This is a genomic window from Kitasatospora sp. NPDC058162 (assembly GCF_042884005.1).
In the GTDB taxonomy this organism is placed as follows: Bacteria; Actinomycetota; Actinomycetes; order Streptomycetales; family Streptomycetaceae; genus Kitasatospora.
In genome coordinates this window covers 18,409-73,141 of the sequence record NZ_JBHVUS010000027.1, presented here as the reverse complement: position 1 = coordinate 73,141, position 54,733 = coordinate 18,409, and the positions used below count along the sequence as shown (strand labels likewise).

Here is a 54,733-nt window from a genome sequence, read left to right as displayed (position 1 = left end):
GCCCCGTCCACGATCGGCGGGATCGCCGCCGAGATCGCCGAACGGGTCGGGCCCGGCGGCCTGCTGGTGCTCGGCCCCGGCAGCACCACCCACGCCGTCGCCACCGCCCTCGGCGCCCCCGGCACCAGCCTCACCGGCGTCGACCTGCTCCGCCTGTGCCCCGACGGACAGGCGGCGGTGCTGCTCCGGGACGCCCGCGCCGACCAGCTGAGCGGCCTGAGCACCGCCTCCCCCTTCATCGCCCTCTCCCCCATCGGCGGCCAGGGCTTCCTGCTCGGCCGCGGCAACCAGCAGCTCACCCCCGAACTGCTGCGCGCGGCAGGCCGGGACCGCCTGCTGGTCCTCGCCACCGAGGCCAAACTGGCCGCCCTCGCCGGCCGCCCACTGCTCCTCGACACCGGCGAAGCAGAACTGGACCACGCCCTCGCCGGGCACCTCCGGGTGATCACCGGCCGCCGCTCCGCCGCCGTCTACCGCGTCTCCGCCTGACCCCCGCCAGCCTGCCCCTTGCGAAGGAGTTCCCCATGATCGACCTCCACGGCAAGCGCGCCCTCGTCACCGGCGCCGCCTCCGGCATCGGCCGGGCCACCGCCGCCCTGCTCGCCGAACTCGGCGCCGCCGTCGTCCTCGCCGACCTCGACGCCGACCGCGGCGAGCAGGCCGCGAAGGAGATCGGCGGCACCTTCGTCCGCTGCGATGTCTCCCGGCGCACCGACTGCGAGCAGGCCGTCCGCACCGCCGTCGACCACCACGGCGGCGTGGACGTGCTGTTCAACAACGCGGGCATCATCCGCCGGTCCACCGTCACCGAAATCAGCGACGAGGACTGGGACTTGGTGATGGCCGTCAACGTCCGCTCGATCATGCTGCTCAGCGGAATCGTCGTCCCGCTGATGGCCGCGAACGGCGGCGGCAGCATCATCAACACCGGCTCCGGCTGGGGCATCAAGGGCGGCGGCCGGGCCGTCTCCTACTGCGCCTCCAAGGGCGCCGTGGTCAACATGACCCGGGCGATGGCCATCGACCACGGCCCGGACAACATCCGGGTCAACTGCGTCTGCCCCGGCGACACCGACACCGGCATGCTCGCCGAGGAGGCCCGCCAGCTCGGCGAGAGCGCCGACGCCTTCTACGCCGACGCCGCCGACCGCCCCCTCGGCCGGATCGGCCAACCCGGGGACATCGCCCGCACCGTCGCCTTCCTGGCCAGCGACGCCGCCGCCTTCGTCAGCGGCGCCGTCATCGCCGTGGACGGCGCCGGAACCGCCTGACCGGCCCCGCCGTCCGGCCCGGCGAGGGGCCGGACGGCGGCCGGTACTCTACGGGACGAACGAGGAAGGGAAGCCCGATGGCGATCGAGCGGCGTCCGCTGCGCGAGCAGGTGAAGGACGAACTGCTGGAGCAGCTCGGCCGCGGCCGGTTCACCCCCGGCGAGTCGATCAACGAGGTCCAGCTCGCCGAGGAACTGGGCGTCAGCCGCACCCCCCTGCGCGAGGCGCTGATCAGCCTGGAGCGCGAGGGCATCATCACCAGCGAACGCGGCAAGGGCTTCCGCTTCGCGCCCACCGGCAAACAGGAGTTCCTCGACCTCACGGCCATCGTGATCGCCCTGGAGTCGCTCGCCCTACGCACCTCCGACCCGGCCCACCTCTCCGCGATCGCCCCGAAGCTCCTCGCCGAGGCCCGGGCCTTCTCCGCCCCCCAGGCCCCGCACGGCACCATAGAGCGCTACGACGACGCCTGGCACGCCCTGCTGCTCTCCGGCTGCGCCAACACCCGGCTGCGCGACATGATCGACTCGCTGAAGCTGACCCTGCACCGATACGAGCGGGTGGTGGTCGGCGACGACGAGATCCTCCGGCGCGCCGCCGAGGAGCACGAGCGGATCGCCCAGTGCCTGCTCGACGGCGACATCGAGCAGGCCGTCGTCGCCCTGGAGGCCAACTGGACCAGCGGCATGGAACGCATCCTCGAACGCCTCCCCCCGGTCGGCGCCCGGTAGCCGGTCCCGCCGGGCACGCCCGGCACGTCGCCTACCTGAGGTGCTCCTCGATCAGATCCGCACCGCGGCCCGCTCCCCCACCCCGACGGATCGCCCGACGCTTGGGGCCTACGCCCGTGGTCCGACCCCTCCCCCCGACCTCCGACCGATTGCCACTCGTCCCGCCCGGCGCGGCATGATGGCCCCCATGTGGGGCAAGTGGATCGACTGCCGGGTCCGGCCCGGCGCCCGCGCGGCCTTCGCCGCCGGACAGCGCCGCTGGTCGGCGATCGCGGACCAGCCGGGGCTGCTCGGGCAACTGGGCGGCTGGGACCGCACCGGGGACCGGGCGCTGCTGTACGCCCTCTGGGCGGACCGGGCCGCGTACGACCGCTTCATGCGCGACCGCCACGACGAGGTCGCCACCGAGGCTGCTCAGCAAGGCAGTTGGGACTCGATCCGGGTCACCGCCGGCCCCGTCGTCCAATCCTTCCCCGGCACGGCCCCCTCCCTCCCGGACGCCCTCCGGCACGCCACCCTGCTGCGCGCCGCCGACTGCCACCTCCACCCGGGCCGCGCCGACCACTTCCTCACCGTCCAACGCGAGATCTGGGCCCCCGGCATGGCCGCGGCCGGCGGCCTCCTCGCAGGCACCGTCACCCGCCTCGCCCCCGACCGCTACCTGGTCACCACCCTCTGGACCTCCCCCGAGGCCCACGCCGCCTACACCACCGACACCCTCCCCACCCTCCGCGCCCACGCGAACGTCCCCGCCGACGTCGCCACCCTCACCGGCCACGCCCTCCCCCTGAACCCCACCTGGCAGGTCCTGCCGTAACGGGGCACAGCGCTCAGCGATCAGCGCCTCCGGCCCGGTGAGCGCCCCGTGACCCGCCGGAGTGGACGGGCCTACAGCAACTCCAGGACGGACGCGCTCCATCCGAGAGCCTCAGGGGTGTGCCAGCGGGGCCGTTCTCCTGTCCCGGCCATGGCCTGGCCCGCGACGAACGCTTGCTGATGGGCCGAGTTCTGCTTCCGGACCCGCTCCCACAGCATTCGCGCCTGCGCATGGTGGCCGGTGCTGACGAGAAACTCGAGCAGGTCCTGAGCGAATCCCCACGCGGTGAGCAGAGCATCAGGGGCCGTCAGCACCGCCTGTTCGGGTTCCGCAGCGGCGGCGAACCACGGGAGTGCGATCTCACGAAGGTGCGCTGCGAACTGTTCCAGTCTCGCCGGACGATCCTCGGGTCGAGTCAGCACCACGAAGTACTGCCCCGACAGGTCCAGGAAGCTGGCGGCGCAGACGATCGACTCCACCGATTCGGGCCGACCGACGGTAAGTTCGGGATTGGCTCGACGCCACGCCCCCAGGCCGGCATCGAAGACGGTCAGGCTGGCGACCATGAACTTGATCAGGCTTCCCGATCGGTTCCGATTGCTCTTTGCCAGCTGGATCACCTCACAGCGCCCCGCCGCCCGTCGCTCCAGCGACTGCCGAGACCTGACCCAGCCGAACCCGTCGAGCATCCCTGCGAGGCAAGCAGCCCCGGCATGGACGACATCGGCCGACTTCTCGGCCTGGATGAGGCGCACGGTCAGGTCATCAGGCTGCGTCACGTTCACCCCGCACATGATGCCGCACCAAGATCCGCCGGACAGGGCCCAAACGCCGGGCCCCGGCCCATGCCGTCAGGACACCACCGGGATGCCCTCCGGGCGGCCCGCGAGCAGGGCCGCGATGTGGTCCGCGCAGCGCAAGGCCGCCTCCGCCATGGCGCTGCCGGTCATCCCGGCGATGTGCGGGGTGAGCAGGGCGTTGGGCAGGCCGGAGAGCGGCGAGGCGAAGGCGGCGTGCTCGTGGGCGAAGGTGTCCACGGCGGCCGCCGCCGGCGGGCGGGCCGGGTCGCGCAGGGCCTCGGCGAGGGCCTGCTCGTCGACGATGCCGCCGCGGGCGGTGTTCAGCAGGATCGAGCCGGGCCGCATCCGCGCCAGTTCCGCCCGGCCGATCAGGCCCCGGGTGTCCGGGGAGAGCGGCACGTGCAGGGACACCACGTCGCTGGTGGCGAGCAGGGTGTCAAGGTCGGCGACCGGGCGTACCGAGGGGTGGGCGGAGCGCCGCGCGTAGCCCTGGACGGTCATGCCGAGCGCCGCGGCCCGTTGCGCCAGCGCCAGACCGGTCCGGCCCAGTCCGACGATGCCCAGGGTCAGCTCCGACAGCCCGACCGCGGGCGCGCCGGGCGTGCTCCAACGGCCCTGGTGCGCGGCCTCGTTGTAGGGAAGAAGGTTCCTGGTCAGGGCGAGCAGTTGGGCCAGCGCGAACTCGGCGACGGCGTCCGCGTTGGAGCCGGGCGTATGGGTGACGGCGACGCCGTGCCGGGCGGCGGCCGCCAGGTCGACGTGGTCGGTGCCGGCGCCCGCCCGTCCGATCACCCGCAGCCGGTGGGCCAGCGCGGGGTCGGTCGCCGCGGCGAGGAGCGCGGCGCGCAACGGCACGCCCGCCCGGGACTTGAGCGCGTGGTACCCGAGCCCGCCGCGCACCACCTCCGCGGTCAGCGCCGCCTCGTCGAACAGGTCGACGTCCGTGAACTCCACCCGCCCCGCCCACCGGGCCGTCACCCCCGCCGGATCCGCCACCCGCCGCAGGTTCAGCGTGACGCCCAACCCGTGCCCGACCAGACGCCCCACCTCCCGATCGAGCAACCCCCCGGGCGCCGCATCCAACACCAGCACCCGCCCCGGCCCGGTGCTCGCCTCCCCCTCACGCCAGTGAGGCATGGAACTCGGCGAAGAGGGCGAGGAGCTCGCGGGTGTCGACCGGACCGATGTCCATCTGCAGCCGACCGACCTCGTCGTCGCCGTCGGGGGTCAGTCGCGCATAGAAGGCGTACCCGTCCCCGGCGGGTTCGGCGACCAGTTGCAGCGGGTTGTTGCGGCCGGGCATCACCGCCGCACGGAAGCGGGCGCCCGAGGCCAATCCGGCGAGCATCCGCTCGGCGAAGTCCGCCGCCTCCTCCGTGGTGAGGAGGGCGGAGTAATCAGCCGTGAAGGTCGAGCACCATTCGGCGGTGACCCGCCAGTCGTCCTCGCCCTGCTGGGCCAGTTCGAGCCAGGAACTGGCCTCGTCGTCGCCGAGCCGGATCCGCGGCTGGTCCATCGTCGCTCCTCGGTCCTCAGTACCAGTAGGTGTGGCCGGCCGCGCCCCGGCCGGGCGGCGGCAGTGCGCAGGTGCCCCCGATCGTGCCCGGTGCCACTGACAGACCGCCGGTGGCGTCCCTCTGTGCTGCCCCTCCCCCAGCTCCACCGGTCCCGCCACCGACCTCCACAAGCCGCCCGTCCCGGTAAAGGGCTCTCCCCCCGCCGCCGTGCACCCCCGGGCTGACCTGGCAGGATCTCCCGCCATGACGGACTATGCGACCCCCGGGCCGGGTGACGGGCACTCGCACCGCCGGGGCGGCCCGGCCCGGCCCCGGAGCCCCCGGAGCGCCCGGCGGGGGAAGAACGACGTGCCGTGGCCCCGGCGGCCACTGCTGACGGCCCTGTGGATCCCGGCCGGCGCCGTGCTGCTCCCGCTCGGCGGGGCGCTCGGCGCGTTCGGGCCGTGGTTCATCGTGCCCTCGCTGGCCTTGGCCCTGGCCGGCGGGGCGGGCCTGATCTACTCCGTGCTGTGCCTCTGCCAGGCCGCGGTGCTGCGGGGCCTGACGATGACGCTGCTGCTCGCCCCGCTGATCGCCGTCCCGCTGATGAGCCTGAACACCGCCCAGGCCACCGTGCTGTCCCTGCGCGGCACGGCTCACCCGGGCACCGTCACCGGTGTCCGGGTGAGCCACGGCAAGACCACCACGTACTCCTGCGCCGTGCGCTACGACGACGCCCCGGGGCGCAGCCGCTCCGTCACCTGCGGGGCCGGTGACACGGCGGGCGAGCGGGTCAGCGTCACCGAGGACCCGGGCGGACTGGTGGACCCGGAGTTCACCGCAGCCGCCGAGAACCCCCGCTTCGACCTCGCCATGGTCGGCATCACCGACCTCTCCCTGCTGCTGATCGCCGGGGTCGCCGCCACCGTGGGCGCCCTGCTCCACCTGCTGCGGAGGCACCGTAATCCCGTTGCACCGGCGGCGGGGTAAGGACCATGATCCCTGGATGGAGCTTGCAGAGCAGGAGATCGCCCTGGGTGAGGTGACGCTGCGCCGCTTCCGCGGCGAGGCGGACTTCCCCGAGTTCTTCCGGGTCATCGAGGAGTCCCTGGAGCACCTGCGGCCCTGGATGCCGTGGGTCGCCGAGCACAGCGAGGCCAAGACCTCCGAGTTCCTGGCCGAGCGGCCGGGGAAGTGGGAGAGCGGCGAGGACTTCACCTACGCGATCCTGCTGGACGGCGCCATCGTCGGCGCCTGCGGGCTGTTCCGGCGTTCGGACACCGCCGAGAACGGCCGGGAGATCGGCTACTGGCTGCACCCGGCCGCGACCGGCCGCGGCATCGCCACCCGTACCGCCCGGGCCCTGTCCGAGCAGGCCTTCCGGCTGCCGGGGGTGGACTTCGTCGAGATCCTGCACGACCCGGCCAACCTGGCCAGCGCCGCCGTCCCGGCCCGTCTCGGCTTCACCGAGCACGCGCGCCGCCCCGCCGAGGCGCTCGCCCCGGCCGAGACCGGCGAGGAGCAGATCTGGCGGCTCCAGCGCGGCTGATCAACTCGGTGCGGGGCCCGACGGTCCGCCGCCGTGGGGGAATGCGTGCGGACCGCCGGGCGGCGCCGGTCGGACGGGACGATCCGGCCGGGCGCCGTGGGAACGAACGCGCCGAAGACTTCCGCCTCCGTGCGGAGCGCCCCATCTCGAACCCCGCATTGCCGACCGCGTACCCTCAGTAGCGGCCTTGCGCGTTCGTTCCCACGCCCAGGAGAGCCTCGGGCGGCGGGGCGGATAACACTTTTCCCGTTCCTCTCCGATCCTCTCCGTCCTGTCCGTTCCCCGCCTGCCGCCCGTGATCGTCTACCCTCGGCTGCAACCGACAGTGAGACAGCAGTGAGAGAGCCGAGCCCCGCCGTGTCGAACGCCCCCGTGATCCGCAGCGACGCCCCCGGGTCCTTCCCCTGGGGCGTCTTCCACGAGCGCCACCCCGAGCTGGTCCGGCGGGTCCTCGACACCCTGCCGTACGGCCCGGCCCAACGGGCGGCCGTCGAGCGGCTGCTCGCGGAGAGCACCACCGGCGTCCTGACCCCGCCGACCGCGGACGGCCCGGGCGCCGCGCAGTGGCGGGAGTGGGGCGAGGGCCTGTGGGGCAGGCCGTGGAGCGAGGCGCCGTTCCTGTGGGCGGAGAGCTACTTCTACCACCGGCTGCTCAAGGCCACCGGGTACTTCGGGCCGGGCGCCTGGCAGGGCGTCGACCCGTTCGCCCCGTTCAAGGACGCCGAGCTGGCCGGAGCGGCCGTCGACGACGAGCTGGCCGCACTCGACGAGCTCGACGGCCTGCCGCAGCCCCGCCGGGCGGACGCGCTGCTGCGGTCCGCCCTGTGGGGCAACCGCGCGGACCTGAGCTTCCAGCTCACTGCGGAGTCCGGCGGCGGCCCGGCTGAGGCCGAACTGCTCGCCGACGACAGCGTCCTGCTCTGGGCCGAGCTGGAGCGGGCCGCGGGCGGGCGGGTCTGCCTGATCGCCGACAACGCGGGGCGGGAGCTGCTGCCGGACCTCGTCCTGATCGACCACCTGCTGAGCAGCGGCCTGGCCGCCGAGGTCGACCTGTACGTGAAGCCGCAGCCGTACTTCGTGTCGGACGCGACGACGGCCGACGCCCTCGCCACCCTCGACCGGCTGCGCACCGCCCCGTCACCGGTGGCCGGGGCCGTCGGCGACCGCCTGTGGCGGGCGATGGGCAGCGGCGCGCTCACGGTCCGCACCCACCCGTTCTTCTGTGCGCCGCTCCCGTACCACGACCTGCCCGCCAACCTGCGCTCCCAACTCGCGGGCGCCGCACTGACGGTCCTCAAGGGCGACCTCAACTACCGCCGTCTGGTGGGCGACCGCCACTGGCCGCCGACCACCCCGTTCCAGGCCGCGGTCGGGCACTTCCCCTCCCCCGTCGCCGCCCTACGGACGTTGAAGTCCGACGTGGTCGTCGGCCTCGACCCCACGACCGTCGCCCGGCTCGACGCCACCGGCACCCCGTGGCGCACCAGCGGCCGGCACGCCGTCATCCAGGTCGACACCCAGCGGTAGCCGCGCCGCTGCCGGAGGGGGCGGCCAGGCGACCAGCCCCGGGCACCTCACAGTGAGTTGCCGGCCACGACGCTGTGGGTGCCCTGGTCAACGGACCGGGTCGGTACCGAGCGATTCGATCCAGGACGCGAAGTCCCCAGCCACCACGTCGAAGTCCGCGGGATCCAGATCGCCCAGATCGGAGGAGAAGACGGCAGAGCCCGGATCATCGACACGGAGGAGGAATCCGCGGCCACCGCTGTCATCGCCGATGAGGAGGAACCCCGGTGCATACTGCGCGACTTCGTACGTGGCGTTGCGTTCGCCGATGCACCCTGCCGAGTACACCGCGACGCCCGATTCGGTGAGGAGGCCGTCCCGCACGTTCCACAGCGCCACTAGCGGAACCGGAAGGCTCATCGCCGTCTCGGCCCACGCTCGCACCACCTCACTCGGCACATCACTCGGCGTTGCCGCCGTCGGCCTCGAATCCGCCCCCGCCACTCTGCACCCCTCCGAACAGACCCCGGCTGCCCCGACGAGCATCGGCACGGACACTGCCACCGGGCCCGCTCCCACGCAAGCCACTTCAGCTCCAGCCACCCCCACTCGACCCGCCGGCCCCGGGATACGGTGTGACCGTCCGTCACCCCAGCACCCCCGCGCGAAGGAGCCGCCCCCCATGACCGACGAGCAGCACACCACCGGCCGGGGCCGCGCCCACGAGCTCGTGTCGGCCGCGCTGGACCGCGCCGCCGCCGTCGAGCACCTCAACGCCTTCATCACGCTCGACGCGGAGGGGGCGCTCGCGCAGGCGGCCCTCCGCGACGCCGGGGCCGACCGGGGCGACGGTTCGGCGCCGTGGTGCCTGATCGTCAAGGACAACATCCACGTCGCGGGCCTGCCCAACACCGCGGGTACCCCGGCGCTCACCGGCTTCGTGCCCGCCGCCGACGCTCCCGTCGTGGCGGCCCTGCGGTCGGCCGGGGCGATCGTGCTGGGCAAGACGAACATGCACGAGCTCTCCCTGGGGGCCACCTCGTGCAACCGCACCTTCGGCGCGGTCGGCAACGCCACCGACCCGACCCTGTTCGCGGGCGGCAGCAGCGGCGGTACGGCCGCCGCGGTGGCGGCGGGCGTGGCGGAGGCCGGGCTCGGCACCGACACCGGCGGGTCCGTTACCATCCCGGCCGCGCTGAACGGCGTGTACGGCCTGCGGCCCAGCGCCGGGCGCTACTCCTCGGCGGGGGTCACCCCGTTGTCCACCACCCGGGACACCCCCGGGCTGATGGCCCGCTCCCTGGCCCGCCTCGCGGCGCTGGACACCCTGGTCACCGGTGAGGCGAGCAAGGCGGACAGCCCCGCCGCTCCCGGGCGCCCGCTGCGGCTCGGGCTGCCGCGGCAGGTGTTCACCGAGGACCTGGAGGACGCCGTCCGCACGGCCTGGGAGCAGGCCGTCGACCGGCTCACCGCCGCGGGCGCCCAGTGGGTCGCGGTGGACACGGCGCAGCTGGCCGACTACGACGCCCGGGCCGGATTCCCGCTGGTCTTCGGCGAGTTCGGCACCGCAATGGCCCGCTACCTCGACGAGCACCGCGCCGGTCCCACCCTCGCCGAGGTCGTCGCCGCGGTCGGCGACCCGGACATCGCGGCGCTGCTCGGGGCGACCGCGCTGCCCAGCTCCCCGGGGTACCCGGGGGAGGCTGGCCTGCGCACGGCGCACGCCAACCGCCGCACCCTCCAGGAGGCCTACACCGAGCTGTTCAGCGCGAACGGCCTGGACGCGCTGCTGAGCCCGACCGTCCCGGTGTGCGCCCGGCCGCTGCACCGCCACGAGGACAGCCTCCCGCTCAACGGCCGGGCCGCGCCCACCTTCCACACCCTGATCCGCAACACCTCCCCGGCGTCCACCGCCGGTCTGCCCTCGGTGACGCTCCCGCTCCCGGTCGACGGCTCCGCCCCGGTGGGGGTGCAGCTGGTCGGGCCGCGGCTGGCGGACCGGGAGCTGCTGTCGGTCGCGGCCCGGGTCGACGCCGTCCTCCGGTGCCGCTGAGCAGGGCGCTCCGGGCCGGTCCGGGTCGCTCGGCCGGTTCCGTACGCCGGGCCCGAGCCTCCGACACCACCTCAGGGAGCTTGTACCGAACCGTCCTGATTCCTCATACTTCCGGACAGCGCCTGTCAGGAGCAGATCATCCCGTGGTGGATCCGGAGCGCACCGGCCGGAGTCCGCCCACCGCCTGACCGCGCCTCACGGCCCTGGGCCCCCAGGGGCCCCGTACTCCCAGGAGGAGCTCGGTGAGGACCATGCGCAGGACCCCCCGCACCCACCGCACCCGCAGTACCCACCGCACCGCCCGCACCGGCACGCTGCTCGCCGTCGCCCTCGGCCTGCTGACCGCCACCGCGGTCGCCGCACCGGGCGCCGCCGCCACGCCCGCCGGCACCCCGGGACCGGAGCGGCTCGCCGCGGTCAGCGACGCCGTCCAGAACGCCGAGGTCGACGGGACGGCCTGGTACACCGACGAGGCCAACGGCCGGGTCGTGGTGACCGCCGACAGCACCGTCTCCGCGGCCGGGCTCGACAAGATCGTGCGCGCCGTCGGCGCCGACGCGCCCGCCCTGACCGTCCAGCACGTCCCCGGGCGGTTCACCCCGCTGCTCGCCGCCGGCGACGCGATCTACGGCGGCCACTACCGCTGCTCGCTCGGCTTCAACGTGGTCGGCAGGGGCACCCACTACTTCCTCACCGCCGGGCACTGCGGGAACGTCGCCGCCAGCTGGTACACGGACGCCGCCCACCGCACCCTGATCGGCCCGACCGTCTCCTCCACCTTCCCCGGCCACGACTACGCGCTGGTCCGGTACGAGAACGGAACGCTCGACCACCCCGGCGGGTTCACCTCCGCCCCCAACGCGTACGTCGGCGAACCGGTCACCCGCACCGGTTCGACCTCCGGCACCCACACCGGCACCGTCACCGGGCTCAACGCCACCGTGCGCTACTCCGGCGGCGGCACCGTCCGCGGCCTGATCCAGACCGACGTCTGCGCCGAGGAGGGCGACTCCGGCGGCCCGCTGTACGAGGACACCAAGGCGCTCGGCCTCACCTCGGGCGGCAGCGGGAACTGCACCACCGGTGGGACGACGTTCTTCCAGCCCGTCCGGGCGGCCCTCATCAAGTACGGCGTCAACGTCTACTGAGACCCCTTCGCAGTACTCGCCCGAAGGGCCGTCCGCCCGCCGCGCCACCAGAGCGCGACGGGCGGACGGCCCGGCCGGTAAGGCCTCAGCCCGCGTACACGTCCTCGACGTAACGCCCCGCCTCGACCAGGCCCTGCAGCCAGTCCTGGGCCTGCTGCTCGTCCGCCCCCGGCGTGCGCTCCCGGTAGAGCGCCCGGAAGGCCTCCCGCACGCCCGGCGCCATCCGGGCCCCGTCGCCGCACACGTACACCTCGGCCCCGGCGGCGAGCAGCTCCCAGACCTCCGCCGCCTCGGCCGCGATCCGGTCCTGGACGAAGCGCCGCCCGTCCTGCGGCCGCGCGCTGAACGCGGGCCGCATCGAGACGGCGCCGGCCCGCTCGGCCTCCTCCAGCTCGGTGCGGTGCAGGTAGTCGGCGTCCGGGGCGTCGCAGCCGAAGTAGAGCAGCGCCGGGGCGAGTTCGGCCCCCGTCCCGAGCAGCGCGCGGCGGTCGGCGACGGCGCCGCGGAAGGGCGCCAGGCCGGTGCCGGCCGCGATCATGACCACGGGGGTGCGGTGGCCGATCCGGAACGCCTCCCGGCAGGGCTGGACCCGGGCGAGCACGGTGTCGCCGACGGCCACCCGGTCGAGGTAGCCGGAGCCGGTGCCCCGGAAGGTGCCGCGGCCCGAGCGGGCGGGCGCGCTGAGCACGGAGACCATCAGGTCGACCTCGCCCTCGCCGTCCGACGGCGCGGAGGAGATCGAGTAGTGCCGCGGCCGGATCGGCGGCAGCAGTTCCAGCAGCACCGGCCAGCTCAGCGCCTCCCGCAGGGCCGGGTGGTCCTCGACCAGGTCGAGCAGCGTGCGCGGGTCGTCCGCGGGCAGCGCCCGCAGGGCGGCCTGCTCGGGCGGGCACGGGTTGAGCCCGGCCAGCGCGGCGCGCTGCTCGGCGGTGGGGCGGTCCTGCAGTTCGACGTGGTGGGTGAGCAGTTCCCGCACGGTGACCGGGCGGTCGACGGCGGGGCCGGTGCGCCGGTGGGCGACGATGCTCAGCACCGTGTCGAGCTCGGCGCCGAACAGCTTGGCGGCGCGCTCGACCAGGGCCGGGTCGTTGGCCGGGAGCACGGTCAGGTGGTCGGCGGTCCGGTAGTCGGTGCCCTCCGGCAGGGCCAGCCGGACCAGGCGCTTCACCCGGTGGTAGCCGGGGTCGGTGAGGCTGCCGACGGCGGTGACGGTCAGCTCGCTCATGCCGTGCCGGGCGGCGAGCGCGTGCAGCGGGCCGCCGACCAGCTCGGTCACGGTGTACCCGGCCTCCTCCCGGGGCACGGCCGCGGCCGCGGCGTCGCCGTGGCGGGCCAGCAGCAGCTCGGCCAGCGCCTCGGTGAACTCCCGTACCGTCCCGGCCAGGTCGCCGGAGGCGTCGGCCTCGGCGCGGGCGAGCAGCCGGGTGCCGCCGAGGGCGGTGAGGCGCTCGTCGATCAGGGTGGGGATGCGCTGGTAGGTGGCGGCGTAGGTGCGGTCGCCGATGCCCAGCACCGCGTACTCGACGCCGTCCGCCGCGCCGGCCGGGGCCTCGCGCAGCCGGCGGACGAACTCGGCGGCGTCGTCGGTCGGTTGGCCGTTGTACGAGGCCGCCGTGATCACCACCAGCCGGTCGGCGGGCAGCCCGTCGGCGTACGCGTCGAGCGGGGCGATCGCGGTGTCGCAGCCGAGTTCGGCGGCGGCGTCGGCGAGTTGGCGGCTGAACTCGCGGCAGGCGCCGTAGTTGGAACCGTGCAGGAGCAGCACCCCGGTGCCCTGGCGGACCCGTCCGGCGCGCTCGGCCGGGGCCGCCGGCCCGACCCGCTGGACCTGCGGGAGCGGCTGGGCCGAGCGGGCCGGCGGCGCGGGGGTGCGCGGTGCGAGGGCGAGGGTGAACCCGTCGGGCTTGATGGTGAGCGTCTGCTTGAGGGTCAGCCGGTAGCCGGCGTGGTCGATCAGCCGGTAGCGGTGGACCAGCATGCCCAGCAGCATGGTCGCCTCGTGCAGGGCGAACTGCCGCCCGATGCAGGCGCGTTCGCCGGTGCCGAAGGGCTTGAAGGCGTGCGGCGAGCGGGCCGCCTCGTGCTCAGGGTCGAAGCGGGAGGGGTCGAACAGCTCCGGGTTGTCGCCCCAGGCCGGGTCGCGGTGCAGCATCGGGGTGAGCACGAAGATCGGCATCCCCGGGCGGACCGGGATCCGCCCGCCGAGCAGGGTCTCCTCGCGCGCCTCGCGGCTGAACTGTGGCGCCGTGGGCCACAGTCGGAGCGCCTCGTTGAGCACCTGCCGGGTGTACCGCAGCCGGCCGACGTCCTCGTACGAGGGCTCCGGGTCGGCCTGGTCGCCCCAGAGCCCGTCCACCTCCTGCTGGACCAGCCGGAGTTCGGACGGGTGCTGGGCCAGGTAGTGCAGCGCGAAGGACAGCGCGCCCGAGGTGGTCTCGTGGCCGGCGATCAGGAAGGTGATCACCTGGTTGCGGATGTTCTCCATGTCCAGCTTGGTGCCGTCGCCGGGGTGGACCGCACCGAGCATCAGGCCGAGCAGGTCCTCGGCCGGGCCCGCCTCCGGTCCGGCCTCGGCTCCGCTCCCGGCCCGGGCGGCGATCACGTCGTCCACCACGCCGGCCAGGTAGTCGGCGTCCCGCCGGAACGCGGCGTCGCGCTCGCTGTGGTCGAGCTCCGGGTCCCGGGTGAGCTTGGTCATCGCCCACTCCAGGCAGCGCACCATCGCCTCCACGAACGGGTGGGGCTCGTCCCGCTCGAAGGAGCCGAAGTCGAAACCGAAGCCGGCCAGTCCGATGGTGTCCAGAGTCATCCGGGTCATGTCGCCGGGCACGTCCACGGTCAGTCCGGCGGCCGCGCGGCGGTCCCAGGACCCGATCACCCGGCGGGCCACCTCGAGCATCACCGGGTGGTAGGTGCGCATCGAGCCGAGCGCAAAGGCGGGCATCAGGATGTCGTGCGCCCTGGCCCAGTTCGGCTCGTCGTTGTAGGCGGTGAACAGGCCGTCCCCGGTGAACTCCCGGACGTTCTCCAGCGCGGGGCCGACGGCCTTGGTGAAGCGCTCCTCGTCGGCCAGCTCCTCCACCAGCTCCAGGCTGCTGACCATCAGGACCTCGCGGCCGTGCAGGCGCTGGAGGAACGCCGAGCCGTGCGTTCTGGCCAACTCCATGGTCCGCAGCACGGGGACGGTGGCCGGCGGCAGGTCGGAGATGTCGACCACCGGGACGCCCGGGGCCAGGAACGCGGCTCCCGGGGCCGGGAATGCGGCTTCCGGAGCCAGGGGTGCGGCCTCGGTCGTGGTTTCGGTCATCGGTGGGTCCCTCCCACAGCAGAAAAAAGCTTCTCGGTATCTCCACTCTCCGCCCCCGCCGGGGGCGCCACGCCACCATCACTACATGATTGTGTAGTGCCAGCGGCATCCAGGGACTTGCCCACGACCCGTCAGGTCTGGTGCGGGCGACCGCCGCGGGAGGAGGACGAGTGATGCGACCGACCGACGGCTGCGGTCCGGTGCCGGGCACCCGCCTGGACGCCGCGGTGACCTGGCGGAACCGGGCCCTGCGCCTGCTGGACCACAACCCGCTGCCCATCGCGGTGTGCGAGTGGGGCGGCCGGATCATGATCGTCAACCGTGCGATGGCCGCCGAGTTCGGCGGATTGCCGGGGCAGTTGCGCAACCGCCGGATCCTGGAGTACTTCACGCTGCGGGACAACACCTCGCTGCAGGCGCTCGCCGAGGCGATCCGGCTGCACCGGCGCTCCCAGTACTCGGTCGGGGTCTCCTGGACGCCCGCCGGCGGCACCGAGCGGCACGGCGAGATGACCGTCGACCTGGTCAGCGACACCCCGGAGCAGACCCCGAACATGCTGCTCTCGCTGCGCGCCCTGGTCGAACCGCCCGCCCGCCCGGCGCCCCCCGTACCGGCCCCGCGCCCGGAGGCCAGTCCGATCGAGGCCCGCATCCTCGCCGCGGCCGCCCGGGGCGCCACCACCGCCCGGATCGCCAAGGAGGTCGGCCTGACCCCGGACGGCGTCAACTACCACCTCAGCCGGCTCTCCCGCCGCTGGCAGGTGCCCAACCGCACCGCGCTGGTCGCCCGCGCCTACGCCCTCGGCGTGCTCGACCCGGACACCTGGCCCCCGGAGCCGGCCCACCCGCACTGACGGCCCACCCGCGTCGAGCAGCCCGGGGCCCGCGAACGGACGCACCTGACTCGCCGTCACCCCCGGCCCGTGCTGTTGTGAGGCACATGCCCACTTCATCGCTGGCCCGCCTGGCCGTCCCGTTCGCCACCGCCGCCGTCCTCGCCCTCGCCGGCGCGGCACCCGCCACCGCCGCCGTGCTCCCCGCCGACGTCACCGCCGAACAGTGCCAGGAGGCCGGCGGCACCGTGCAGGGCGGCGGCTACTGCGTGGGCGCCGTCGGCGAGGACCAGTGGGGGGCGGACATCGACGGGCAGGGCATCGCCTGACGCCCCCCCGACAGCCCGGCGCCGCCGCGCGGGATGTCACCGCCGGGTCACCGCCGTGTCGGCGGATCGTCGCGGCCCGGTAGCGGACCGGTAAAGGCACCACCCCCCACCCCTCCCCCGCGCTGACCAGCCGCTACGCTCTGGGCCGCGCCGCGCCACGGGGGCCGGCGGCACCACCATGGGGGGACCCACAGTGCGTTACCTGGTCCGCGACCGCATGTTCGCCTTCCACGAGGAGGCCTGGATCGAGACCGAGCACCGGGAGAGGCTCTACCGCGTGAACCGGAAGTTCTTCCGGCTGCGCCGTACCTTCGCCCTGGTGGACACCCGCGGCGAGCACGTCGCGAGCATCGTCCGCAAGGCCTTCACGATCCACCACACCCTGCTGATCAAGCAGGACGGCCAACTGACCGCCAAGATCAGCAAGAAGATGTTCGCGCTCTTCGGCGACCGCTTCAAGGTCCGCCTCGGCGACGGCCGCCGGCTGAAGGTCAGCGGCAACCTGTGGGACCGCGAGTTCGACATCCGGCACGAGGGCACCACCCTGGCGCACATATCCCGGCGCTGGTTCACCGTCCGCGACGCCTACGCCGTCGACGTCCTGGCGCAGCAGGACGCCCTGCTCCTGGTGATCCTCGCGGTCTGCGTGGACCACGTGCTCCAGGACGCCAAGGGCGACCAGCTGACCAACCTCTGACTCAGGGCACCAGGTCAGGAGGCGCCCAGGACCACCCGGTCCTCGGCGAGTTCGGCGAGCAGGGCGTCCAGCTTGGCCCGGTCGACCGAGGGCATCACGAAGACGTGCACGTAGCTGCGCCGGGTGGCCTCGTCGCCCGGGACCATCACCACGTCCTGGGAGGACAGCGACCACTTGGCCACCAGCTCCGGGCTCGGCTTGCGGAACCGCACGGTGACCGCGCCCGGGGTGCGGGCCGGCCACAGCTCGACGCCGAGCTCGCGCTCCATGGCGACCAGGCGCCGCTCCAGGTAGGCCGCGAGCTCCTGGGCCTCGCGGATCCGGCCGACCTGGTCGCGGTAGGAGTACCGGGACAGGTGGTCCCAGAGGATCAGCGGGGAGAAGCCGTTGCGGGAGCCGGCGAAGGTGGTGTCCGGCGCGCCGATGTAGTCGGGCTGGGACGGCGGCGAGATCTGGTACTTCACCTTGGTCATGTAGATGCCGCACGGCCAGGGCGCACCGGCCCACTTGTGGCCGCTCATCGCGATCGAGGAGACCATGTCGACCTCGCCGTGCTCCGCGGTGGGCAGCCGCAGCCCGAAGTCGAACTCGGGCAGCTCCGCCTCCGGCGTCCAGCCGTACGCCTGCGGGTCCTGGGCGGCCATCCGCAGGAACGGCGCGTAGCCGGCGCCGAGCGCGCCGTCCACGTGGATCCAGAAGCCGCGGCGCACGTCGACCAGCGGCCGGCCGGTCTGCGGGCAGCTGCCGTAGACCACCTCGCGCTGCACCAGCCCGTACCGCTCGAAGATCGGCAGCAGCCGCTCGCAGACCTCGCGCACGTTGTCGTGGGCGCCCTTGAAGGTGCTGCCGAGGTTGAGGTTGACGAAGACCGGGTGGCCCTTGGCGGCGAAGAACTCGACCAGCACGGCGAGGGCGTCGACGTCTATCTCGCCGGGCCCGTCCCAGGGCAGGCCGGACGGGCCCGGGCGGGACGGCACCTCGGTGGGCCAGCTGCGCCGGCCGGTCGCCGGGTCGACCAGCGGGCACTCGTCGGCGTACTTCTCCAGGCCGACGGCGTGGAAGGTCTCCACGCCCAGCACGGCGACGGCCTTGGCGAAGGAGTAGTGGGTGTCCTCGGAGTAGAACGCCACCGGGTGGTGGGCGTTCGGGTTCCGCCGGTCGGGGTCGGCCTTGACGTAGCGCACGGCGTCGAGGGGTTCGGTCGGCGGCTGGATCAGCGCCTTGCCGCTGAGGTAGTCCCGGGCGTTCCACAGGGCGTACATGTTGCCCTCGGTGGAGCCCATGGACAGCATGTAGCCCCAGTAGGACTCCGGGTCGGCCGGGTCGTGCGGGCGCTCGGCGTGCCAGAGCTTCGCGTAGTAGTCGAGCACGGCCCGCTCGACGACCTTGGTGTTGGGCTTGTAGCCGCCGCTCTGGAACGGGTCGCCGAGGTTGTTGATGTTGTTCGGCATGAACCGGGCGAGATCCAGCGCGGTGCCCTGCATGTCCTGGGTGGCCTGGTAGCCGACCAGGTGCTTGCGCTTGCGGGTCAGGTACTCGTCCACGGCGTCGAGGGCGCGCAGCCGTTCGGCGTCGTCCAGGCCGCCCTCGGGGAGGGCGAAGTCGCCGCCGTCCAGCTCCGGACCGGGGTCGACGGCGGTCGCGGCGGCGGGGAAGGCGGTCGGGCTCATGGGCGGGGCGCTCCGGGAGTTGCTGGGACGGCACGGGTGCGGGCCGTCACCGCCGCCCGGGGCGTCGGTAAGGACCGTCGGCAAGGATGGAACTTTCGGGCGCCCGAGGGAAGCCCTTCCGCAGAACATTCGGTTCCATCTCGATCAGGTTTGCGATTCTGCGGAAGGGGCTGGGATCCTGGCAGGCATGCCGAACAATCCGCAGGCCCGGCGGGCGCCCGTCGACGACGTCGACCGGGCGATCATCCGCGCCCTGGCCGACAACGCCCGCCTCCCGAACAACGCCCTCGCGGCCGCCGTCGGCATCGCCCCCTCGACCTGCCTGGCCCGGGTCCGCGCCCTCCAGGAGCGCGGCATCATCCGCGGTTTCCGCGCCGAACTGGACCCGGCCGCGATCGGCCTGCCGCTCCAGGCGATGATCTCGGTACGGCTGCGCGCCCACACCCGCGAGCAGAACGAGAGCTTCCGCAGCACCGCCCCCGACCTGCCCGGCGTCCTCGCGGTCTTCCACATGGCCGGCTCGGACGACTACCTGCTGCACGTCGGCGTCGCCGGCCCGGAGGCCCTGCGCGACTTCGTCGTCGACCACCTCACCACCCACCCGGCGGTGGCTCAGACCCGCACCAACCTGATCTTCGAACAGATACCGGGCCGCCGCTACCTCGCCCCGGGGCCCTGACGCCTCACCGACGATCCGTCAGTTCGCTTCGTCCGCAACCGATCGCCACTCCGCCGGCGTGTTCCCGGACGACACCCGACGACCAGTCGCCCCGGAAGGCGGAGCATGCCCATCACGCTGAACCACACCATCGTCCCGGCCGTCGACAACGAGGCGGCGGCGCGCTTCTTCGCCTCCGTCATGGGGCTCCAATACCCCGGCCCCGACCGGCACTTCGCGCCGGTGCGGGTGAACGACTCGCTGACGCTGGACTTCCTGACCGTCGAGGACCCGTCCGGCCACCACCTGGCCTTCGACGTGGACCCGCAGACCTTCGACGGGATCCTCGACCGGCTGCGGGCCGCCGGGGTGCCGTACGGCAACGACCCCCGCGAGCCCGACAACGGGCGGATCGACCACCCGCTGTGCGCCCGCGGGCTGTACTTCGCCGATGCCGCCGGGAACCTCTACGAGGTCATGTCGCCCGCCTAGCAGGGCGGTTCGGCCCGCTCCCGGCCAGGCCCGCCGCGCCGGGGGTCAGGCGGGGCGGATGTGCTCGGCCTGCGGGCCCTTCTGGCCCTGCACGATGTCGAAGCTCACCTTCTGGCCCTCCTGGAGCTCACGGAAGCCCTGGGAGTCGATGTTCGAGTAGTGGGCGAAGACGTCGGGGCCGCCGCCGTCCTGCTCGATGAAACCGAAGCCCTTCTCGGCGTTGAACCACTTCACGGTGCCGGTGGCCATGTGCTTCTCCTTCGTGGGAACTGACCGGGTCCCGCTGGTGCGGGCCCGGAGGTGATCGCCCTGGTCCGGAGAGGCATCGAACAGCAAAAACGCCCACGGCACGTAACCGCGGGCGAGAACTTCGGAACCACGACTGCTTGATCAAAACGTTACACCGCAGGACGCCCCCCGGCCAGGTAGCCGAACCCGACACGAGCGGGACTCCCCTGCCGAACGGATGCGCGGGGCCTCGCACCGGCAGACCCTGGGAGGGAAGCCGACCTCGGAGGAGAGCGATGACCAGTACCGGTGGCACACGGGAACCGAGCGCCATGGCGCACATGTCGATCTCGGGTGCACCCTCCGCGGCGAACGTGGTCGCCGACACGGTGGGGCAGTCGTTCCGGCTGATCGTCGTCCCCGGCCTCGGCACGGCGGGGGACTACGTCTCCCCCGCCGATCAGGTCGTTCGCACCCGCTGGCAGGTGGACACCTCAGCACCGGTCGGGGAAGCCCCCGCCGGACCGGTGGCCCTCGCCGAGGCCGGTGCCGAGCCGGTGAAAGTGGAGCTCAGCGGTCGGGCCGATGCCGTCGTCAAGGTCGAGGCGCTGATCCGCGCCCGTTTCCGCGCCGGACCGCCGACGGGGTTCTCCCAGTCGTTCGAAGTGTGGCCGGGGAATCCGCCGGACGCCACGGACCGGCCATGACCAAGAGGACACGCGCCTGCCGTGGCCGTCAGGAATCGGAGTAGCTGAGGTCCCCGACCGTCCAACTGCTGACGTCCTCGATGGCGATGCGGTACATGCCGCCGGTGTGGGGCAGCCCGAAGTCGCCTTGCAGGATCTTCGCCCGGTGGAGGTGCAGATGGGTGGGCCGTGCGGGCGGGCCGTCGGCCGGCGGGGCGAAGAGGGCGGCGAACGGCTTCAGGTGCTCCGAGGCCTGGAGCACCTCCGCCACCCGCTCCAACCACAGGGTGACCGGCGCGAGCCTGCCGGTGATCACGGCTCCGGGGACCACCACGGTCAGGGACATCTGATTGCTGTGCTCGGACTCGACCATCGCCGCGATGTCGACGAGCAGCCCGTCGGGGTTCGACATGTCCCCCAGACTATGGCAACGCCCCCGCGGCGCCCAAGGCCCGCCGACGACCACTGCCGTTACCGGGACGCCAGCACGTTCCCCGGTGGCCTCACCCCGGTCCGCGTCCGATGTCCCGGCCGAGTTCGAGGGCGAGGACCTGATCCAGGTGGACGTAGGTCTCGAAGCGGGTACCGTCCGGCAGGTCGGTCCGGTCCTGCAGCGCCGCCAGGGCGCGCAGCGCGACCCGGGCGTCCAGATCCTCGTTCAGGCCGTCGAAGCTCGCCCGGACCAGGTCGGCGTCCAGCGGGCCGGACGGTGCGGAGGCGAGGTCGGCCACGAGCGCGCGCCAGCGGGAGAGCCGCGCGGCCGCGTCCGTCAGAGCGGTCGTGGTGAGCCGGACCGGGGCGGTGACGGCGTGGTCGAGGAGGACGAGGCGCAGCGCGAGGGGATCGGCCTCGGGCGCCGGGGCCAGCGGGTCCGGACCGATGGTCGAGGCTTCCCTGGTCACCGGGCCGGTGACCACGGAAGCCGTGGGTCGTGGGCCGGGGTGGCGCCGCGGGCGGCCGGCGATGATCAGGTCGACCCTCGGTGGGTCGACCGTCGTCCGGTCGGCGCCGTCCGGCTCCCGGCGTGCGCTGACCTGGGCGGGTGGGTGGATGCCGAGCCGGTCGGCGGCCTTCAGCAGACCCCGTACCTGCTCGTCGGCGCTGTCCGGGACGGCGAGTTCGGTGAACACCTGCAGACCCTGGCCTTCGCAGGTGCGGGCCAGGACGTCACCGGCCAGCAGGGCGCGCAGGTCCCCCAGGCCGGGCGGGTTCCCCTCGTCGCCGGTCTCGACGGTCACGCGCAGGAGTCCGGCTCGATGCGGGCGGACCTCGACGCGCTTTCCCGTGTGGGCGTCGGTGATGCGCAACAGCGGTTCCCTTCCGGCTCGGGCAGGCGGATCAGCGGGCCGACACCTGGGCGGCGCCGGAACCGGCCGCCACGGCGGTCGGTGTCCTCGGGGCACCTGCTCCGAGGACACCGACCGGCCGCGCCGCCGGGCCTGGGCGCCGCTCTCAGTGCAGGACGTCGAGGACGTTGTCCGCGTTGTTGACGAAGTAGACCGCGTCGTGGTCGAGGTCCAGCGCGAGGCCGAAGAGCGCGCCCGCGCCGGGCGGGGTGCCTTCGTTGTTGATCGTCTTGACCGCCACCTGGCGCCCGGCCCGGTCGGTCTCGACGATGTTGCCGTCCCCACCGTTGACGGTGAGGATGTCGCCCCTGGGCGTGACGGCCATGCCCAGCGGGGCGTTGAGGTTGCCGCCCGACGTGAGGACCCGGCCGATGCCGGCGCTGTCCTTGCGGGTGAAGGCGTCCGGGATCGCGGTGATCCGGCTCAGCACGGTGTCCGCGACGTAGAGGGTGCCGTCGTGGAGGCCGACCCCGGTCGGGCCGACCACCAGGGCCATCGGGTCGGTGCGCTCCGGGAAGCCGGAGCCGATCACCGTGGTGGCCACCCGGGCCGGCGGCTCGTCACCCTCGGTCCGCAGGGTGATCCGCAGGACGGTGCCCTGGTCGACCTCCTGGCCGTTGCCGTCGACCGTCCCGTTGAGCACGTTGGTGACGAACAGCTCGCTCTTCCGGCCGGTGCTGACGGCGGTCATGTCCCACGGGCCGTTGATGCCGTCCCCGGCGATGGTCTCGCGGACGGTGCCGTGCTTGTCGAGCACCAGCAGGCAGCCGGCCTGGGCGGTGGCGGAGGTGCCGTCCGAGGTGGGGAGGCTGCCGACCACCACCCAGCCGCCGGGCAGCACGGTCAGCGCCGTGGTGAGGCCGACCCCGCCGGGGCACGGTCCCGGCAGGTTCTTCGGGTCGATCGTGGCGAACGTGGTCAGGGTGCCGTTCGGTGCGATCTGGACCAGCGTGGTGCCGGTGCCCTGCAAGCCGGCCGGCGGGTTCGCCGAGTTGTTGAAGTTGCTCACCAGGACGTTGCCCCGGTGCAGGTCGCCGACGGTCTCCCGGATCGTGAACGTGCCGTACGGGTTCACGTCGCCGTTGCCGGGGACGGTGGACCCGACGAGGGACACGGTGTTCAGCCGGTCGAGGAACGGCCGCCGCTCGGCGGCCCCGGCCGGGACCGCCGCGGCGGTCAGGCCGACGGTCAGCGCGGCGCACATCAGCGCGATGGAACGAAGTCTCATGGGTACTGCCTCCTGGGGCGCGGGCCGGGCCCGCCGAAGTACTGGGCTCACCCCCCAGGAGGTCACGTTAGGCACCCGGATCAGCACTCTGCGCGACGGCCTCGGCCGAATGCCTCAGGCCTCCGGGGCCCCGATGCCGCCGACCAGGGCACGGACCGTCGCCGCGGCGAACTCGTCCGGGTCGGCGGGGCGCAGCGCCTCGGCCGGGGCCTCCCCGGCGTAGAAGACCTCCAGGAAGGCCCGGTGGAAGCAGGCGCCGATCAGCAGCATCGCGGCGGCGTCCGGGTCGACGTCGGCGGCGATCCGGCCGAGCCGCTGTTCGGCGCGCAGGTAGTCGGCCAGGTGGCAGCTGACGTGGTGCGGGCCGGCGTCGTCGAGCTTGCGGCGGTGGGCGGCGAGCAGCTCGGGGCTGGCGAGCAGGCCGCCGGCCATCGGGAACGACTGCCGGTAGAACGGCACGGCGATCACCACCACCGCCTCCAGGTGCTCGCGCACCGAGCCCTGCCCGGCCCGGTCGGGGAGTTCGGCCACGGCGGCGGCCAGTCGGGGGGCGCGTTCGCGCAGCACCCGGACGAAGATGTCCTCCTTGTCCCGGAAGTGCTTGTACAGCGCGGCCTCCGAGCAGCCGGCCTCCCGGGCGATCTCCTTCGTGGTGGCGCGGACCAGCCCGACCGTGCCGATCAGCCGGGCGGCGGCATCCAGCACCTTTGCCCTGGTCAGGGCTGCTCCGGTCAGCGGCCGGTCGTCCTCGCGGGTCCCCTCGTTCGTCATGGGCACCAGCCTACCTTGACAGGTGGGTGAGCACTCACCCACCCTGGAGGGGAAGAAGGAAGTGAGCACTCACCCACCCCCTAGGGAGGGGCCATGAAACTCGCCGTTCTGGGCGCCACCGGCGGCATCGGCCGCCAGCTGGTCACCCTCGCACTCGCCGACGGGCACCAGGTCACAGCAGCCGTGCGCGACCCGGCCCGACTGCCCGTCCACCACGACCGGCTGACCGTGGTCAAGGCCGACGCCCTCGACCCAGCCTCGCTGGAGCCGGTGATCGCGGGCGCCGACGCCGTCCTCTCGGGCATCGGCCAGGCCGGCCGGACCGACCCGCTCAAGCCCGCCTCCACCTCCGCCCGCGCGGCCGTCGCCGCGATGGCGGCCACCGGGGTGCGCCGCATCCTCGTGGTCAGCGCCGCGCCGCTCAACCGCTCCGGGGCCGGGCAGCCGCTGCTCGCCGCGAAGGCCTTCGGCCCGCTGCTCTGGGCGGTGCTCCGGGACGTGTACACCGACCTGGAGGAAATGGAGCGCGTGCTGCGCGAGAGCGGCCTGGACTGGACGGCCGTACGCCCGCCGCGGCTCACCGACCGGCCGGGCCGGGGCCGCTACCGGCACGCCGTCGAGTCCGGCCCGGCCGGGTCCACCGTGCCGCGCGCCGACGTCGCCCGGGCCATGCTGGACCTGGTCGCCGACCCGGCGAGCTACCGGCACGCGGTCGGCGTCAGCTCCTGAGCCGGGCGGCCGTCACCGGCGCGGGCATGTTTACGATTCCTCCACGGATGTGTCCGGGAAGTGGAGCCGATGCGTCCTGACCCCTTGTCAGGCGGAACGTTCCTCCCTACCTTCGTGGTTCGGGATCCCCGGCCCGACGGGCCAGCTCGACGGGCTGCGGACCCGCACCATCACCGGAGGCACCACAAGATCTGGAGGTTTCCCATGCCCGGAACCATGATCGAGGAGATCCGCGACGCGGGTCCGCTGCTGGTCGATGACGAGACCATCGCGTTCGAGGACGACGACCGCGCCGACCGCGAGGCCACGGCGTGTCTCGCCGACCCGTGGGTGACCGCCACCACCCGCTTCGCCTGCGACTTCAACTCCTGACGGTGACCGGTTCCACCGCCGGCCGCCGCGGCTGGTCCGACGAGACCTGGTCGTACCTGAACGACCCGCGGATGCCGGCGGTGGAACACGGTTGGAAGCTGCACGTCTCGGCCCGCCCCGGCGAGCTGGACGCCGTGCTGGCCCTCACCCTGCCGGTCCTGGCCCGGTACGTCTGCCACGCCAAGTGGGCGAGCGGTCCGGAGGTGCTCCGGGAGCTCAACTCCGGGGTGCGCAGCGCGGGTTCGGTCGGGAAGGCGATCACGGTGTACCCGGCCCCGGGCACCATCGTCGCACTGGCCGGGGAGCTGGTCGCGGTCCTGCGCGGGCGGGAGGGGCCGCAGGTCGTGAGCGACCGGCGGGTCGATCCCGACGCACCCGTCCACTACCGCTACGGGCCCTTCACCGGCGACTACCGGACCGGACGCGGCGGGCGGCTGGAGTCGGTCATGCTCGGCCCGGACGGCCGGGCCTTCGACGGGCTGGCGACCGGCTCCTACCGCTGCCCGCTCTGGGCGGAGGACCCGTTCGAACAGCGGACCAGCCCGACGCCCCGGCCCCCGGCGGACTCCCCCGGGCTCGGCGGCGGCCGCTACCGGGTCACCCGCGGCATCGCCCGCAGGCCGCAGGGCAACGTCTACCGCGCGGCGGACCTCAGCACCGGACGGGCCGTGGTGATCAAGCAGGCCCGCGCCTTCGTGGCCGAGGACGAGTCCGGGGCGGACGCCCGGGACCGGCTGCGCCACGAGCGGGCAGTACTCACCGCGCTCGACGGACTCCCCGACGTGCCCCGGGCGCTCGACTCCTTCCGGCACCGCTCGGACGAGTACCTGGTGATGACCGACTGCGGCGACCGGGACCTGCGCCGGGCCGTCCAGGAGCACGGCCCGTACGACACCGCACACCTCGCCGAACTGGCCGAACGACTGCTGCGCCTCCTCGACGGCATCCACCGCCGGGGCGTGGTCGTCCGCGATCTGAAACCCGACAACATCACCCTGGACGCCGAAGACCGCTGCCGGCTGGTCGACTTCGGGGTCAGCACCCTGAACGGCACCGGCCCGGACGGCTCGACGCCCGGCTACAGCGAGCCGGTGCGCCGCCCGGCCGGCCGAGCGGCGGAGCCCGCCGACGACTACCACGCGCTGGGCGCGACCCTCGGCTTCGCCGCCACCGGGCTGGACCCGGTGATCGTCGACGGCGACGCCACCGTCAACCGCGACCGCACCCTGGCCGGCCTGGCATGGGCGCTGCCCGGCGAGGAGCACCGACAACTGCTCGGACTGATCGGCGAGTTGACGAGCCTCGATCCCGCCGTCCGGACCGCCGGGGCCGCCCGGCTCCGCACCGGGACGGCGGTCGAGCCACCGCGCACGCCCGCACCACGGCCCCGGATCGACACCGAGCTGCTCCGGGAGATCATCGAGCACACCACCGCGTACTGCGTCGCCGAGGCGCACCGGATCGCCGACCCGGTGCTCGCCGCCCGGGCCGCCGTCCCGACGCCGATCGACGTCTACGGCGGAAGCGCGGGCCTCGGCCTGGAACTGCTCCGCCACCTCCACCGGCCCGGGGTGCCGGAGGCCGTCCAGGCGCTGGCGGGGTGGACGGCGGGCCAGTCCCGGCGGCTCTCCCCGGGGTTCTACTCGGGCCGGACCGGGGTCGAACTCTTCCTCGCCGAGGCCGGGTTGCCCGGCGGTAGGGGCGGGGCCGAGGACCTTCCCGCGCATGGCCCGGACGGCGGACCGCCGGAGGCCGACCTGATCGAGGGCGTCGCCGGGATCGGGATCGGCCGCCTGCTGCTCGCCCGACACGCGCACCACCCCGCCGAACGGGACCGGCACCTGGCCGTGGCCGCCGAGTGCGCCCGGATGTTGGCCTCCGGGCGGGCCCGGCTGTCGCCCGCCGGCGCCGACACGGTCGGCAGCGCCGCACTGCGCGAGGGCCTGGCGCACGGCACAGCGGGCGTCGCCTACTTCCTGCTGGAGTACGGGAGTTCCAGCGGCGATCCGGCCGCCCTGCGCCGGGCCGAGCAGGCCTGCGCCCGACTCGCCGCCGTCACCCCGGACTTGATCGCCCGGGCCACCGCACCGGGGGCGACCCGCCGCTACGGCTCCTGGTGCCGGGGCCTGGCCGGGGTCGGGGCGGTACTGGTCCGGGCCTCCGACCGGCTGGACCGGCCCGATTACCTTGACCTCGCCCGGCAGGCCGCGCGCACCTGCGCCGTGCTCGCGCCCCGGATGCCGCTGGTCACCCAGTGCTGCGGGCTCGCGGGCGTCGGCGAGCTGCTGGTGGACGTCGGCCTCGCCTCCGGCGCCGAGGAGTTCTGGGACGCCGCCGGCACCGTCGCGGAGATCATCCTGAGCCGCAGCGGAGGCCCGCCGTCCCGACCGGTGTTCCCGGACACCGGGCTCACCCGGCCGAGCGCCACCTGGGCCGGCGGCTCCGCCGGGGTGCTCGGCTTCCTCCGGCGGCTGCACGACCGGGGCGGCCCGCGCCTCGGCCTCCTCGGTACGCCCTAGGGTTCCCGGCTCAACAGCCGCCGCCAGCGCGGCAGTTCGGTGCCGCAACAGGCCAGCGTGAGAACCGTGACGAGCACCGCCGCCCAGCGCGGGAAGAGCAGCCAGGCGGCCGCGACGGCACCCGCGAGCTCCGCGAGCACCATGAGCACGGTCACCCACCCGGGCACCGCGACGACCGTCCCCGGCTTGTCGCCCGGGGTCTGCAGTACGGCGGGCACGCCGATCAGCAGCACGTCCACGCCGATCGCCAGGAGGACCGAGTGCGGCCAGAGCGCGATCGGCAGCCCGATCCACCCGACCAACTCCAGCCCGGCTCTCAGCCCGGTGGCGTACCAGGGCTCGGTGTGCTGTCGGCTCATCGCTCTCCCCCGTCGTCGGACCGCGGGGGAGGCTAGCGCACGACCGCTCGGCCGTCACCGGCAACGGCGTTCCCCATTTCGGCTCGGCGCCTACGGGACAACCTCGCCCTCGACCGCCGGCCCGGCCGCGGCCCAGTAGCCGACGTCCGCCGACGGGCGCGAGCGCAGGTCGTCGCGGACCTGCCCGGCCAGTCGTCGGGTGTCGCGCCGGTTGACCGTCGCGCCGATGCCCGCGCCCAGCAGCAGCGGGGTCACGGACGGTAACCGGTGCATCCAGCTGCGGGTGAGCCGGCGGCGGACCTGCTGGCGGACCTCCGCGCCCAGGGCGAGCGCCGCGAAGCCGGCCGGGCGGGTCAGCAGCATCGCGTCGATCCCCCGGCGGTTCGCCCAGGCGCCCAGGTAGGCTCCGGCCCGCTGGGCGGCGCTGCCCTGCGCCGGGACGCCGTAGACCTCGTGCAGTTCGGCGATCAGCTTGACCTCCACGGCCGCCACCGCGAGCGTCTCGGCCGCGATCTCCAGCGGCATCGCGGGCGGCACCGGCAGCATGGCCGCGGCCCCGACCCCCGCGCCGAGCGCGGCGGAGGCCCGGGTGGCCCCGGCGACCAGCAGATCGGCCAGCCGCTCGGGGTCAGCCGCCTCCGGGTGCTGGGCCCGCAGGGTGGCGAGGTCACGGACCGGGATCCGCGGCGCCGCCCGGACCAGCTGCTCGGTGAGGGCCTTGCCCCCGACCGCCGCTCCCCTGGCCGCCGCCCGCCCGCCGCTGCCCAGCAACCGCGCCCCGCTCGCCACCAGCGCCCGGCCCCGGCCGCGCTCCGCGTGGTACTCCGCGACCTGCCACGCCCCGGTCGGCCGTTCGGCCCCCTCGACCAGCTCGGCCAGCCCCTCGGCCAGACCCGCCACCGGGACCTCACCGGCTCCGCCGACGGCCTCGGGCCGCGCCGGGCCGGCCTCCGAAGTCCCCTGACCTGAACGCCCCAGTCGCTTGAAGCGACCCGGCCTACGGAAGATCGCCATGCCCTTGGCGTACCCCGTCCGCCCACCCGGCACGCCCCACCCCCGGGATCAGCCCCGTGATCCTGGAGGTTGGGATGATCAGCTGGGCCACGCGACCCCGCGGCTACACCCCTGCCCGGGTCAGCAACCGCTCCATGTGCTCGACAGGAAGGTACGGCGAGGCCCCGGCAGCCTCCGCGACGCGCGCCGAGGAATCGGCGAGGAGCCGGAGCAGGACGGGGAGCGGAAGGTTCCGGTGGCCGGCGACCGCGAGGCGGACGCGGTGTTCAGGGTCGCAGGCCAGCCTCTCGGCGAGTTCCGCGGGCAGATCCGGCTCGCGGGGCGCGAAGGAGCGGAGCCGGGGCACACGGTCTGCCTCTCCGGTGCCACCAGTGGCTTCCACTGCGAGCTGGAGGTCACCCGGGTCGGCCGCCGGGGGCGTGCGCGCCGGTGATCTTGACGGCGGTATGGTCGGGGCCGCGACGCACAGCGGCGCGAAGCACAGCGAGATGCACGGGGGAGAATCCGTTGAAGATCTTTTCGTCGGACAGGCGGCAGCCCCACCGGGGGCCCGCTCAGCGACCGGTGCCCCGGCGCGAGTACCTGCCCGGCGAGCAGGAGGCCCTGCTCATCGGCATCCTGCTCGGCACGCCCGCCGGTGTCCGGCTGGACGAACGGTACGACGCGGCCTCGGACTTGGAGGACTTCCCCTCCGACGCGGTGGTCGCGGCCCTGTCCGGGATCGCCGGTGATCCGGCCCAACCGGACGAGACCCTGGTGGACCTGTGCGCCGAGTCGCTCGCGGGGATCTGGATCCACCGCGGCGCCGTCGACCACGACCAGCTCGCCCGGCTGACCCCGCGCGGCCGGCGCGAGGCGGAGCGCACGGTGGCCCACCGCGCACCGGAACTGCTCGCCCGCTGAGTCCCGCGCCCGGTACGCCCGAGGGCCGTGGGGGCCCGCGCCCCCCCCCCCCCCCCGGCCCCCCCCCCCCACCCCCCCGCGGCCCGGTGGGGGGGTGAGGGGGGCGAGGAGAGGCCGGCGCGCCCCCCGCGCGCGGGCGGGGCCCCCGGCCCCCCCCCCCGGGGCCGCCCCACGGCCCCGATCCACCGGTGGCGCAGGTTAGTTGGGGGCGGCGGTCATGGAGGTGACGGCCTCCGCCACGGTGGCCCGGTAGATGCTCATCTTGGGCTCCAGTACCTTGGCGCCGGCGCCGAGCGGGAAGTTCTGGGTGTTCGCCAGGGGCATGTTGGTGCCCTCGTCGTCGGCCAGCACGTTGATCTCGTCCACGCCGGGGGCGGTGCCGGTGGTGGCACCGCTCGGGTCGAGGTCGATCACCGCGTAGGCCTTCTGGCCCGCCGCGACGGTGAACCGCGTGGTCCCGCTGGCGAGGATCGGCTTGATGTTCTTGCTCTGGTCGCGCGCGGTGGCGTTGCCGAGGTCGACGCCCGGGGAGGAGCTCAGGGTGCAGGAGTTCCCGCCGGTGTTGTGCACCTCGATCACGCGCTGGCTGGGCGCCCCGGAGCGGGCCGACACGTGGATCGAGAGGTTCTGGATGTCACACGGGTGGCCGGGGCCGGAGTTGGTGCCGCCGCCGGACGGCGCGTGCGTGGTGGGACGCGAGCCCGTACCCGTGGTCGGCGCACCCGCCGTGGCCTTGCCGCCCGCCGTCGGCTTCGCGGCCGCCGTGGTGGGCGCGGCGGCCGTCGGCCCGGCGGCCGTGTCGGTGTTGTCGGGCCCGCAGGCGGTCAACGCCAGCCCCGCGCCGACGAGGACGGTGGCGACGAGCAGCGGACGACGGTGGCGGACGGACATGGTGGCTCCCCGAGGACGGTGTGTGCTGACTGCTTGGAACACTTCACAAGACGTCGGCCCACCGCATTCGGTGGCACACCCCGCGTCACAATCACCAGGACATGACAGGGACGGGACTGTGACACTGGTTCGGGGGCAGCGCAGTTGACAACAGCACCCCATGATGATCAGTCAGCACTGCCGCTGCCCCGACAGCTGCCGGAAGTCCGGGTGGCCGTGCAGGAGTTCGGCGTAGGTACCGGTGGCGGAGGCGGTGCCGTCGGAGAGCATCACCACGCTGTCGGCCGCCTCGATGGTGGACATCCGGTGGGCGATGACCAGCAGGGCGCACTCCTCCCGGAGCTTGTGCATATTGACCGTGAGGGCGGCTTCATTGGCCGGGTCCAGGTGGGCCGTGGGCTCATCCATCAGCAGCAGTCGGGGGCGGGCGAGTACGGCGCGGGCGATGGCGATCCGCTGCCGTTCACCGCTGGAGAGGCGTACGCCGCGTTCCCCGACCTCGCTGTCGAGCCCGTCCGGCAGGCGGTCCACCTTCTCGGTGAGGTTGACGAGGTCGAGCATCTGCCACAGCCGCTCGTCGGTGGCGTCCGGTGCGGCGTAGCGGAGGTTGTCGCGCAGGGTTCCGTGCAGGATCGGGCAGTCCTGCTCGACCCAGCCGATGTGGGAGCGCCACTGGGCGAGGCCGAGGTCGGCGGCGGGCTGCCCGTCGATCCGCAGGCTGCCGCTCCACGGCTCGTAGAAGCGGTTGATCAGGGCGAAGGTGGTCGACTTGCCGGCCCCGGACGGGCCGACCAGGGCCACCAGCGCGTTCGGCGGCACGGTGAGGTCGAGCCCCCGGAGGACGGGGGCGTCCCGGCTGTAGCCGAACCGCAGGTCGCGCAGCTCCAGCGCGGGGGCCGGCGCCGTCGCGCCGCCCGTCGGCCGCAGCGGTGGGACGGCGGCGGGGGTACGGCCGGGGACGGCGGGCGCGCTGTCCTCGACGGGGAGCGCGTAGACCTCCTGGACCCGCTCGGCGGACCCCTTGGCCCGGTTCACCGAGGCGATGCCCTCCATCAATTCCGTGACGGGCCCGGTGAGTTGGGAGGCGTACAGCAGCATCGCCACCAGGGCGCCGAGCGACAGGGCGCCGTGGTCGACCCGGGCCGTGCCGAACAGCAGCACCAGGATGAAGGCCGCGTTGATGGCGAGTTGGGCCGTGGGGGCGACCACGGCGGTGAGCCGGGCGCTGCGCACCGCCGCGTCGTAGGCCCGGTGCGCCAGCCCGTCCAGGTGGTCGATCTCCCGCTGCTCGGCGCGGTTGGCCCGGACGGTGCGCAGGGCGGACAGGGCGCGTTCCAGCCCGGCCGAGATCGCGCCCACCGCGGTCTGCAGCGCCGTCGACGAGCGACCGATCTCCGCCGAGAGCCGGTTGATCACGAGGCCGCATCCGAGCAGCACGCCCAGGATGAGCAGCATCAGCAGCGGGTCCAGCACGAACATGGCGACGACGCTCCCCAGCGCGACGCACAGGTTGGTGGCGATCTGGACCGAGACGTGGGTCAGCGCCTCCCGCAGCACCACCACGTCGGCGGAGGCGCGGGCCATCAGGTCACCGACGCGCAGCCGGTCGAAGGCGTCCATCCGGACCCGCAGCAGGTGCGAGATCAGGCCGGTCCGCATGCCCAGCACGAAGCGCTCGCCGGTGCGCTCCAGCAGGAAGGTGGCGCAGGCGCCGATCAGCGCCTGGGCGAGCAGCAGCAGGACGAGGATGGCGCACGGGAGCAGCAGCGGGCGGTGCGAGGTGACGGCGTCGACCACGCCCTTGGCGGCCAGGGGCTGGCCGACGCCCACGCCGGCGGCGGTCAGGGTGAGGAGCAGGGCGACGCCCAGCGGGCGCCGTTGCCCCCTGGTCAGGGTCCACAGCTGTCGGAGCATCGTGCGTACGCCTCGCTTCCTGTCGCGTCCTTGCGCGTCCTGGAGCATCGCCCCTTCGGTCGGCCCGGTCGGCCCGGTCGGCCCGGTCAGCCGGTCTCGACGAGCCCGGAGGTGCGGAGCCGCTCGGTCATCGCCGTCAGGTCCTGGTGCGCCTGGGTCGGCGCGATGTCGAAGTGCTCGGCGAACTCCTCGGCCACCTGGTCCAGGGTGCCGCCGTCCAGCAGGCACTGGAGGGCGTAGGCACCGGTCTGGTTGAGCTGCCAGTAGTGCCCGGTGCGTCGGCTCAGCAGCACGGTGCCGTCGTCGGTGTCGGTCGACACCGTGTGGTCGGTCAGACGGAGTGTCATGGGGTCCTCCTCGGGAGGTCGGGGCGCGGCCGGCCGTCAGGCCGTGCGCGCCGGTTGCTTGGGGGCGACGGTGACCAGCGGCCGGAAGTAGCCGTCGGGGTAGGGCTCGTCGATGACCCGGCCCTCCGCCTCGACCCAGGCGTGGGCGGCGAAGGGCGTGGTCCGCACCCCGGCCTGCCAGGTGGGCCAGGCGCCCTTGAACCGGCACAGCAGGGCGGTGGCGATGGACCGCTGGAGGCAGTTGTGGACGGCGCAGCGCAGGCTGACCGAGACGACGGCGGCCCGGGCGGCGGAAGCCTGGGCGGCGGTGCCCGGGCGGGCGCCGGTGCTCAGCAGGCCGAGGACGGCTTGCAGGCGGTCGGGCCTCAGGGTGGACAGCGGCCGGGCGACGGCCACGGCGGTCAGCGGCAGCAGGCGCCGGTGCAGGGGCAGCCGGGTGCGGGCCTGGAGTGCGTAGGGCGGGCTGGTCACGGCGTCTCCTCGGGGTGGGGTGCGCGGCGCGGGTGACCGGCGCCGCTCAGTGCCTGGCTGCTCGGGGCCTGGTTGCTCATCAGTGCCTGACTGCTCAGTGCCTGGCTGCTCGGGGCCCGACCGCGCAGCGCCCGGCCGCTCACTGCCTGGCCGCCGGGGTCGGCGTCGCGGTGCGGCGGGCGGCGACCTCCCGCAGCCACAGTTCGGCGCCGATCGTCGCCTCCAGCTGCGCGGACCAGACGTCCTCGGTACGCGGCGGCGTGATCAGGGTGGTGCGCAGCCGGTCCGGGTCGATCAGGCCCCGGCGTGCCAGCTCGGAGTCCTCGAACAGGTCGAGCAGGTCGGGGACGTGCTCCTGGAGGGCGCGGTCGACCGGCTCCTCGCAGTCGCCCTTGGTGGTCCGGTCGAGGATCACCCCGGGCACCAGCCCGCGCATCGCGGTGGCCAGCACGGGCTTGTACTGCCAGGGGCTGTACCGCTCGTGCGGCCGGACGGCCAGGACGGCCTCGACCACCCGGTCGTCCAGGTACGGCAGTTCGAGCGGGAGCCCGGAGGCGGTGTACTCCCGGCTGACCAGCCGGAGCACCGGGCCCGCGCTGCGCAGGGCGGTGAGGGCCTCGTGCTGTCCCCGGTCCCGGGCGAGTGGGACGACCTGGCGGAAGACGGACTGGGTGGTCCGCACCGCGTCCCCGGTGGCCCAGGGCGTGGCCGGGAGCCGCTCCCCCCAGCCGAGGGCCGGGGCCCGGGACGGCGAGGCGGTGCGGACGAGGTCGTCGGCGCACTGCCGCCACCAGGTGCCGAGGTCCCCGCCGCGCAGCAGTCCGGCGAGGCTGGGCAGCAACGGCCAGCTGTTCAGGGCCCGGTGGGCGCCCAGGTGGCGCCAGGCGGTCACCGGCCGGTGGAGGAAGAGGGTGCGCAGGTAGGCGGCGCCGCCGGTGAACAGCTCGTCGGCCCCGTGTCCGGCCAGGTGCCGGGTGGCGCCGTGGTCGACGAGGTGCCGGATCCCGAAGCGGACCGCGTTCATGCCCCGGGTCGCGGCGCGCGGCGCCTCGGTGTCGACCGCCCAGTACGGCGGGGAGAACACCGGCGGGGCGTCGGTGTCCGGCACGGTCAGGTGCTGGGCGTCCGGCAGCAGGCGGGCGGCCTGGGCGGCGTACACCGGGTCGTCGTTGATGGCGCTGCCGCCGGTCCAACAGAAGGTCAGCAGGTCGGGGCGGTTCTCGGCGGCGAGGAAGCACAGCGAGGTGGAGTCCATGCCGCCGGAGAGGTCGGCCGACAGCCGGCCGGCCGGCCGGCGCAGGGCGACCGCCTCGCGCAGGCGCTCGCGCACCCCGGCGGCCCCCCGGGACAGCGGGAGGTCCGGCTCCGGGGGCTGCCACCAGCGCACGGCCCGGGCGGGGCCGGCGCCGGGCAGCAGCAGCCAGGAGTCCGGGGCGACCTGTCGCACGCCGTGCCACCAGCTGCGCTCGCCGAGCGGGGCGAACAGCATCCCGTACGTGACGCTCGCGGCGATCAGGTCCTCGTCCGGTTCCGCGCCGATCAGCCCGGCCAGCACGTCGGCCCGGTCGGCGGCGACCGGCACGCCGTCCAGCTCGGCGGTGTACACCGCCCTGGCGCCGGTGACGGTGCCCTGGAAGCGCACCCGCCCGTGGACCGAGGCGATCAGGTGGGTGTTGCCGGGGAGGCTGCGGGCGAGCGCGTCCAGGTCGGACAGCTCGCGCACCGTCCTGGTGAGGGAGTCGAGGCGCGCCTGCCCGACCGGGCTCAGCCCGTACACGGCCACCCGGACCGGGCCGGCTTCGGACACCACCAGGTCCTCCGGCGACCACGCGCCGACCAGCCAGGGCCGTCCGGAGGCGTGGGCGACCGACTGCGGTGCGGTGTCGCCGAGTTGACGGTGCACCCGGGCCCCGTCCGGGGAGTCCGGAAGGACCACCAGGTGGTCGTTGAGCGACTGCACGTGCCCACCCCCAGTGTTTCCCGGCGGCGTCCGTGCCGCCGGTGTGTCGGCGGCTCTGCGTGCGCGCCGGTGCCGGCGCCGCGCGACCGTCCCCATCAGGGCGTTCGGCCGTTCGGCGCTCTTCTGCCGGAACCGTGCACCACCGGGGGAGGGCGACACAACCGGGCAAGGTCCACTTCCCCTATGGATCACGCCATTCGCCCGTCAAAAGGATCAGAAAGATTGTCTGTCAATCACATTCGAAATCCGTTAGAACATCACTTGTCATGGACACTCCTGTCACCAAGATTCACTTCCGTATCCCAACTACCGTTCGAGCCAACCGGACTGAAAAACGTTCCGCCAGCGATCGACCTGCAGAAACGTGAATCCGCCTGTCAATGGCTTGATCTGATGAGGCGACTGGACACTCCTGGTGGCCACCGGTCCCAATGGAGTCACGCCATCCACGGGCTTCGGCCCCGATGCAGAGGAGATCACCATGGCCAAGAACATCCAGCTGCCCAAGCGCTACACCCCGCCCACGGCCGCCAAGGTCGGCGACTTCAGCAAGGACACGGACGGCACCATCTACACCAAGAAGGACGCGACGACCTTCGGGTTCAAGAAGCCGCGCTGACCTCGGCTCAGCTGAACCTGGCTCGATCACCACAGCCCGCCGGCCTCGCCGGCGGGCTGTTCCTCGTCCGGGGGGATTCGCGTGCCAACACACGAAGGATTGAACCGGGGACGGCGGCTCGTACGTTGATATACCGGAACTCCCGATGATGGCCGGGGGAAATCCCGAAGTTCCGCCCGGAATGCAGCCCGGAAACTTCGACGTGTACCGACCTACGGTCACTCCACGGCCGCAGCGCCCGTCCCCCAACTACCGCCCACCGAGCGGCGCGAACCCCGGCCCTCGCCTGCCCCCGCGCCCGCACCCCCGCGCACACCCGCAACTGCGCGCCCGCGACAAGGACTTGGTATGAGCACGGCAAAGGCTTCCCAGCCCCGCGTCCACCATCTGGACGGACGGACGGCCGAGTTGGTGTGGTGTCCGGGCTCAGCACGCACGGACAAACCTCCCACCCCCTCACACTCGGGAGCAGACGCATGCGCACACCGCTCAAGGCCGCCGCCCACACCCTCACGGCGCTGGCCCTGGCCGCCCTCGGCACCACCGGCCTGGCCACCGGCGCCCAGGCGCAACCCGCCCCGGCGGCCGCCCACTTCGGCGCCAAGCCGCTCCACCCCGGCACCACCCAGCGGGCGGCCACGGCCAGTGGCAACACCCTGTCGGTCGGCACCAACGCCAGTCAGGGCGTGGTGTCCCCCACCCCGAAGGTGTACCTGGTGTTCTGGGGCTCGCAGTGGTCCTCCGACCCGGCCGGGGGTGGCCCCCGACATGCAGAACATGTTCAAGGGCCTCTACGGCAGCCAGGACACCTGGGGCACCATCCTCAGCCAGTACTGCGAGGGAGTCGCCAAGGGCACGACCAACTGCGGCACCAAGGGCGTCCACGTCCAGCACCCGGCCTCCAGCCCGCTGGCCGGCGTCTGGTTCGACAAGGCCGCCGCCGCGCCCACCAACGCCACCGCCGCCCAGATCGCCGCCGAGGCCGGCAAGGCCGCCGCCCACTTCGGCAACACCACCCAGGCGCCCAACCTCAACGCCCAGTACGTGGTCGTGTCCGCCACCGGCACCCACCCGGACGGCTTCCCCAACTCCGGCTTCTGCGCCTGGCACGACAAGACCAGCAGTTCCTACGGCACCCTGGCCTACACCAACCTGCCGTACATCCCGGACACCGGGGCGGGCGCCTGCACCACCTTCACGGACGGCCGGCTGCTCTCCGGCATCGAGTCCACCGAGACCCACGAGTACGCGGAGACCGTCACCGACTTCTGGCCCAGCATCGGCTGGAACGGCGGCGGCGGTGAGATCGGCGACGAGTGCCAGAACCTCGACGCCTACGTCAAGCTGAGCACCGGCACCTTCGACCTCCAGGGCCTGTGGTCCAACAGCGCCAACAAGTGCGTGACGCACGGCTGACGACCGCCGCGCGGAGCGTGGGGGCCGGGCGGGACCCGGCCCCCACGCCTCACCCCAGGCTCAGCACCGCCCGGGCGAAGGCCTCCGGCGCCTCCTGCGGGACGTTGTGCCCCACCCCGGGAGGGTCCGCACCTCGCACGGCCCGGTGAACCGCCCGGTGCCCTGCTGGTCGGCGGGCGCGATCACCCCGTTGTCCCCGCCGACCAGCACCACCGTCGGCACCCCGATCGGCGGCCGGGCGGCCAGCCGCTCCTCCAGGTCCGCGTAGCGCGGGTCCCCCTCCACCAGCCCGTAGCGGTGCCGGTAGGAGTGGACCGCCACCTCGACGAAGTCCGGGTTGTGCAGGCTGGCCGCCGACGCGGCGAACGCCTCCTCCGCCCCCGGCCAGGTCGGCGACCAGAGGCGCCAGAGCAGCCGGCACAGCTCCTCCCGGTTGCGCTCCAGCCCCAGCCGGCCGCGCTCCGAGTGGAAGTAGTACTGGTACCAAAAGTTGTGCTCCGCCTCCGGCGCGGCGGGCTCCGTCGCACCCGCGATGTCCTGGACGGTGTAGCCACCCGCCGTCACCAGGCCCCGGACCCGCTCCGGGCTGGTGGCCGCCACCACGCAGGCCGCGCGCCCGCCCCAGTCGTAGCCCGCGACCACGGCCCGCTCGATCCCCAGCGCGTCCATGAACTCCGTCAGGTCCTGCCCGAGCGCGGCCTGTTGGCCGCTGCGCGGCGTGCCCCCGTCCAGGAACCGGGTCGGCCCGAAGCCCCGCAGGTACGGCACCAGCACCTCCCGGCCGGCCTCGGCGAGCAGCCGCGCCACCTCGTCGAAGGCCCGCACGTCGTACGGGAAGCCGTGCAGCAGGACCACCGGAGCGTCGGTCCCCCGGCGGCCCTCACCGGTCCGGTGGTAGCCGATCTCCAGCACCGGCGTCGTCACCCGGTGCAGCTCGTGCAGCTCGTCCAGCTCGTGTAGCTCGTGGGAACTCGCAGTCATCCGATCATGCTTGCACGCCTGCCCCGGACCCGTCTGACCCAGGGTCAGCGGCGGCCGAGGGAGCGGTAGGTCCAGCCGGCGGTGCGCCAGGTGCGGGGGTCGAGGACGTTGCGGGCGTCGAGGACGGCGGGGGTGGCGAGGTGGGGGGCGAGGGCGGTGGGGTCGAGGGTGGTGAACTCGGGCCATTCGGTGAGCAGGAGGAGGACGTGGGCGCCGCGGGCGGCGTCGATGGTGGAGGTGGCGTAGTCGAGGTCGGGGCGGGCCTTGCGGGCGTTGTCGAGGGCGGCCGGGTCGTAGACGGAGACGTGGGCGCCCTCGCGGGCGATGGCGGTGGCGACGTCGAGGGCGGGTGAGTCGCGGATGTCGTCCGAGTCGGGTTTGAAGGCGGCGCCCAGGACCGCGATGCGGCGGTTGGTGAAGGAGCCGCCGGCCAGGTCGCGGGCGTGGTCGACGGCGCGGGTGCGGCGGCGCAGGTTGATCGCGTCCACCTGGCGCAGGAACTCCAGCGATTCGCCGGTGCCGAGTTCCTCGGCGCGGGCGACGAAGGCGCGGATGTCCTTGGGCAGGCAGCCGCCGCCGAAGCCGAGTCCGGCGGAGAGGAAGCGGCGGCCGATCCGGTCGTCGTGGCCGAGCGCCTCGGCGAGCCGGACGACGTCGGCGCCGGCGGCCTCGCAGACCTCGGCGATCGCGTTGATGTAGGAGATCTTGGTGGCCAGGAAGGCGTTCGCGGCGACCTTGACCAGTTCGGCGGTGGCGTAGTCGGTGACCACGGTCGGGATGTCGCCCAGTGGTCCGTAGAGGTCGCGGAGCAGGGCCTCGGCGCGGCCGGGGCGCACGCCGAGGACGATCCGGTCGGGTGCGAGAGTGTCCTGGACGGCGTGGCCCTCGCGCAGGAACTCGGGGTTCCAGGCGAGTTCGGCGCCCTCCCCGGCAGGTGCCAGCGCGGTGAGCCGGGCGGCCAGCCGTTCGGCGGTGCCGACCGGGACGGTGGACTTGCCGACGAGCAGGCAGGGCCGGTCGAGGTGTGGGGCCAGGGCGTCCACGGCGGCGTCGAGTTGGGAGAGGTCGGCGGCGCCGGAGTCCTTGCGCTGGGGGGTGCCGAGGCAGAGGAAGTGGAGGTCGCCGAAGGCGGCGGCCTCCCGCGGGTCGGTGCCGAAGCGGAGCCGGCCGGCCGCCAGGTTGCGGCGCAGCAGCTCCTCCAACCCCTGCTCGTGGATGGGCAGTTCACCCTGGTTGAGGCGGCGCACCCGGTCCTCGTCGATGTCCAGTCCGAGGACCTGGTGACCGAGTTCGGCCATGCAGGCGGCGTGGGTGATGCCGAGGTAGCCGCTGCCGATCACCGTCAGGCGGTGGCGCATGCGCGGTCTCCTGTCGTGAAGGGGGTAGTGGAGTGTGGCCGGACGTGCGGGGTGCCGGGCGGTTCAGCCGCCGATCCTGGGCAGCCGCCGGACGGGCCGTACGGCGAGCAGCGCGAGGACGCAGCCGAGGCTGACCAGGGCGCCGAGGAGCAGCAGCCGGTGCACGCCGACCAGGTCGCTGACGGGCCCGGCGACGGCCTGGCCGAGCGGGACGGCCAGGATGGATCCGGCGATCTCGTAGGCGGCGACCCGGTTGAGCTTGTCCTCCGGGATCTGGGTCTGGACGGACGTCGCCCACTGGACGCCCCAGAACGCCCAGCCGATGCCGCTGATCAGGTAGCCGAGCAGCAGCAGCGGCACCGGCGGCACCAGGGCCGCGGACAGCGGCATCAGCGGGAAGAGCAGCATCGCCACCGCGCCGCCGAACAGCGGACGGGCCGGACGCAGCCGGATCGCGACCAGGCCGCCGAGCACGCAGCCGACGCCGAAGGAGCTCTCCGCCCAGCCGAAGGCGGCCTTGCCGTGCGCGCCGATGATGGAGACCGCGCCGATCGGGGTGATCGGGCCCCAGACCGAGATGCCGAGGACCCACCAGATCAGGATCACCGACCACAGCCAGGAGCGGGAGCGGAACTCCGTCCAGCCCTCGCGCAGGTTCTGCAGGGTGGAGGCGGTGCGGTCGGGCTCGAAGTGCGGCAGCCGCAGGGCGGCCAGGCAGAGCCCGCTGAGCACGAAGGTGGCAGCGGTGGCCGCGAAGACCGAGGCCGGGGAGACCGAGGCGACCAGGGTGCCGGCGACCGCCGGCCCGGCCATCGTGGCCATGCCCTGACTGACCCGCAGCACGCCGTTGGCCTGTTGCGGGTCGGCGGCGACCTGGGGCACCAGGCTGGTCAGGCCCGGCTGGAACATCGCGGTGGCGAGCCCGCCGAGCACCGATCCGGCGACCAGCAGCCACAGCGGCGGGTGGCCGAGCCAGAGGCAGACGGCGAGGCCGGCCTGGACGGCGCAGCGCAGCGCGTCCGCGGCGATCATCTGCGGCCGGGGGTGGAAGCGGTCGGCGAACACCCCGCCGAACACCACGAACAGGGCGAACGCCCCCATCCAGGCGCCCAGGGCGACGCCGACGGCGCCCACCCCGAAGCCGAGGGCGAGCATCGCCACGGCCGTGGCGACCGGGATCATGGTGTCGCCCAGCACCGCCACGGTGCGGGCGGTGAAGTAGAGCCCGAAGTTGCGGGTCCACAGGCGGGCGGGCGGGGCGGGCGGCGCGGCGAGGGTCGCGGCCATGGGGCTCCTTCGGGACGTCCGCGAGGGGCGGGCGCGGGGATGGGCGGGGTGCTCGGCGTCGGCATTGCGGTGCGACGGTCGGGGCCGGAGAGGCGGTCGAGGCCGGGGAAGCGGCGACCACCCGACCCGCCGGACTCAGAGGGCGAGTTCGACCCCGTAGGCGCGCAGCCAGGCGTCGGTCTGCAGGGCGGTCTCCAGCGCGGCCCGGCCGACGCCCGCGACCAGGGCGTCCGCGCCGTCGCGGGCCACCGCGGCACGGAGCCCGGGGGCGAGCAGCGGGGCGACCGGGCTGTCCGGGTCGAGGGCGACCCGGGCCAGCCGCTCACGCAGCACCCGGTCGTAGCCGGCGTCCCGCAGGTTGGGGTACGGCGTCTTGACCCGCATCGCCACCGCCTCGGGCAACAGGTCCTTCATGGCCGCGCGCAGCAGGCTCTTCTCCCGGCCGTCGAAGGCCTTCATCGCCCAGGGCACGTTGAAGGTGTACTCGACCAGCCGGGGGTCGGCGAAGGGCACCCGGATGTCGAGCCCGGCGTCGGTGCCGAGGCGGTCCAGGCGGTCGAACAGCACCCGGGTGTGGCGGGTGTGCGCCAGGTAGGTGACCTCGCGGTAGCGGGCCTCGATCGGGTCGTCGACCGCGTCGGCGACGGCGATCTCGGCGACGGCGGCGCGGTGGCAGTCCTGCTCGTGGCCGGCCAGGTCGAGCTTGCCGAGCAGTCCGGCGTCGAACAGGACGTCGGTGCCGAGGAAGCGCGGACGGCCCTCGGCGACCCACGGGAAGGTGGGTTCGGCGATCCAGCGGGGCAGCCGGTTCCAGTTGTAGCCGCCGAAGACGTCGTCGCCGCACTCGCCGGACAGCGCGACGGCGGCGTGGCCGCGCGCCTCGCCGAACAGCAGCCGCAGCGAGGCGTACTGGTCGCCCTTGTTGATCGGGATGTCGTACGCGGCGAGGACCGAGGCCCGCAGCGCGGGGTCGAGCAGGTCCAGCCCGGCGAGCGAGACCTCGCCGTGCTCGGTGCCGACGTGATCGGCCATCAGGCGGGCGTAGAGGTGGTCCTCGTTGCCCCGGGCCGCGGCGCCGTCGGGGCCCGGCTCCTGGTCGTCGACGGCGAGCGAGCGGATCGGGCCGCGGCCCTGGTGGCGGGCCCGGACGGCGGCCAGGGCGGTGAGGGAGCTGGAGTCGAGGCCGCCGGAGAGCAGCGAGACGGGCAGCTCGTCGCCGTCCAGGTGCGGGGCGACGGCGGCCTCCAGGAGGGCGCGGACGGTGTCGACGGTGGTGTCCAGGTCGTCGGCGTGCCCGGCGACCGCCAGCTGCCAGTAGCGCCGCTCGGTCGCGCCGGAACGGCCGACCCGCAGCACCGCGCCGGGCAGGACCTCGTGCAGGCCCCGGAACACGGCGCGGCCGGGCACCCGGGCGACGGAGAGGATGTCCCGCAGGCCGTCGGCGTCGAGGACCGGCCGGAAGGCGGGGTGGGCGAGGACGGCCTTGGGCTCGGAGCCGAACAGCACACCGTCGGGGGTGGTCGCGTAGAAGAGCGGCTTGACGCCCATCCGGTCGCGGACCAGCAGCAGTTCCTCGCGCCGGTGGTCCCAGAGGGCGAGGGCGTAGCTGCCCTCGATCCTGGTGACGAAGTCCTCGCCCCAGGCGAGGTAGGCGTGCAGGACGGCCTCGGCGTCCCCGCCGGTGACGGCGCGGTGCCCGGCGGCGACCAGCCGGTCGCGCAGTTCGCGGGGGTTGGTCAGGTGTCCGGCGAACGAGAGGACGGCCCGGGGGCCGGTGTCGCCGGGGGCGGTGAGCGGCTGGGGGTGCGGGTCGCGGGCGGTGCGGCGGTGGCCGAGGGCGGCGTGCGCGGAGCTCCACAGTCCCTCGCCGTCCGGTCCGCGCCGGGCCAGCGCGGTGGTCATGGCCCGGACGTCGTCCGGTCCGTCCGCGGGGTCGCGGGAGAAGTCGCGGGAGAAGTCGACCCGGCCGGCTATGGCGGACATGAGGTGCTCCAGGGGATGGGCGCTGACGGGTGATGTGGGGTCACGGGACGGGTGGTGCGGGCGCGGTACGGGTGCCGTGTAGGGGTGGGCAGATGCGCGGGCGGCCGGCGCGGGACGGGCGCCGGCCGCCCGGGACCTCAGGGACGCAGGCCGGGCGCGGCCTGGCCGGGGGCGGTGTAGTCGCCGTGGATGTCGCAGGCCCACCACTGGGCGAGCGCGCGCATGCTCTCGCGGAGCACCGCCGAGGCGCGCCAGTGGAGTTCGGTCTCGATCAGCCCGGTCGCCATGGTCCAGCGGTCGACCGTCGGGTCCTGGACCCACTCCCAGGGCGTGCGGCGGGAGACGTCGGCCAGGAGGCCGGCCAGCTCCTGCTCGTCGAAGGCCGCGGAGGCGACGTTGAGCACCGGTTGCGCGGGCGGGGCCGCCAGGACGGCGCGCAGCGCGTCGGCGAGGTCGCGGTGGTCCAGCACCTGGTGGCGGCCCAGCGGGTTGAGGGCGAGCGGGCGCCTGGTCCAGGCCAGGTTCACCCAGCGCACCAGCGGGCTGTCCTGCGGGGCGTACGGGCCGACCGGGTCGGCGAGCCGCAGCACCTGGACCGGGACGCCGTGCTCGGCGCCCCAGGCGCGGACGGCCTGTTCCTCGCGCCACCAGGCCAACGCCACCGGGTCGGTGGGGGCGTCGGTCACGGACCGCTCGGTGACGGTCCGTTCGCGGCTGCCCCGGTAGACGGCCGAGGAGCCGGCGTAGACCAGGCGCTCCACCCCGGCCTTGCCGGCCGCGGCGAGCACCTCGGCCAGCAGGCCGTCGTCCTCGGGGCGGCCCAGGTGCACCAGGGACCGGACGCCGTCGAGGTCCTCGGGCCCCGAGCGGCCCACGTCGCCACCCGCGTCGCCACCCACGCCGTCGCCCACGTCGTGCCCCGCGTCCGCGAGCAGCCCGGCCAACTGCCGGGCGAAGTCCGGGTCTCCCCCGGTGACGGCCACCCGGGCGAGCGGCGCCGGGCGGGGCGTGCGGGCGGCCGGGTCGGCGCCGGCCCGGCGTCCGGCGGCGAGCGCGGTAAGCGCCAGGTCGCGGACGGCGGGGGCCATCGCGAGCAGCTCGGCGGCAGTGAACTCCTCGCACAGGCCGCCCGATCCGAGGGTCTCCAGGACGGCGGCGGCGACCCCGGGGTCCGGCTCGGGCTCGGCGGCGGTGACGGTGCCGAGGGCGAAGGCGGTCAGCCAGACGGCCCGGCCCGCGCCGTCCGGGAGTCCGGCGGCGGCGTCCGGTCCGGCGGCCCGAAGCGCGGCCAGGCAGGCGTCCAGCAGGCCGGTGCGGGCGAGCTGCCGCTCGGTCTCCAGGTACTCCCATCCGGTGCCGCGCAGGACGGCGCAGCGGGCCTCGCCGTACTGGTAGAAGGGCACCACCGGGAAGCGCGGGCAGGGCCCGTCGGTGTCGGCCGGGCCCGCCTCGCCGGTGAACAGGGTCGCCTGACGGAAGCCGTGGTAGGTGTTGCCGGCCAGGCTGGGCAGGTCGTCGTGCTGGACCGTGCTGGGAGTGCAGAACCGCACCGGCATGCCGATGGCGTTCAGGTAGCGCTGCACCACCACGTCATAGGGCCAGCCGCCGCCGTGCTCCTCCTGGTAGGCCGCGTAGCCGCGGGCCGCGTCGGCCGGCAGCAGCAGCGCCTGGCAGGGCACGTGCTCCTGGAGGGTGTACGCCCAGGGCGCGCCGGTGAGGGCGGCGAGCCGGGCGACGGCGCCGTTGCGGGCCTCCCAGCCGGCGTAGAGGGCGATCGCCTCGCCGGGGGCCGCCGCGGCGGCGCGTTCGGCGTGCTCGTAGAAGCCGTCGGCGAGCACCACGTCGTCCTGCAGCACCAGGTGGTGGGTGGCGTCGGGCGCCACGCAGGACCAGGAGAGCGGCGCCACCCGCAGGGCGGTCGGGCGGCCGTGCGGTTCCGGGTCCATCACCACCCGGACGCGGCCCAGGGGGTCGGCGTCGGCGAGCCGCCGGGCCTCCTCCGCGCGCTTGGGGTGGCTCATCACGGCGCCGCTCAGCCGGACGGCGGCCGGTTCGTTGCTGGTGTCCATCGGTCTACCTCGCTGTGGGGGGAGTTGAGGATCGGGGCGGCGGGGATCGGGGCGGCGGGTCAGTCGTCGGACCGGTCGCCCGACCGGCCGTCTGACCGGTCGGCGCCGGCGTTGCGGACCTTGCGCTCGTTGTCGTTCAGGCCGTGGTCGGAGCCCTGCTCGCGTTCCAGCCGGATCATCGCCGCGGGGCGGTAGTTGAGGATGTACGCCCGCCGCACCCGGTCACTGGAGTTGCCCCGGGAGTAGTGCAGGGTGCTGCCGGAGTGGGCGACTCCCTGACCGGCCGTCACCGGTACGGCGGTGGCGCCCGGTTCGTCCTCCGAGCAGTCGCACTGGATGTTCTTGCCGTCGCTGGTGGGGCGGTGCGGGCGCAGCGGCCGGGTGTGCGAGCCCTTCACGTACCACATGCAGCCGTTGTCGGGGCCGGCGTCGTCGAGGGCGACCCAGATCGAGACGGCCCGGGTGTCCGGCAGGTCGATCCAGTAGGCGGCGTCCTGGTGCCAGGGGGTCGGCACGGCGGTGTGCGGCGCCTTGTGGATCAGCATGTCGAAGTCGAGCTCGGCGTCGTCGCCGATCAGCTCCCGGGCGAGGGCCAGTCCTCGTGCGTGGAGCGGGAGTTCGAGGATCTCGGGGTGGAGCGCGGAGGGCCACATGATCTGGGTGATGTTCTCGACGGCGGCGTCCGCACCGGCGGCCCGCGGGGCGTGCGAGCCGAGGTCGGAGCGCTTGTCGCCGCTCTCGATCCCACCGGCGAGGAAGCGGTCGTAGATCTCCCGGTAGGCCTCGACCTCGTCGGCGGACAGCAGCGTTCCGGCAGGGACGAATCCGTCCTCCCGGAATGCGGCGGCCAGTTCGAGGTGTGCGCTGACGGTCATGGCTGGTTCCTTTCCCGTGTACGGTCCGGGGCCGCCGGAATGCGCCGCGGCCGGGCCGTGCGGACATGGCGGGAGCACGGCGGGTCGATTCCGCCGGCCTGTTCGGTGAGGGGGCGGCGCCGACGATGCGGTGGCGTCCGGCCGTTCGCCGGTATTCGCGCCGACCTCCCCGGCCGGGCCGGGCCGTTTTCCCGGGCCCGTTTCCCGGACCCGGCCTTCCGGCCCGGGGTTTTCCGGCCCGGGTCCTCCGACCCCGGTCCGCCGACCCCGGTCCTCCGGCCGCGGTCATCTCATCGCCGGGAATTCACCGCGGTCAACGTCCGTCGTCCCCGAACCGGGGCGGGGTCAGCCCGCCTCGGCGATCCGCATCCGGTCGCGGTCCTCCGTTTCGCGGCGGGCGGCGGCGTCCAGGACGCCCAGCACCCAGTCGGAGAGGTCGCAGTTGGCCCGGTCCGCGGCATCCTCCCAGAGGCCGTGGCGGGCCTGGGTGACGGCGAGCCGGAGTTCGACGGAGAACGGCCGGGTGCCCGCGCCGGGCGCCGTGGCGGCGCGGATCCGGCGGCGGAGCTCGTTGCGCGACCAGCCGCCCCGCTGGGCCCGGTCCAGCCAGTCGTTCTGAGCTTCGGGGTCCAGCGAGGCGACCTCGGCGTGGTGCTGCATGCTCAGGGCCGGGCGGCGGCGTCCGGGCGGGAACTTCCGGGCGATCCAGGCGTAGTTCCGCAGCGTCTGGTAGTCCAGCGCGGTTTCGTCGATCGCCTTCCGGTAGCGCTCCGGATACCGGTCCTGGCCGTAGACCAGCCAGTCGCCGAGCCACCAGGTGGCGGAATCCGCCGCGGCCCCGAGCTCCTGCCCGATGCGCATCCACACGTCGATCGGGATTCGCGCCGGGAGGGCGAGCGAGGTTTGGTCCCGGGCGAGTTCGAAACCCCTCCCGGCACGCCTTCCCAGAATCCTCACACGGTCCTGCCGATCCACCTCTCGCACGCCGTCCTCCCCGTTCCGTTCAGCAACAGTCGATCATTCTGAGGAACAGGGCCGCGCTGCTTCAAGGTCTAGACCAGCCATCGAGCACCCTCGGCCGGCGGCGCCGTCCCGCCGGCGGGACATGACCGCGTCACGACCGCGGACCACTCCGGACACGCCCCTCACGCCCCTCACTCCGCGGACGCCCCGCACGACGGACCTGGCGGCCCACCGGTCACCGTGGCCACAATCGCACCGCACCCCACCGCACCGCAGTCGAAGGGCGGGGCCCACCCGCGAGCCACCGAAGGAGCCGACGTGACCACCCGGGAGAGCGTCTCGGAGCACGGCCTGACCGTGCGCGCCCAGCACCGGCACAACCCGTACGACCACCTCTTCGACGACGCGGAGTTCGCCGGACTGCTGCTCGGCCTCGGACTGCGACGCGCCGACAGCATCTGGCGCAACCACACCGCCGCCACCGACGCCGCGCCGCGCGACCCGTACCCCCGGGCGAGCATGGGCTTCGTCCTGCTGGACCCGACGGCCGGGCCCTGGGTGCCCGAGGCGCAGTCGGTGATGGCGGTGATCACCGTCGGTGAGGACGCCGGGCGCTTCCTGCCCAAGGCGGCGGCCAAGGCGGCGGGCCACCGCCGGCTCGGGCGCAACTACGGCGAAGCGGTGCTGACCGACCCCCACCTGTGCGGCAGCGGCGGGTTCCGTTACGGGCACTCGGCGGCGATCCGCGGCCAGATCGTCGGCGCCAGCTCACAGTCCACCGACCAGGACCTCTTCGAGGCCGGGCGGCTGGCCGCCGACCTGGTGGACGCGCTCGCCGCCGCCCAACTGGCCTGGGAGGAACGAACCGGCCCCGGCGACTGGTACTCCCCCGCCGACACGCCGCACCCGCGCTACCAGGAGATGGTCGCCTTCGCCCTCGACCTCACCGAGGGCCCCGCAGCCGCGGACGGGTGACTGGTCCGATCCTGCGCGTGTGGGTCCAAGGCTCCCTGACCGGCAACAAGCCATCTCTGTCACGTCGTTCAGTATCGGCGCGGGTCCTCGGGGGGGGGTGTGTGAGTGCGCCCGCTCCGCGTCCGAGGGCGCATGAGCGTCAGGACATGGAGAAGTTCATCTGGCTGACGATCTGTCCCATGGGGACGTAGACGACATGGGAGAAGCACGTCGTGCTGTCCCAGGCCGTGGATCCGGCGGGACATGTCATGGTGTCGGCCCCGCCGATGATGACGCCCCGGGCCTCCATCGCGTTGTCGGATCCCTGGGGGTTGGCCACGACAGGGCCGCCGCTGTCGCCCTTGGCGACGGCCACGCGCCGTTCGCCTCCGGCCGGTGCGGCGAAGTCGACCGGCTTGACGTGCTCGCCGTCCTCGTTGCTGGTCTCCTTGTCGACATCGGTGATGCGCAGGTTGTCGTGCCATCCGCTCATCGCGCCGCTGGTGAGGACGATGTCCCCGGCGTTGTTGCGGCCGGGCCCGTAGAAGCGGCGCGACGATCCCGATCCATCGGACCATCCGCCGTCGTAGAGGTGGGCGTCGCCCTGGCCGGCTCCGGTTCCGATCATGGCGATGTCGATCCCCGATCCCGCGTAGTCGAGGGTGCCGAGGTAGTCGCCGTTGCCGGTGTAGTACTTGCCGTTGCCGCAGTGGGCGGCGGTGAGGACGACGCGGGCGTGGTCGCGGAACCCGCTGAATGCGGTGGAACAGAACGAGGGCTTCGGGGAGCGGAGTTCGGCGCCCGCGTAGTACGGGGAGTGGTCCGCGGACCTGCGGCCGGAGGTGTTCACGATCGCGCCGCTGAGGGTCGCGGTGACGGGGATCCCGGCGATCTCCTCGGCCCAGCGCTCGTAGGCGCCGGGGGTGGGGGTGCCGCGTACAGCGCGGGCAGCCCCGGTCCGGTCGTAGGTGACGGAGATGGCGGTGCCGTCCTCCTTGGGGCCGACGGAGTTCCAGGTGCCCTCCGGCGCCTTTTTCGTGAACACGTCGATCGAGTGCCGGATGTCCGCGCGCGAGTACGGCGCCGGGAGCAGGCGCACCCTCAGCCCTGGCGTGGAGTTCACATCGATCAGCTCCCGGGCACGGGCCGGCACCTCGCCCTTCCACCACATGTCGGCCCGCAGGTTCGGGGCGTCGATGTAGGTCCCCGCGTAGCCCTCCGCCTCAGGGGCACCGGACTCCACCCAGTCCTGCACCGGGTCCGTCATACGGTGGAGCTTCTGCTGCGCGGCCGGGTCGATCGGCAGGTCCATTCGCTGGCTGGCAACCGGCTTCTCATCGGACACGGCCTCCACGGCCAGGCCTCCGACGAGCAACCCCGTCGCCGCAATGATGGCGACGGACATCACCAGGGCGATACGCGAGCGCCGCACGGCGCCTCCCTCCACCGGGCTGTGATCCCGATCAGGTCACAGCGTAGGGACCCGGCCCGGAGCGGGTCGACGCCGCGCAGGCGCGAACCCCCCGCCGGGGGCGCACCACCGCGCCCCGCACGCTCTCACCCACCGTCCAGACGGTCCGGTCCGAACCCGGCAGCAGCACCGCTGCGTGCGAACGGCGCGCCCGCACTTGCCCTGCGGTCAGGAAGGGTTTCCCTCTTCTTTCCGGGCGGCCGCATCAGCTGGGTGGGGTGCGGCCGGGCGCGGAAGGTGCAGGTCCTAACCTGAGCGCGCACCTGCCGTTTCCCGATTCCCACCAGACGAAGGTCGAGACCACCGTGAACCTGTTCCTGCGCAGAGCGATAGCCGTTCCGTTCCTCGCACTCGCCCTCGCGGGCTGCTCGGCGGGCGGCTCCGGGGCTGCGGCCGGGGCGTCCACGAGCACCCCGGCCGCCCCAGCTGGTGCACCGACGCAGGCCCCGGGCTCCGCCACCCCGACGGCGGGTGCGACGACGGCCGCGGACGGGCCGGCCCGGGTGCTGGAGGCCTGGCTTGCCGACGTCTACCGAGGCGACGTCGACCAGGCGTGGGCACTCACCCAGCTGCCCCCCACCACGGGTGGCGCCTCCCCGCAGCAGGACCCGAAGACGGCCTTCGCACGGGTGGTGAACTCCCTGCACCAGAACTTCGTCCAGGCCGTCCGCACCCCGGACTTCCACGTCACCCACCAGGCCCCGAAGGCCAGCGGCCAGAGCGTGGTCACCGACGCGGACGTGACCGTTGACGGCCACACCCTGCGACAGGCGATCCTCAGCACCAAGCAGGGCTCGGGCCAAGTGCAGCTCGCCCTCACCTTCACCCTCGGCCAGGTCAACGGCGACTGGCGCCTGGTCAACCTCGGCATGGACATCGACGCGTCCGTCTCCGCCACCGGCACGGCTGCGGCCGGCGGCTGACCGTCGGCACCGGTCCCGCCTCCACGGACGAAGCGAGGAGGCGGCCGGCCGGGAAGGCGGTCGCGTCGAGCATCCACAGCCGGCGGTACGGTCGCGGTGAGGATCATCCGAACCGCCGCCCTCCCCGCGGAACAGACAGCTGTCACCTCCTGAACGGCCGTGGCCCTAGGAATCCTTGTCCGTCAGCGCCCGCCGGTCCGCCAGGTACGGGTACTGCCCGGCCTCCAAGCGCCCGGCGAAAGTGCGCAGCAGGGCCAGCCAGTTCGCCGACTTCACGTATGCGCTCTGGGGGATCCCCTGATCGGCGTGTATCACCTGGCCGCGGACGCCGTCCGGCCCGGGATCGAGGTCGAGGGCGGTGATCGATCCGTCCGGTTCGTAGGACAGGGTCAGCCAGCCGGCCCGCCAGTCGTCGCTCCAGCGGACCTCGCCGTCCTCGTCGTGGTACGGCTCGTCCGCCGGGATGCCGGAAGCGACGTCCAGAGCCGCGAAGTCCTCGTGCTCGACGTCGAAGCCGAGTACGCCGCCGAGGTGGATGCTGCGGTGCCTCGCGCAGGAGGCTGCGAAGTCGGCGGGGAGCCGCATGCCGAACCGCTGCTCGGCGGAGGCGATCTCCTCCGCGCTCGCCGGTCCGCCCAGCACCTCCAGTACCCCCGGGGCGTGTTCGGCGAGGTACGCCTCGATCCGGGCCCACACCTCGGTGACCTCCGCACGCAGGCGCGCCTCGGTCGACGCCACCGCCTCGGCGGAGGCCGCTTCGCGCAGCGACCGCGCCAGCCACTCCTGAGCGGCCGCCGCCTCGGCCGCGCCGACATCACCGAGCCGCTGCGCCGCCCGCCGACGGAACACCAACCGCAGCTGCTCGTCGCGCACCAAATCCCATAGTGTGCGCAGCAGTTCACCTTGGAACCGGGGACCGGCCGCCAGCACGGCGGCGACCGCATCCTGGTGGCCGGCCGTCAGGAACCGTCCTGGGTCCATCCGCAGCGACGCGAGGGCGACGTGCACCATGTGCGGCTGGTAGGCCCGGTCCAGTGAACTCGGCGTGCTCGACAGCACACCGAGTGCGAGGCCGCCCCCGAGCAGACGGTCGAGCACCGCGCGTACCTGTTCATGGAGCTCCGGCGGCAACAGCACCATGTTCCTCGCCATGCTGCCCGCCAGCCGGTCGTTCCGGTCGGCCTGCTCCGCCATCCGCGCCAGCGCCAGCCGCCCCTGTTCCTCGCCGAGGCCCGCGAATTCGTTGTGTGCGAAGAGCAGCGCCGTCACCTCGGCCGTCGTGTACTCGGCCTGCGCCTCGTCGAGCCACGCTCGGTCCAGGTACGCCAGCGTGACCAGCCGGTTGATCGGCTCCCAGGCCTGCGGGTCGGCCACCCGGTGCGCACTGGCCTGCACCTGCGGGTCGCGGTACCGGTTGCGGTGGTAGAGGCTCATCCGCTCCACCGCCACCGGCACCTGCTCCGGCGCGTACGTCACGATGGCCCTCGCAACGGCGGGCCGGGTGTGAAAGTCGTGGCTCAACAGGTGCACCAGCACCTCGCCGACCAGCTCCGACCGCCCGCCGCCCTCGGCCGCCACCGCCAGCACCCGGGCCAGCACCTCCTCCGGCCGGCCGGACGCGTCGGACACGTCGGACACATCGGACAGCAGCAACGGCACCGGGCACGGCGGGCAGAACGGCGAAGCGGCCATCTGGATATCTCACATCTCGCGGGAGCCTGGGGAACGGGGCGATTCTGCCGGGTCGCACCGACACCCACTCGCCTGCACCTGGAGCAACGCCCATGCCGCTCTGGAAACGGCGCGTCATCTGACCGACCAGCCAGCCCAATGGCAAGCCGCAGGTGATAAACGCCTGCGCGATCCCGTTCGCTGGACGGCGTGACTTGTTCAGGGATTCCTGATGGCCAATGATAATGATCAACTATTGCCGTACCCGGTCCCATTGCATGTACCTCGGACCCTCGGACCCGACACTGGAGTTGCGTTATGAAGAGCCTGCACCGCAAGGTCGCCGTCGTCACCGGGGCAACAAGCGGCATCGGAGCCCGAATTGCGGAAGTGTTCGCCGCCGAGGGCGCCCACGTCGTCCTCGCCGGCCGCCGCGAACGCGAAGGACACGAGCGGGCCGCGGCACTGGGCGAGTCAGCGACCTTCGTGCGCTGCGACGTGTCGGTCGAGGCAGACGTCGAGGCACTGGTCGGCCACGCCGTCGAACGCTACGGCCGGCTCGACATCATGGTCAACAACGCAGGCGGGCCGGGGAACATGGCGTCGGTGACCGACTTCGACTCGACCGTGTTCACCCGGACGCTGGCGGTCCATGTCGCGGGCGTCATGCACGGCATCAAGCACGCCGGACGGCAGATGGTGGCCCAGCGCTCGGGAAGCATCATCAACGTGGCAAGCCTGGCGGGAAAGATCGCCGGCTGGTCCGGCCTGGACTATTCGACCGCAAAGGCCGCGGCACTCCACCTCACCCGCTGCGCGGCAGTGGACCTGGGTGAGCACGAGGTCCGCGTGAACAGCGTCTCCCCCGGTTTCGTGCCGACGGGCATCTTCGCCAAGGGCGCCGGAGCCGACGCGTCGGCTGCTGACGCCACGGCCACGTCAGTGGCCGAGGCGTTCAAGCCACTGCTGGACTCCAGCCAGCCGCTCCCCGGCACCGTCCGAACCGACGACATCGCCGCGGCAGTACTGTGGCTCGCCGGCGACGCCAGCCGCCTGGTCACCGGGCAGGATCTCGCAGTCGACGGTGGCATCACGGCCGGACGCCCCGCCGTGGCTGCCCGAGCCGAACGGACCCGCATGCGCGACCTTCTCTCCCCCTGACCTTGAGGGAGCGCGTCCGCTTCTGCAGGTGATCTCGACGGTCGATTGCTCAAGTCGACCGCCTGGTCACACTGTTCGACGCAGACTTCGAGTTACGATCCTCGGCTGATCCGGGGGCCGACCGTCACAATTGAACCCCGCCCCCTCATACGCCCACCTGCGCTGGGCGAACGGCGCCCCGCCGCCCGGCCCGCGAGGAGGCGGCGAAGGCCGTCTGCGCCGACTGCCCCGTGCGGATCGAGTGCCGCCGCAACACCCTGCAGACCCGCGAGGCCTACGGCGTATGGGGCGGGGCTCACCCAGGCCGAGTCACAGGTCCGTCGATCCGGCCTCGACGTCGAGCGGGCCATGCTCACGGCCGGCGGGTAGGACGCCACAGCAGCCCCGGCCGGTCGCCGCCCACCCACCGTGGCGAGCATCGCGAAGCGTGTCGGCAGCGTCGGACTACGGCTCACTGCCCGTGGGCGGCCGGCGATCCGTCTGCGAGCGATCCGTCCGCGACGCCGCCGGCTCGTGGTCCGGGCACTCCACGCGCAGTTCACCGTCGCCGAAGGCCGCGTCCACGAAGGCGCAGTGGTGGGGGCGTTCGGGGGTCTCGGGGTGGGCGAGCGGGCGGTAGAAGCGGCAGGTGACGCAGGTGCGGGAGACCGGGATCGCGCGCTGTTCCTGGAGGACCCGGATCATCGCGGTGGTGCCGCGCAGCATGGCGGCGACATCGTTGTCGTCCAGGGCCGCCAGGGCGAGCGCGAGGGGTTCGGGGACGACCGCGAGCCGGGCGGCCTCGGCCTCGCCGGCCTCGGTGAGCAGGAGGGATGCCGCGCGGGAGTCGGCCGGGTCGCGGCGGCGTTCCACCAGGTCCTTCGTGACCAGGGCCCGGACGGCGTCGCTGACGGTGGGCGCGGTGGAGGCGAGCGCGGTGACGATCTCGCCCTGGCGACGCGGGCGGCGGTCCCCCGCGAGGAAGACCAGGATGTCGGCCTGAAGCGGTGTCAGCTTCGCGGGCCCGGCGTTGTGCCAGCTGCTCAGCCGCAGCGCCTGGCCCAGCCTGGTGAGCCCGGTCAGCAACTGTTCACTCGGTGACAGTCCCGGAAGTCCGGCCACGCTCTCCACCTCCTCCACCCTTCACCCTCCGGTCAGCCCCGGTCGCCCGCTCGGCCTTTTCGGCATCGCCTCTTGCATTGTAGGCAGCGCCAACTATATTTGGCACTGCCAACAAGCAGTTGGCAGTGCCAACACCAACCCGTACTGGGGAGCCTTCGCCATGCCTCGTCTCGCCGTCGTCAACCCCGACACCGCCACCCCCGCCGCCAAGGCGCTGCTCGACAAGGTCGACCGCGCCCTCGGCGTGACGCCCAACATGATGCGGGCGATGGCCAGTTCGCCCGCCGTGCTGGACGCCTACCTCTCGTTCAGCGGCGCCCTCGCCAAGGGCGGCCTGACCGGCGCCCTGCGCGAGCAGATCGCCCTGGTCGCCGCCGCCGAGAACTCCTGCGAGTACTGCTACGCCGCCCACCACGTACTCGGCGCCCGGGCCGGTGTCAGCGAGGCCGACCTGGCCGCCGGTGGACGTGCCGAGGCCGCCGACCCGAAGACCGCCGCCGCCCTGCGCTTCGCCCGCTCGGTGATCCGCACCAAGGGCTTCGTCTCCGACGCCGAACTGGCCGAGGTACGCGAGGCCGGCTACTCGGACGGTGAGGTCGGCGAGATCATCGGCGCGGTGGCGCTGAACGTCTTCACCAACTACTTCAACTCGGTCGGCCACACCGAGGTCGACTTCCCGGCGAAGACCCTGCCGACCGTCTGACCCGCCCCACCCCTCCTGCCCGGGGGGCGCCCCCGCAGGGGGGCCCCCGCCCGGGCACCACCCCCCCCCCCCCCCCGGCCCCCCCCCCCAGGGGGGGGGGCCC

General features: G+C 73.8%; 55 protein-coding genes and 1 pseudogene (1 of these 56 cut by a window edge). 27 read left to right on the top strand and 29 right to left on the bottom strand.

Translation table 11 applies throughout. The annotated features are described in order from the left end of the window. From ACFVXG_RS33770 to ACFVXG_RS33755, 4 genes are all read left to right on the top strand, one after another. Positions 1–489, top strand: the 3' portion of a protein-coding gene (locus ACFVXG_RS33770) for an ATP-NAD kinase family protein (protein ID WP_387933081.1). It extends 654 nt beyond the left edge of the window; the window shows 489 of its 1,143 coding nt (coding positions 655–1,143); the start codon falls outside the window, past its left edge; the stop codon is at positions 487–489. Positions 490–524: 35 nt separating this feature from the next. Next, complete coding sequence (locus ACFVXG_RS33765; RefSeq protein ID WP_387933079.1) at positions 525–1,271, top strand: SDR family NAD(P)-dependent oxidoreductase; 747 nt, start codon at positions 525–527, stop codon at positions 1,269–1,271. Positions 1,272–1,348: 77 nt separating this feature from the next. Continuing rightward, positions 1,349–2,002 (top strand): GntR family transcriptional regulator, encoded by a 654-nt coding sequence (locus ACFVXG_RS33760; protein ID WP_387933077.1) that lies wholly within the window; start codon positions 1,349–1,351, stop codon positions 2,000–2,002. Between the two features lie 187 nt (positions 2,003–2,189). Further along, on the top strand, positions 2,190–2,819 hold the full coding sequence (locus ACFVXG_RS33755; protein ID WP_387933075.1) for a DUF4937 domain-containing protein: 630 nt from the start codon (positions 2,190–2,192) through the stop codon (positions 2,817–2,819). 71 nt (positions 2,820–2,890) lie between these two features. On the opposite strand, the gene ACFVXG_RS33750 is transcribed toward ACFVXG_RS33755, so the two are convergent. From ACFVXG_RS33750 to ACFVXG_RS33740, 3 genes are all read right to left on the bottom strand, one after another. Beyond that, on the bottom strand, positions 2,891–3,604 hold the full coding sequence (locus ACFVXG_RS33750; protein WP_387933074.1) for a hypothetical protein: 714 nt from the start codon (positions 3,602–3,604) through the stop codon (positions 2,891–2,893). 66 nt (positions 3,605–3,670) lie between these two features. Next, positions 3,671–4,666 (bottom strand): NAD(P)-dependent oxidoreductase, encoded by a 996-nt coding sequence (locus tag ACFVXG_RS33745; RefSeq protein WP_387933072.1) that lies wholly within the window; start codon positions 4,664–4,666, stop codon positions 3,671–3,673. A 73-nt stretch (positions 4,667–4,739) separates the two neighbouring features. Next, positions 4,740–5,135: a hypothetical protein gene (locus tag ACFVXG_RS33740; protein WP_387933070.1), complete on the bottom strand. Its 396-nt coding sequence runs from the start codon at positions 5,133–5,135 to the stop codon at positions 4,740–4,742. A gap of 244 nt (positions 5,136–5,379) precedes the next feature. Here ACFVXG_RS33740 and ACFVXG_RS33735 point away from each other — a divergent pair, with 244 nt between their 5' ends. The 3 genes from ACFVXG_RS33735 (at position 5,380) to ACFVXG_RS33725 (ending at position 8,191) form a co-directional block, all read left to right on the top strand. Then, a complete protein-coding gene (locus ACFVXG_RS33735; RefSeq protein WP_387933068.1) occupies positions 5,380–6,105 on the top strand; it encodes a hypothetical protein in 726 nt (241 codons plus the stop codon). A gap of 16 nt (positions 6,106–6,121) precedes the next feature. Continuing rightward, positions 6,122–6,664, top strand: coding sequence for a GNAT family N-acetyltransferase (locus ACFVXG_RS33730; RefSeq protein WP_387933066.1), 543 nt, complete (start codon positions 6,122–6,124; stop codon positions 6,662–6,664). 357 nt (positions 6,665–7,021) lie between these two features. Further along, positions 7,022–8,191, top strand: coding sequence for a damage-control phosphatase ARMT1 family protein (locus ACFVXG_RS33725; protein WP_387933064.1), 1,170 nt, complete (start codon positions 7,022–7,024; stop codon positions 8,189–8,191). A gap of 87 nt (positions 8,192–8,278) precedes the next feature. Here the strand turns inward: ACFVXG_RS33725 and ACFVXG_RS33720 are convergent, their stop codons facing one another. After that, on the bottom strand, positions 8,279–8,734 hold the full coding sequence (locus tag ACFVXG_RS33720) for a hypothetical protein (RefSeq protein ID WP_387933062.1): 456 nt from the start codon (positions 8,732–8,734) through the stop codon (positions 8,279–8,281). 118 nt (positions 8,735–8,852) lie between these two features. On the opposite strand from ACFVXG_RS33720, the gene ACFVXG_RS33715 reads away from it, so the two are divergent. Together ACFVXG_RS33715 and ACFVXG_RS33710 are read left to right on the top strand one after the other, a co-directional pair. Further along, positions 8,853–10,223, top strand: a complete 1,371-nt coding sequence (locus ACFVXG_RS33715; protein WP_387933060.1) for an amidase family protein — start codon at positions 8,853–8,855, stop codon at positions 10,221–10,223. Positions 10,224–10,474: 251 nt separating this feature from the next. Next, complete coding sequence (locus tag ACFVXG_RS33710) at positions 10,475–11,371, top strand: S1 family peptidase (RefSeq protein WP_387933058.1); 897 nt, start codon at positions 10,475–10,477, stop codon at positions 11,369–11,371. Positions 11,372–11,456: 85 nt separating this feature from the next. Here the strand turns inward: ACFVXG_RS33710 and ACFVXG_RS33705 are convergent, their stop codons facing one another. Continuing rightward, positions 11,457–14,678 (bottom strand): bifunctional cytochrome P450/NADPH--P450 reductase, encoded by a 3,222-nt coding sequence (locus ACFVXG_RS33705; RefSeq protein ID WP_387933056.1) that lies wholly within the window; start codon positions 14,676–14,678, stop codon positions 11,457–11,459. Between the two features lie 173 nt (positions 14,679–14,851). Between ACFVXG_RS33705 and ACFVXG_RS33700 the strand changes: the two genes are divergently transcribed. The 3 genes from ACFVXG_RS33700 (at position 14,852) to ACFVXG_RS33690 (ending at position 16,537) form a co-directional block, all read left to right on the top strand. Then, on the top strand, positions 14,852–15,532 hold the full coding sequence (locus ACFVXG_RS33700) for a LuxR C-terminal-related transcriptional regulator (protein WP_387933054.1): 681 nt from the start codon (positions 14,852–14,854) through the stop codon (positions 15,530–15,532). A gap of 86 nt (positions 15,533–15,618) precedes the next feature. Beyond that, positions 15,619–15,840, top strand: a complete 222-nt coding sequence (locus tag ACFVXG_RS33695; protein ID WP_387933052.1) for a hypothetical protein — start codon at positions 15,619–15,621, stop codon at positions 15,838–15,840. A gap of 193 nt (positions 15,841–16,033) precedes the next feature. Then, positions 16,034–16,537: an LURP-one-related/scramblase family protein gene (locus tag ACFVXG_RS33690; RefSeq protein WP_387933050.1), complete on the top strand. Its 504-nt coding sequence runs from the start codon at positions 16,034–16,036 to the stop codon at positions 16,535–16,537. Between the two features lie 14 nt (positions 16,538–16,551). Here ACFVXG_RS33690 and ACFVXG_RS33685 read toward each other — a convergent pair whose 3' ends face one another. Continuing rightward, positions 16,552–18,207 carry a histidine decarboxylase gene (locus tag ACFVXG_RS33685; protein ID WP_387933048.1) on the bottom strand — a complete coding sequence of 552 codons (1,656 nt, stop codon included), beginning with the start codon at positions 18,205–18,207 and terminating at the stop codon, positions 16,552–16,554. A 187-nt stretch (positions 18,208–18,394) separates the two neighbouring features. On the opposite strand from ACFVXG_RS33685, the gene ACFVXG_RS33680 reads away from it, so the two are divergent. Both ACFVXG_RS33680 and ACFVXG_RS33675 read left to right on the top strand, forming a co-directional pair. After that, positions 18,395–18,886, top strand: coding sequence for an Lrp/AsnC family transcriptional regulator (locus ACFVXG_RS33680; RefSeq protein ID WP_387933046.1), 492 nt, complete (start codon positions 18,395–18,397; stop codon positions 18,884–18,886). A 105-nt stretch (positions 18,887–18,991) separates the two neighbouring features. Next, positions 18,992–19,357: a VOC family protein gene (locus ACFVXG_RS33675; RefSeq protein ID WP_387933044.1), complete on the top strand. Its 366-nt coding sequence runs from the start codon at positions 18,992–18,994 to the stop codon at positions 19,355–19,357. A 45-nt stretch (positions 19,358–19,402) separates the two neighbouring features. Here ACFVXG_RS33675 and ACFVXG_RS33670 read toward each other — a convergent pair whose 3' ends face one another. Continuing rightward, the gene (locus ACFVXG_RS33670) at positions 19,403–19,606 is read right to left on the bottom strand and encodes a cold-shock protein (protein WP_350516269.1); all 204 of its coding nucleotides are present in this window, start codon (positions 19,604–19,606) and stop codon (positions 19,403–19,405) included. Between the two features lie 275 nt (positions 19,607–19,881). Here ACFVXG_RS33670 and ACFVXG_RS33665 point away from each other — a divergent pair, with 275 nt between their 5' ends. After that, positions 19,882–20,292, top strand: a complete 411-nt coding sequence (locus tag ACFVXG_RS33665; RefSeq protein WP_387933041.1) for a hypothetical protein — start codon at positions 19,882–19,884, stop codon at positions 20,290–20,292. Positions 20,293–20,320: 28 nt separating this feature from the next. Here the strand turns inward: ACFVXG_RS33665 and ACFVXG_RS33660 are convergent, their stop codons facing one another. The 4 genes from ACFVXG_RS33660 to ACFVXG_RS33645 form a co-directional block, all read right to left on the bottom strand. Then, positions 20,321–20,683 (bottom strand): hypothetical protein, encoded by a 363-nt coding sequence (locus ACFVXG_RS33660; RefSeq protein ID WP_380456230.1) that lies wholly within the window; start codon positions 20,681–20,683, stop codon positions 20,321–20,323. A 91-nt stretch (positions 20,684–20,774) separates the two neighbouring features. Next, complete coding sequence (locus tag ACFVXG_RS33655) at positions 20,775–21,578, bottom strand: hypothetical protein (RefSeq protein WP_387933038.1); 804 nt, start codon at positions 21,576–21,578, stop codon at positions 20,775–20,777. A 145-nt stretch (positions 21,579–21,723) separates the two neighbouring features. Beyond that, positions 21,724–22,845 (bottom strand): hypothetical protein, encoded by a 1,122-nt coding sequence (locus ACFVXG_RS33650; protein WP_387933036.1) that lies wholly within the window; start codon positions 22,843–22,845, stop codon positions 21,724–21,726. 114 nt (positions 22,846–22,959) lie between these two features. Then, complete coding sequence (locus ACFVXG_RS33645; protein WP_387933034.1) at positions 22,960–23,616, bottom strand: TetR/AcrR family transcriptional regulator; 657 nt, start codon at positions 23,614–23,616, stop codon at positions 22,960–22,962. 93 nt (positions 23,617–23,709) lie between these two features. Here ACFVXG_RS33645 and ACFVXG_RS33640 point away from each other — a divergent pair, with 93 nt between their 5' ends. From ACFVXG_RS33640 to lanL, 3 genes are all read left to right on the top strand, one after another. Next, positions 23,710–24,345, top strand: a complete 636-nt coding sequence (locus ACFVXG_RS33640; protein ID WP_387933032.1) for an NAD(P)-dependent oxidoreductase — start codon at positions 23,710–23,712, stop codon at positions 24,343–24,345. Positions 24,346–24,549: 204 nt separating this feature from the next. Next, entirely contained in the window at positions 24,550–24,717 is a 168-nt protein-coding gene (locus ACFVXG_RS33635) for an SflA family class IV lanthipeptide (RefSeq protein WP_350508941.1), read from the top strand. 2 nt (positions 24,718–24,719) lie between these two features. Further along, positions 24,720–27,236, top strand: a complete 2,517-nt coding sequence (gene lanL / locus ACFVXG_RS33630; RefSeq protein WP_387933029.1) for a class IV lanthionine synthetase LanL — start codon at positions 24,720–24,722, stop codon at positions 27,234–27,236. Here the strand turns inward: lanL and ACFVXG_RS33625 are convergent. From ACFVXG_RS33625 to ACFVXG_RS33615, 3 genes are all read right to left on the bottom strand, one after another. Then, the gene (locus ACFVXG_RS33625) at positions 27,233–27,595 is read right to left on the bottom strand and encodes a hypothetical protein (protein WP_387933027.1); all 363 of its coding nucleotides are present in this window, start codon (positions 27,593–27,595) and stop codon (positions 27,233–27,235) included. The two genes, lanL and ACFVXG_RS33625, sit on opposite strands and share 4 nt — an antisense overlap. A gap of 90 nt (positions 27,596–27,685) precedes the next feature. Further along, entirely contained in the window at positions 27,686–28,609 is a 924-nt protein-coding gene (locus ACFVXG_RS33620; RefSeq protein WP_387933025.1) for a hypothetical protein, read from the bottom strand. 103 nt (positions 28,610–28,712) lie between these two features. Beyond that, positions 28,713–28,892 carry a hypothetical protein gene (locus ACFVXG_RS33615; RefSeq protein ID WP_387933158.1) on the bottom strand — a complete coding sequence of 60 codons (180 nt, stop codon included), beginning with the start codon at positions 28,890–28,892 and terminating at the stop codon, positions 28,713–28,715. On the opposite strand from ACFVXG_RS33615, the gene ACFVXG_RS33610 reads away from it, so the two are divergent. Further along, positions 28,845–29,042 carry a hypothetical protein gene (locus ACFVXG_RS33610; protein WP_387933160.1) on the top strand — a complete coding sequence of 66 codons (198 nt, stop codon included), beginning with the start codon at positions 28,845–28,847 and terminating at the stop codon, positions 29,040–29,042. The genes ACFVXG_RS33615 and ACFVXG_RS33610 overlap by 48 nt on opposite strands. Positions 29,043–29,173: 131 nt before the next feature. Next, the gene (locus ACFVXG_RS33605; protein ID WP_387933023.1) at positions 29,174–29,512 is read left to right on the top strand and encodes a hypothetical protein; all 339 of its coding nucleotides are present in this window, start codon (positions 29,174–29,176) and stop codon (positions 29,510–29,512) included. Positions 29,513–29,710: 198 nt separating this feature from the next. Here the strand turns inward: ACFVXG_RS33605 and ACFVXG_RS33600 are convergent, their stop codons facing one another. The 5 genes from ACFVXG_RS33600 to ACFVXG_RS33580 form a co-directional block, all read right to left on the bottom strand. Next, positions 29,711–30,403: a DUF4232 domain-containing protein gene (locus ACFVXG_RS33600; RefSeq protein ID WP_387933021.1), complete on the bottom strand. Its 693-nt coding sequence runs from the start codon at positions 30,401–30,403 to the stop codon at positions 29,711–29,713. Positions 30,404–30,574: 171 nt separating this feature from the next. Continuing rightward, on the bottom strand, positions 30,575–32,317 hold the full coding sequence (locus tag ACFVXG_RS33595) for an ABC transporter ATP-binding protein (protein WP_387933019.1): 1,743 nt from the start codon (positions 32,315–32,317) through the stop codon (positions 30,575–30,577). Between the two features lie 86 nt (positions 32,318–32,403). Then, entirely contained in the window at positions 32,404–32,664 is a 261-nt protein-coding gene (locus ACFVXG_RS33590; protein WP_387933017.1) for a lasso peptide biosynthesis PqqD family chaperone, read from the bottom strand. A gap of 36 nt (positions 32,665–32,700) precedes the next feature. Then, positions 32,701–33,135 (bottom strand): lasso peptide biosynthesis B2 protein, encoded by a 435-nt coding sequence (locus ACFVXG_RS33585; RefSeq protein WP_387933015.1) that lies wholly within the window; start codon positions 33,133–33,135, stop codon positions 32,701–32,703. Between the two features lie 139 nt (positions 33,136–33,274). Next, positions 33,275–35,095 carry an asparagine synthase-related protein gene (locus tag ACFVXG_RS33580; protein ID WP_387933013.1) on the bottom strand — a complete coding sequence of 607 codons (1,821 nt, stop codon included), beginning with the start codon at positions 35,093–35,095 and terminating at the stop codon, positions 33,275–33,277. 481 nt (positions 35,096–35,576) lie between these two features. Between ACFVXG_RS33580 and ACFVXG_RS33575 the strand changes: the two genes are divergently transcribed. Both ACFVXG_RS33575 and ACFVXG_RS33570 read left to right on the top strand, forming a co-directional pair. Further along, a complete protein-coding gene (locus ACFVXG_RS33575; RefSeq protein WP_350508952.1) occupies positions 35,577–35,714 on the top strand; it encodes a hypothetical protein in 138 nt (45 codons plus the stop codon). A 768-nt stretch (positions 35,715–36,482) separates the two neighbouring features. Continuing rightward, positions 36,483–37,130 carry a hypothetical protein gene (locus ACFVXG_RS33570; RefSeq protein ID WP_387933010.1) on the top strand — a complete coding sequence of 216 codons (648 nt, stop codon included), beginning with the start codon at positions 36,483–36,485 and terminating at the stop codon, positions 37,128–37,130. A 60-nt stretch (positions 37,131–37,190) separates the two neighbouring features. Here ACFVXG_RS33570 and ACFVXG_RS33565 read toward each other — a convergent pair whose 3' ends face one another. The 7 genes from ACFVXG_RS33565 to ACFVXG_RS33535 all read right to left on the bottom strand — a co-directional run bounded on the left by ACFVXG_RS33565 (position 37,191) and on the right by ACFVXG_RS33535 (position 46,640). After that, positions 37,191–38,111 (bottom strand): alpha/beta hydrolase, encoded by a 921-nt coding sequence (locus tag ACFVXG_RS33565; protein WP_387933008.1) that lies wholly within the window; start codon positions 38,109–38,111, stop codon positions 37,191–37,193. A 44-nt stretch (positions 38,112–38,155) separates the two neighbouring features. Then, the gene (locus tag ACFVXG_RS33560; protein WP_387933006.1) at positions 38,156–39,469 is read right to left on the bottom strand and encodes a UDP-glucose dehydrogenase family protein; all 1,314 of its coding nucleotides are present in this window, start codon (positions 39,467–39,469) and stop codon (positions 38,156–38,158) included. Between the two features lie 63 nt (positions 39,470–39,532). Beyond that, complete coding sequence (locus ACFVXG_RS33555) at positions 39,533–40,756, bottom strand: MFS transporter (protein WP_387933004.1); 1,224 nt, start codon at positions 40,754–40,756, stop codon at positions 39,533–39,535. A gap of 135 nt (positions 40,757–40,891) precedes the next feature. Beyond that, entirely contained in the window at positions 40,892–42,739 is a 1,848-nt protein-coding gene (asnB, locus tag ACFVXG_RS33550) for an asparagine synthase (glutamine-hydrolyzing) (protein ID WP_387933002.1), read from the bottom strand. A 137-nt stretch (positions 42,740–42,876) separates the two neighbouring features. Then, positions 42,877–44,808: an NAD-dependent epimerase/dehydratase family protein gene (locus ACFVXG_RS33545; protein ID WP_387933000.1), complete on the bottom strand. Its 1,932-nt coding sequence runs from the start codon at positions 44,806–44,808 to the stop codon at positions 42,877–42,879. Positions 44,809–44,867: 59 nt separating this feature from the next. Next, the gene (locus ACFVXG_RS33540) at positions 44,868–45,683 is read right to left on the bottom strand and encodes a phytanoyl-CoA dioxygenase family protein (protein WP_387932998.1); all 816 of its coding nucleotides are present in this window, start codon (positions 45,681–45,683) and stop codon (positions 44,868–44,870) included. A 345-nt stretch (positions 45,684–46,028) separates the two neighbouring features. Beyond that, entirely contained in the window at positions 46,029–46,640 is a 612-nt protein-coding gene (locus ACFVXG_RS33535; RefSeq protein WP_387932996.1) for an LmbU family transcriptional regulator, read from the bottom strand. Positions 46,641–46,964: 324 nt separating this feature from the next. Here ACFVXG_RS33535 and ACFVXG_RS33530 point away from each other — a divergent pair, with 324 nt between their 5' ends. Continuing rightward, complete coding sequence (locus ACFVXG_RS33530) at positions 46,965–47,621, top strand: hypothetical protein (protein WP_387932994.1); 657 nt, start codon at positions 46,965–46,967, stop codon at positions 47,619–47,621. Positions 47,622–47,760: 139 nt separating this feature from the next. On the opposite strand, the gene ACFVXG_RS33525 is transcribed toward ACFVXG_RS33530, so the two are convergent. Continuing rightward, a complete protein-coding gene (locus ACFVXG_RS33525; RefSeq protein ID WP_387932992.1) occupies positions 47,761–49,032 on the bottom strand; it encodes a trypsin-like serine protease in 1,272 nt (423 codons plus the stop codon). Between the two features lie 344 nt (positions 49,033–49,376). Between ACFVXG_RS33525 and ACFVXG_RS33520 the strand changes: the two genes are divergently transcribed. Beyond that, positions 49,377–49,994, top strand: coding sequence for a hypothetical protein (locus ACFVXG_RS33520; protein WP_387932990.1), 618 nt, complete (start codon positions 49,377–49,379; stop codon positions 49,992–49,994). 165 nt (positions 49,995–50,159) lie between these two features. On the opposite strand, the gene ACFVXG_RS33515 is transcribed toward ACFVXG_RS33520, so the two are convergent. Further along, entirely contained in the window at positions 50,160–51,686 is a 1,527-nt protein-coding gene (locus tag ACFVXG_RS33515; RefSeq protein WP_387932988.1) for an SMI1/KNR4 family protein, read from the bottom strand. A 297-nt stretch (positions 51,687–51,983) separates the two neighbouring features. Here ACFVXG_RS33515 and ACFVXG_RS33510 point away from each other — a divergent pair, with 297 nt between their 5' ends. Beyond that, complete coding sequence (locus tag ACFVXG_RS33510) at positions 51,984–52,826, top strand: SDR family NAD(P)-dependent oxidoreductase (protein ID WP_387932986.1); 843 nt, start codon at positions 51,984–51,986, stop codon at positions 52,824–52,826. Between the two features lie 197 nt (positions 52,827–53,023). Further along, a pseudogene (locus tag ACFVXG_RS33505) lies at positions 53,024–53,113 on the top strand (WhiB family transcriptional regulator); the annotation flags it as partial. Positions 53,114–53,270: 157 nt separating this feature from the next. Here the strand turns inward: ACFVXG_RS33505 and ACFVXG_RS33500 are convergent. After that, complete coding sequence (locus ACFVXG_RS33500) at positions 53,271–53,927, bottom strand: MarR family winged helix-turn-helix transcriptional regulator (RefSeq protein WP_387932984.1); 657 nt, start codon at positions 53,925–53,927, stop codon at positions 53,271–53,273. A gap of 160 nt (positions 53,928–54,087) precedes the next feature. Between ACFVXG_RS33500 and ACFVXG_RS33495 the strand changes: the two genes are divergently transcribed. Next, positions 54,088–54,630 (top strand): carboxymuconolactone decarboxylase family protein, encoded by a 543-nt coding sequence (locus tag ACFVXG_RS33495; RefSeq protein WP_387932982.1) that lies wholly within the window; start codon positions 54,088–54,090, stop codon positions 54,628–54,630. The last annotated feature ends 103 nt before the right edge of the window (positions 54,631–54,733 follow it).

Bases quoted from the DNA above. Each gene is read 5' to 3' on its own strand.
- ACFVXG_RS33765 (WP_387933079.1), top strand. From the start codon at position 525: ATGATCGACCTCCACGGCAAGCGCGCCCTCGTCACCGGCGCCGCCTCC.
- ACFVXG_RS33760 (WP_387933077.1), top strand. From the start codon at position 1,349: ATGGCGATCGAGCGGCGTCCGCTGCGCGAGCAGGTGAAGGACGAACTG.
- ACFVXG_RS33755 (WP_387933075.1), top strand. From the start codon at position 2,190: ATGTGGGGCAAGTGGATCGACTGCCGGGTCCGGCCCGGCGCCCGCGCG.
- ACFVXG_RS33740 (WP_387933070.1), bottom strand. From the start codon at position 5,135: ATGGACCAGCCGCGGATCCGGCTCGGCGACGACGAGGCCAGTTCCTGG.
- ACFVXG_RS33735 (WP_387933068.1), top strand. From the start codon at position 5,380: ATGACGGACTATGCGACCCCCGGGCCGGGTGACGGGCACTCGCACCGC.
- ACFVXG_RS33730 (WP_387933066.1), top strand. From the start codon at position 6,122: ATGGAGCTTGCAGAGCAGGAGATCGCCCTGGGTGAGGTGACGCTGCGC.
- ACFVXG_RS33715 (WP_387933060.1), top strand. From the start codon at position 8,853: ATGACCGACGAGCAGCACACCACCGGCCGGGGCCGCGCCCACGAGCTC.
- ACFVXG_RS33710 (WP_387933058.1), top strand. From the start codon at position 10,475: ATGCGCAGGACCCCCCGCACCCACCGCACCCGCAGTACCCACCGCACC.
- ACFVXG_RS33705 (WP_387933056.1), bottom strand. From the start codon at position 14,678: ATGACCGAAACCACGACCGAGGCCGCACCCCTGGCTCCGGAAGCCGCA.
- ACFVXG_RS33700 (WP_387933054.1), top strand. From the start codon at position 14,852: ATGCGACCGACCGACGGCTGCGGTCCGGTGCCGGGCACCCGCCTGGAC.
- ACFVXG_RS33695 (WP_387933052.1), top strand. From the start codon at position 15,619: ATGCCCACTTCATCGCTGGCCCGCCTGGCCGTCCCGTTCGCCACCGCC.
- ACFVXG_RS33685 (WP_387933048.1), bottom strand. From the start codon at position 18,207: ATGAGCCCGACCGCCTTCCCCGCCGCCGCGACCGCCGTCGACCCCGGT.
- ACFVXG_RS33680 (WP_387933046.1), top strand. From the start codon at position 18,395: ATGCCGAACAATCCGCAGGCCCGGCGGGCGCCCGTCGACGACGTCGAC.
- ACFVXG_RS33675 (WP_387933044.1), top strand. From the start codon at position 18,992: ATGCCCATCACGCTGAACCACACCATCGTCCCGGCCGTCGACAACGAG.
- ACFVXG_RS33670 (WP_350516269.1), bottom strand. From the start codon at position 19,606: ATGGCCACCGGCACCGTGAAGTGGTTCAACGCCGAGAAGGGCTTCGGT.
- ACFVXG_RS33665 (WP_387933041.1), top strand. From the start codon at position 19,882: ATGACCAGTACCGGTGGCACACGGGAACCGAGCGCCATGGCGCACATG.
- ACFVXG_RS33660 (WP_380456230.1), bottom strand. From the start codon at position 20,683: ATGTCGAACCCCGACGGGCTGCTCGTCGACATCGCGGCGATGGTCGAG.
- ACFVXG_RS33650 (WP_387933036.1), bottom strand. From the start codon at position 22,845: ATGAGACTTCGTTCCATCGCGCTGATGTGCGCCGCGCTGACCGTCGGC.
- ACFVXG_RS33645 (WP_387933034.1), bottom strand. From the start codon at position 23,616: ATGACGAACGAGGGGACCCGCGAGGACGACCGGCCGCTGACCGGAGCA.
- ACFVXG_RS33640 (WP_387933032.1), top strand. From the start codon at position 23,710: ATGAAACTCGCCGTTCTGGGCGCCACCGGCGGCATCGGCCGCCAGCTG.
- ACFVXG_RS33635 (WP_350508941.1), top strand. From the start codon at position 24,550: ATGCCCGGAACCATGATCGAGGAGATCCGCGACGCGGGTCCGCTGCTG.
- ACFVXG_RS33625 (WP_387933027.1), bottom strand. From the start codon at position 27,595: ATGAGCCGACAGCACACCGAGCCCTGGTACGCCACCGGGCTGAGAGCC.
- ACFVXG_RS33620 (WP_387933025.1), bottom strand. From the start codon at position 28,609: ATGGCGATCTTCCGTAGGCCGGGTCGCTTCAAGCGACTGGGGCGTTCA.
- ACFVXG_RS33600 (WP_387933021.1), bottom strand. From the start codon at position 30,403: ATGTCCGTCCGCCACCGTCGTCCGCTGCTCGTCGCCACCGTCCTCGTC.
- ACFVXG_RS33595 (WP_387933019.1), bottom strand. From the start codon at position 32,317: ATGCTCCGACAGCTGTGGACCCTGACCAGGGGGCAACGGCGCCCGCTG.
- ACFVXG_RS33590 (WP_387933017.1), bottom strand. From the start codon at position 32,664: ATGACACTCCGTCTGACCGACCACACGGTGTCGACCGACACCGACGAC.
- ACFVXG_RS33575 (WP_350508952.1), top strand. From the start codon at position 35,577: ATGGCCAAGAACATCCAGCTGCCCAAGCGCTACACCCCGCCCACGGCC.
- ACFVXG_RS33570 (WP_387933010.1), top strand. From the start codon at position 36,483: ATGCAGAACATGTTCAAGGGCCTCTACGGCAGCCAGGACACCTGGGGC.
- ACFVXG_RS33565 (WP_387933008.1), bottom strand. From the start codon at position 38,111: ATGACTGCGAGTTCCCACGAGCTACACGAGCTGGACGAGCTGCACGAG.
- ACFVXG_RS33560 (WP_387933006.1), bottom strand. From the start codon at position 39,469: ATGCGCCACCGCCTGACGGTGATCGGCAGCGGCTACCTCGGCATCACC.
- ACFVXG_RS33555 (WP_387933004.1), bottom strand. From the start codon at position 40,756: ATGGCCGCGACCCTCGCCGCGCCGCCCGCCCCGCCCGCCCGCCTGTGG.
- asnB (WP_387933002.1), bottom strand. From the start codon at position 42,739: ATGTCCGCCATAGCCGGCCGGGTCGACTTCTCCCGCGACTTCTCCCGC.
- ACFVXG_RS33545 (WP_387933000.1), bottom strand. From the start codon at position 44,808: ATGGACACCAGCAACGAACCGGCCGCCGTCCGGCTGAGCGGCGCCGTG.
- ACFVXG_RS33540 (WP_387932998.1), bottom strand. From the start codon at position 45,683: ATGACCGTCAGCGCACACCTCGAACTGGCCGCCGCATTCCGGGAGGAC.
- ACFVXG_RS33515 (WP_387932988.1), bottom strand. From the start codon at position 51,686: ATGGCCGCTTCGCCGTTCTGCCCGCCGTGCCCGGTGCCGTTGCTGCTG.
- ACFVXG_RS33510 (WP_387932986.1), top strand. From the start codon at position 51,984: ATGAAGAGCCTGCACCGCAAGGTCGCCGTCGTCACCGGGGCAACAAGC.
- ACFVXG_RS33495 (WP_387932982.1), top strand. From the start codon at position 54,088: ATGCCTCGTCTCGCCGTCGTCAACCCCGACACCGCCACCCCCGCCGCC.